Origin of the sequence: Rhodococcus cercidiphylli, assembly GCF_033042225.1 — a bacterium.
GTDB lineage: Bacteria > Actinomycetota > Actinomycetes > Mycobacteriales > Mycobacteriaceae > Rhodococcoides.
Window position 1 is genome coordinate 1 of record NZ_JAWLKE010000011.1, and the last position, 55,321, is coordinate 55,321.

Sequence of the window (55,321 nt, forward strand, 5' to 3'; positions counted from 1 at the left end):
GGCTGGTCGTCGGGGACACGATCGCTGAGATCTATCACCGATCCGCCGGTGTCTACGGCATTCTCCGGGTCCGAGCTACATCGAGGGCTTCCGTCGGCGGCTGAATTGTTGTCGGCGTGGGGCAGGGATCAGGGTCTGTTGCCGAGCAACGACACGGCATCGATGCAGCGTCCACCGAGAGGCGTTCGACTGTTCCGTACGGCAACTTCGGTCGTTCGGTGCCTCCGCACGCCTGCGGCGATCCAACACCAGCGGCTGCAGCACAGTGCGATGCGCCGTTTACCGCGCGCCATCGAACGACGGTGCGCCTCATCCCGTGATGGCGGACAGCGAGCGTGAAGCAGACTCCAGGGACTCCACCAGGATCAGCTCGAGTGCAGGCAGTTTGGCAGCCGACACGGCCACCGCAGCTGCGCGTGTTCGCACACCGAGACCGCGTTCCATTCCGGCGCGGGCAGTTTCGGTCCAGGCCTGGGCGCAGTGATCGGCGGCCACCGCGAGGTCTGCGGTAGCGGGATCACCGGTCAGACGTGCAATCTCGGTACAGCCGTCGGCGAGAAGCCGACGAAAGAGCCCGCCTCCGGTTCCGGCCTTTTCGATGAAGATACCGAGACTGAACAGCAGCGTCTCGAGGTCATTGGGCGGAAGGTCGACCCAGCTCTTGACGTCGGTTGCCAGCTGGTCGACCGCGGCCAATCCTTCGGCACCGGCCGCTGGTACGTGGTCGGCTATTCCCGGTGTCGATGGGACGCGCATGCTGGCGGCGGATCGGGCAAAGGCCGCGGCCGCGGCAGTCGACACGGGCGGCAGTGTCTGTGGCCATGTGATTCGGTACGTGCAGTGACGTGTCGGTTGTGGGAACGAGGTGGAGGATCGCGCCCGAGCCAGCGCGTCGAGCGGGATCTCCTGCACGTCGGCCCGATCGTTGTCGACGACCGAGGCAGTCCCCCCGATCTCGTCGTAGCCGATCACCACGATGTCGTGGCGACTCATCTGCAGTTTCACCCGTAGGTAGGGCAGTTCAGCGATATCGGCCCAGACCAGGCTGGGTCGTCCCGCATCGATGTCGTCGCGAACCCATGACCATCCCTCAGCGGGATCGTCGGTCGTGAGAACCTCGACTTGTCCGCCGAGCCTGCGCGGCAAGTCGATCTCGAAGTCGGCACCGCGGCCGACCAGGTATATCGGTGGGACCAGGTCGGCCGATCGCAGGTAGGACAAACCGAGATCACCACCCAGTGCGAACACCAACCCCTCGTCGGGTGGTCCGTCCCATCCCAGACCGTGCCAATGGAGAAGGTCTCGCATTGCACCTGACCCGCAGTGCCCTCCCATCCGGTGGGGATAGTTCTCGATCAGAGTCGTGTGGGTCACTGTGGCTGCCTTTCGGGTGGCTGGTCGAGCGCGCGTGTCGGCACGCTCAGCTGTTCTGGATTCTGTCGAGATACGTTCGGCGAGCAGCCATGTCCACGTCCGCGAGGAACACCGAATCTGTGTTCAGGGCCGCACCCAGTCCGGTCGCCAACCGCCGGGGGACGAATTTCACCGCCGCGACCATTGCGCCTGCGAGACGGGTGACGCGGACGAAGGGGCGTGGATACTCGATCAGATCTGCTGTCGCGCGGGCGATCTCCTCCGGCTCGGCGTTGCGTAATCCCTTTGCGCCGGCGGTTCCGGCGACGAGTTCGGTGTTGGTGAACGTCGGGCGGACTGTGGACAGTCGAACCCCTGACTTGCGGTACTCCAGTCGTGCGGCCTCTGTGAATCCGATGACTGCGAACTTGGTAGCGCAGTAGGTCGCCAAACCAGGTACCGCGAGCTCGCCGGCCAATGACGCAGTGTTGATGATGTGTCCGGTGCGGCGCGGCAGCATTCGCTGAAGAGCCAGTTTGGTCCCGAAGATGACCCCCAGGACGTTGATCTCGACTTGCCGCCGGGTTACTGCATCGTCCTCTTCGTGGGCGTGGCCGGTAGGCATGATGCCCGCGTTGTTGATCAGGATGTCGAGGGGTCCGAGTTCACGTTCGACCAGGTCCAGAAACGTTGTGAACGAGTCAGGTTCGGTGACGTCGAGTCGGGTGACGACCTTCACCCCGAGTTCGGCGGCGGCCTCCTTCGCACGTGCCTCGTCGATGTCTCCGATGGCGACCCGGTGGCCTCGTCGAATCAACTCCTTCGCTGTCTGATAGCCGATGCCGCGAGCTCCACCTGTGATCGCCACGGTCCTGGCGGGGGTGTGAGGTGCGTTGTTCATCATGCTGCGCTCCTTGCATAGATATGCGACATCGGGACACGCCGTTCGACCCGCTCTCGCGGTAGCGGCTGCGCACACGGAAGAGGGATATGGGTATCGCGCGGCGTCTCGTGCCCGGGGAGGCGTTCGGATCGGTCGTTCATCGCGCGCAGCCGCAACCCCGGCGGCAGAACGGGTCTCGTCTGTTCGGTGCAACTTCCGGTGTCGGCCAGAACACGGCCACGCCGACGAGACAGTCGTGCGGCACAGCTCTGCCAGCAGGTATCGGCTCACCCGATTCGAAGGTGTCCGAGGCAGTCCGAGTGTTCACGACCGCGATTGTTCGCGGAGAGAACTCCGACCGATCGGCAGTCGGCCGCGATACGGGGTTCAGGGCGTATGTTCTCACCGCTTGTGTTCATCGAGACCCCCGCGGCGGGTTTCGATCCCCGGATTTTCGTACGGCCGGGTGCGGCGATCGGGTGTGCCGGTGAAAGCCTCGTCGAGTGGGTGAGCGCCCGTGAAGATCTTCGGTCCGTAGGCGTGCCGAAGCACCGTCAAGATCGCGTCCAAGGGTAGGTCGTCGAAGACTCCTCGCTCGCGGACATACTCCATGTGCTGGGCTCCGTCTGCGGTGAAGGCATGCATGAGAGCATCGCGATCGCCGTCGAATTCCACTGGTGGCACGCCGAAACGAGCGCACAACTCGACATTGAAAGCCGGCGTGGCCTTCAACCACCGGCCCTCGATGTAGAGACGACTGTAGCCGTGATAGACGAACAGGTCGGTGCCGCCCATCAGCGCGCGCAACGCCTCGGTCTGCAGGTGATTTCGGACGTCGGCGAAGCCGAGCAGTGCCGGAATACCCGCCGCCCGGCACACTGCGGTCAAGAGCACCGCCTTCGGGACGCAATAAGCGCGCCCGGTCTCGAGGACGAAGCTCGCTCGATAGTGGGCCGGATCGTCCGACACGGTGTACGGGTCGTACCAGATCTGGTCGCGGACGGCGGCGAAGAGGCGTCTGGCCTTGTCACGGTCGCTGCTCGCATCCCCGATTGCCGCGGCGGTGAACGCCCGCACGGATTCGTGCTCGATGTCGAGGAAGTCAGTTGCTCCCAGGTACGCGTGTGGTGGCTGCTTCGTATGTGCCCCGGGCGGGCGGTCTGTCATGGTCATCGCTGATGTTCCCTTTTCTGAGCAAGCCGGTTGCTGTGTGCACAACGACCAAAGGATCGGTCAGTTGCGCGCGAGTCCGCCGAGCATCAGGTCTTCGCGTTGGACGGGGAGTCGCTGGGCGATCACCCGTTTGCTGTACATGAACTCGCGCGGGCGACCTATGCAGTCGGCGGCAATGAGCTCACCGGCCTGGAGATAGAAGCAACTGAAATCACTGTCGCGGGTGGGGTCACCGCTGAGAACCACTTCGTCGTATCCGGTGTTGAGGCCGGCGATCTGCAGCTTGAAGTGATACTGATCTGACCAGAACCACGGCAACGCTTCGATTTTTCTGGACTTCCCGCAGGCGGTCGAGGCAGCGACTTTGGCCTGCTCTCCTGCGCTCGAGACGGACTCCAACCGTAGTCGACGGCCGTAACGGGCCATGTCGTGGCTCGCGCAGTCCCCCGCCGCCATGATGTCGGGGTCGTTGGTCCGAGTGTGATCGTCGATCACGATGCCGTTGTCGATGACAAGACCCGCATCGGCGGCGAGGTCGGTGTTCGGCTCGACGCCGACACCGACGATGACCAGATCTGCGGGGATCGATTCCCCGCTGGCCAAGGTGACTTCACGAACCTCACGGTCACCGGACAGGCCCTCGACCATCGCGTTCGTTCTGATGTCGACTCCCTGCTCGCGATGTATCCGCTCGAAGAACGTCGATACGTCGGGGGCAGTGACCCGCTCGAGCACACGCCCAGCTGCCTCGAGGACTGTGACCTGTACGCCCAGTACGCGCAGCGATGCCGCTGTCTCGAGTCCGATGTAGCCGCCTCCGACGATCACCACCCGCCGACCAGGGCTGGTGGCCATACGGATCCTCTCGACGTCCGCTGCGGTGCGCAGGTAGTACACCCCGTGGAGATCGGCCCCGGGAACGGTGAGCCGACGAGGACGGGCTCCCGTGCACAGCGCGAGCTTGTCGTAGGCCAGCTTCTCGCCGGTGTCGAGAACGACGTTGCCTTCCGACCGAGCGATGGCCTCCACCTGCGCGTTCAGAAGCTGAATACCTTGCTTGGAGTAGAAGTCCGTGCTGCGAATGGCGATGTCGTCGAGTACGCATTTGCCCGCCAGGTATGCCTTCGACAGCGGGGGGCGTTGATAGGGAGTGGCAGACTCGTTACCGATGAGGACGATGTCGCCTGTCCAACCCTCTTGGCGCAAACTTGCTGCCAGTTGTGCCCCAGCATGGCTTGCGCCGACGATGATCGCCCGTTGCGATGTCATGCGCTGGAAGTAGGCGTCAGGCGCACCATCATCTTGCTGATGCCCCGCACGAAATTCGACTGAACGTACTCGGGGTCGCCGACGACCTCGATGTTCTCGAAGCGGGGAAGCAACTCCTCCCACAGAATCCGCAGCTGCATTTCGGCCAGTCGATTGCCCATACACCGGTGTACACCGAATCCGAACGCGATGTGATTGCGCGCATTGGCGCGATCGATGATGAAATCATCAGGATTCTCGAAAACGCGTTCGTCGCGGTTACCCGAGGCGTACCACATCACCAGTTTGTCGCCCTTGCGGATGAATTGTCCGTTCAGAACGGTGTCGGCTTTGGCGATTCGGCGCATGTACGCCAATGGTGTTTGCCATCGGATGATTTCCGAGTTCATGTTGGGGATCAAATCGGGATTGGCCTTCAGTTTCTCGAACTGGTCGGGGAATTGGTTCAACGCAAGAACGCCACCGCTCATCGAGTTTCGCGTCGTGTCGTTGCCACCGACGATCAGCAGTACGAGGTTGCCCAGAAATTCCATCGGACGATCGATCAGATCCTTGGTGTCCTCGTTGCTCTGCAACATGGTGATCAGATCGAAACCGGACTCTTCCCCTACAGACCTCCTGGCTGCTTTGTCATGCCAGAGAGCGCTGAGGCCACGGGCCATGTCACGCATGCCTTCAAACACCTCGTCGTTGTCCGAGGGCCCACCGTTGGCTTGCTCCATCGAGGTTGCCAGATCAGACCAGTAGACGAGTTTGCGGCGTTGTTCGTAGGGGAAATCCAGAAGAGTTGCGAGCATCCGAGCTGTCAACTCGATCGAGACATTCTGGACCCAGTCGAACGGCTCGTTCAAGGGGAGGTCGTCCAGCACCTCCTGCACGCGTGATCGGATGAGTCCCTCCATCTCCCGGAGGTTCTTCGGTGCGACCACGCCTTGGACGGCAGCCCTCTGTCTGTCGTGGCGTGGTGGGTCCATCGCGATGAACATCTCGATATCGAGAAACCGGGGCGGGACGCCGATGACGATGAACGGCTCGGCGGAAAACAGCGCATGATTTTTGTCGACGGCCACGATATCGGCATGGCGCGTGACCGACCAGAACGGGCCGAACGGACTGTTGGGTTGGTAGTGAACCGGTGCCTCGTTGCGCACCCGTTCGAAGTACGACTGCCACCGCCCTTGTCTGTAAAGGAAGGGGTTACTGAGGTCGATGTCGGCGAGCTCGACATCCTCGACCGGTGGGATGGGACTTTCGACGAAGATCTTCTTGCCATTCGTTCCAGTCACCCACCGTCGGGTCTTGTCGTACAGATGAGCGCCCTGGATCTGCAGGCCTATCGGGATGGTCGACTGGACCTTGTCGGTGATCGACTCAGAAACTTTCATGCTGTCGTGCCTGCCTTTCGCATATCACAGTTGGAATTCAGGTGTTCGAACGATCAGGCCATCCCACGCTTCCGAGGCCACCATCTGGCACGACAACCGAGAAGTGGGTTCACGCTCGGGGTTCATCGCCAGCATCTCTTCCTCGTCGGCGCCGGACAGACCCACCTCTCCTGACCACTGCGGGTCGACGATCACATGGCAGGTGCCACAGGCCGTTTCGCCCCCACAGTCCCCATCGATCCCCGGCACAGCATTGTCGGTTGCAATCTGCATCAGCGATCGACCTTCGACCAGAGCCGCCTCGTGCTTCTGACCATCGTGGGCGACGAAAGTTACAGCTGCCATGTCAACTCCTCAATTTTCTTCCGCGATTGATAACAGTGTCGCCGCAAACGTGAATGGCGGCCATGTTCCGTAGACAAAAACTTGTGAACTCGGGTCAGACGGTTCGCCCTCAGAGATCCGACCTGAGTCCACTCCAGATATGAAGTGCGACAGCTCTGCGCTCTACATGAAGGCATCGAGCGGCTGAGTTCCCGTTTCGAAATGCGCGCTCACCAAGTACTTCTTTCACCGCGGAGCCGTCTCACCAGCGACTAGATGGCCATTTCGGATCTCGACGATCGGCAGTCGCAGACCACCCGGAGCGTCCACCGGGACGACCGGCGAGTTGGGGGCGATGGGATCGAGCCGCTGATACGGAAGCCCCTGTGCCGGGCGAAGATCCAGCTCACCCTTGTTGGGCCACAGCGCGGCGGACCGCTCGGCCTGCGCGCTGATGGTCAGCGACGGGTTCACACCGAGGTTGGCCGACACGGCCGCCCCGTCGACCACGCTCAGCGTCGGGTATCCGTGGACGCGGTGGTACGGATCGATGACGCCGTGCGCCGAATCCGAGGCGATCGCGCAGCCACCGAGGAAATGGGCCGTGAGCGGAATGTTGAACAGCTCTCCCCAGGTGCCACCTGCGACGCCGCCGATCTTCTTCGCAATGCGCCGGGTGGCGTCATTGCCCTCGGGGATCCACGTCGGATTCGGCTCACCGTGCCCCTGCCGGCTCGAGATCTTGCGGCCGAACGGCCCACGCTTGGTAAACGTGGTGATCGAGTTGTCCAAATTCTGCATCACCAGCGCAATGATCGTGCGCTCGCTCCAGCGCCGGACGTTGACCACACGGACGAACTGAACCGGGTGTGCGATCAACGCGAACACGAACTTGAGCCACCGCGGAATCTTCCCGCCGCCGTCGGTCATCAGGGTCTGCAGCATGCCCATCGCGTTGGAACCCTTGCCGTAGCGGCACGGCTCGATGTGCGTGTTCGGACTGGGATGGAACGAGGACGTGATGGCGACGCCGCGCGTGAGATCCATCGACGGGTCCACCACGTATTTGGCCGCTCCGACGATCGACTCGGAGTTGGTACGTGTCAGTTCCCCGAGCGTGTCCGACAATTCGGGCAGCGCGCCCGTGTCCTTCATCTTGTGCAGCAGATTCTGGGTGCCCCACGTGCCCGCCGCCAACACGACATTGGCAGCGCTGTACGTCTTCTTGCCCTTGCGGAGCCGAGCACCGGTGCGCTCGGTGTCGACGTCCCAGGTGCCGTCGGATTGGGGGCGAAGGCCGGACACCGTCGTCATCGGCACGATCTCGGCTCCCGCGCGCTCGGCCAAGCCGAGGTAGTTCTTCAGCAGGGTGTTCTTGGCGCCGTGACGACACCCCGTCATGCACTCACCACATTCGATGCATCCCGTGCGCTCGGGGCCTGCACCACCGAAGTACGGGTCCAAGACTGTCCTTCCCGGCTCGTCACCGAAGAACACGCCCACCGGTGTCTGAATGAAAGTATCGGCGACGCCCATGTCCTCGGCGACCGACTTCATCACCTCGTCGGCGGGGGTCATGTGCGGATTGCGCACCACGCCCAGCATGCGGGTGGCCTGGTCGTAGAACGGAGAAAGCTCACTGCTCCAGTCGGTGATGTGCGCCCACTGCTTGTCCTCGAAGAACGGTGCCTGCGGCTTGTACAGCGTGTTCGCGTAGTTCAGCGATCCACCGCCCACTCCGGCACCGGCGAGGATGAGGCAATCGCGCAACAGGTGCACGCGCTGGATTCCGTACAGGCCAAGCTTCGGTGCCCACAGAAAACGCTTGATATCCCAGCTGTTCTTCGCGAAGTCCTTGTCCTCGAAGCGTTGGCCGGCTTCCAGGATCCCGACTCGGTACCCCTTCTCCACCAACCGAAGCGCGGTCACGCTCCCGCCGAAGCCCGAACCGACGATCAAGACGTCGTAATCGATTGAACTGCTCGGTGGCGTTGCCATGGCGTCTCCTTCTGGTTCTTCAAACCGGATAACTGCTCCTCGACCCGGGGGCCTGGACCCCAGCGCGAGAGTGCACCCTCGAGGGTTTGACCAAAGCCGACGGCCTGCCTACCTGCCCACAGTACTATACATACGGTGACTTTTTGTCCAATTAATGGACAGATGCACGCTATATGTACAGATATTAGTGATGCAGCTCATCAACCACCAGCCGTTGACGCTTCCGTCACCGACAAGCCGAACCGAAAGGAGGCGGTGCGTCAGAAGCCAGCAATGAGCTCTCACGAGAAGCCGAGGTGCACAGGCGGCGGAGCAAGCCCCGACATCGACAAGCTAGATCCTCAGCGATCGTCACCGAAATGGCGCGCCGCTCCAGAATTGAACTACCAGGGAAGTATGACACTAAACGCTAGAGACTCATTTGATAGAAACACTTGTGGACGAGATAGAAAATAGAAAAGTAGAGTTGGCCGAGAATATCTCTTCATTCATAAGTGCATCAATCCATGAAATGAACGGCCACGCAGACATAACCGGTCTTCTACACACCAAGAAGAAAGGTTGAGTTGTGCATAAAGCACAAGGACTCCTTGCGACTTGGCCAACTTGGACATATCGCAGAACAGTGCCGATCCAGTACGATCGACACCACGACGATGGCTTTTACAGCCCTCCATGAATGCAGTGGAAATCGAGATATTGTGTTAAATTTTGCATTTTTCACATTGACACCGCTCCTACTGTTCATGTTGGCACCCGCGTGGATTCCGTTGACTTATCATGGGTGCGCGAGTCTGATCGAACGCCGAAATTTCACGACGCGAATACCAGCCAGATGTAGGTCGAGCTACGCAGACGAGGGGTGTGCGTAGCTCGACCTTTGCAATAGAGAGCGCTTTCTGACGCCACAGGCCGGTAGTTGTGCCGGTTTGCCACACTCTGTGTTCGCTGCATGTCGATCGGGAAACCTACCGAAAGAACAGGTGAGTGCTTCGTAGGTGTTCGGCTCAACGCTGCGCCTGATTCGTTCGCCCGCCAGTAACGCCACTCGTCGCATCACTGGCGGCATCGACGCGCTGGCGACAGCAACATCATCCCCCACCACCAATGTCCGAACGTGCCTAGACTTCTATTCATGAGTTCCGTCCACACTGCGCGCCCTGATGGTAGCTACCGGACAGCGGCAACCACTCTGCTTCGTGCGACCGCGTTAGACGCATTGAGCGCTCTCCTGCTGCGGCAAAGTTGGAAGTCGGTGACCATGTCCGAGGTCGCGAAGGAAGCCGGTTTGTCTCGACAGACCATCTATAACGAGTTCGGGTCCCGGCGCGGTGTGGCGGAGAGCTACGCGATACGATTGACCGATCGGCTGGTCAGTGTGGTGGACGATGGCCTCTACACTTGTGTTGGCGATATCAGGTCGGCGCTCGCCCGAGGTTTGGTTGCGTTTTTCGCCGTCTCCGAACGTGACCCATTGGTCAGATCGCTAAGAGAAGAAGACGCGTCCGCAGACCTCCTGCGGCTCATTACTGTTGACAGCACCCAGCTTGTCGAGCGAGCCGCAGATCACCTCTCTGCCACATTTCAGCGATGCTGGGTGCAAGCCCCGAAGCGCCAAGCCGATATCCTGAGCACGTCCATCGTTCAGATGGCCTTGGCGTATGTCTCACGGCCCCCGACTGACGGAGCCCAGACCGCCACCGATATCGCAGACCTACTCGCTCCGTACATCGAGGGGTTCCAAGATTCACAAGCCCATCCAGAGTTGAGCAAGACGACCCGTTTCGGTCGACAGTAGCGACAGCGGTGTACCGCCGGTCTGTGTCACGCAATACCCCATTCCCGAGAGACTCATAGCGCCCTTCCGGACAAGAATCCGTCCGGCGTGCCACCACCTCAGTTCCTGGCGTGATCGACAAAAGCGTCGTCGCAAACGCCAGCGACGGCTATGTTCGGTGGAGTCATAAACTTGTGAATTCGGGTCAAAGGGATCATCGTGAAGCTGAGCGACGAGGGTGTGCCACCGCTTGCGTTCGTTCAGTTGCTCGAACGCCGCGCACTCGACCCTGACGCCGCCGCGCGTCTTCGTGCGATCATGCACCGCGGAGGAACCAGTGAAGCGACGCTCATTCAGCATGACGTGCAGGCACCGATACGGTGGTTTCGGGAGGTCTACCCCGACTCGATATCGCCCAAGCCACTCGACTCGGATTTGCGTTTGCCGAGCAGGCCCAGTTGACATCGTTCGGGCCCCTGAGTTCACCTTTGATCAGCGCTGGTTCGGTCGCCGAGATCGTCGATCTCCTGACATACCTGCCATTGATCTCCACGGCGTTGAAGTCGCAGTTCCACGCTGGCGACTACGGTCTGATCGTCGGGCTCACTGCGCATACAGGGGATTCGGCACTGGACTGCTTGGTCATCACCTACGGTGGGCGGCGTTATTACGACTGCTGGTCATGCTCGCCGGTGGCACTCCATCTGAGCTGGCCGGAGCCGACCGAGGCGAGCCACGACAAAGGTCCGGGGTCGAATCGCCGTTTCTTCGACGCTCCGATTTCCTTCGTCCACGTACCCGAGGACACCCTCAACAAGGCTTGTCGGTTCTCGGACCCTCTCGCATATCGACTCGCTATCGCTGATCTGCAGCGAACGCTCGCCCATCGGAGTGGGTCCATGACATCCGCCGAGAAGGTGAGGCAACTGTTGGAAAAGGACCTCGGACAGCGGACCAACCATGATGTTGCACAAGCATTGCAATGTCCAGCAGCACGTTGAAACGGCGGCTTGCCGAAGAAGGAACCACCTACAGCAAGGTGCGCCAATCGCTGCTGTACGAGCGCGCGATGCTACGGCTCCTCGACCGCTCGGTTTCGGTCAGCGAGATCGCTACTGAACTCGGATACAGCGACCTCGCCAACTTCTCTCACGCCTTCAAACGCTGGACCGGACGCTCTCCGAAAGATTTCCGAAACCCACGACTCTCGGACGACCCGGATTCGACGTAGACCCCACAGAACGGGGTCGAGATCGATGCCTCGTTCGTCCGCGGCCTGGTCGATCTTCATCGCGGAGATTTCGGAGACGTCGCCGCCTCCCTGCCGTGAGAAAGACAAGTTTTTTGCAAACCCGAGTACGAACCACTTGTCACTCGACGGTATCGGCCGGCACGCGTGTGGTCTCCGATTCGAGAAAGTCGACGAGTGCTTCCAACAGGCTGTCCGCGCGGGTTTCGACATCGGCGAGGACAGAGTCCACGTCATCGAGAAGACCGTGGGCGTGTCTACGCGCAAGCGTTCCATGTTCGTAGTAGTCGGGGTCGAGCACGACCCGCGGTACTGGATCCGATGCCACGATCCGCTCCGGCTGTTGTGACCGCGCAGTGGGCTGCAGGTGGGTGCCCGTCCGTCAAATGCATTCGCACGATGCCCGCTACCGCACGCGAAGTGAGTGCAGTCGCAGCCAACGGGGTGTGGCCCCACCGGTCGATCGCAGTCGACAGCGGCTGTTGACCGGCCGGGTCGAAATACCGGTCGTATCCGCCGAGCCCGGTGCCGTCCACGGCATCGAGAGCGTCGGCGAGCATTCGGGTGCTCGGATACGCCCGGATGACAAACGTCAAACAGGATTGGCGACTCATGGAATCGCACAAGTGAAGATCTCAATTCGCCCACTGCCCCAACAGTGCCCCAACAGTGCCCCAACAGTATCGCATCGAACGCACCGCGATACAATCGAAACCTGTATCCCACTATGTATTACGCAACCGCCACGTCGGTCATGCAATACCTGAGCTACTTCCGTCCCACTCCTCCAATTATGAAGCATTCGATCCAAAGGAGCCAGGCTAAGACCTTTCGTGCCCCCACCTCACAAGTCGACTCCCATATTTCCGCAATCCCATTGGTGCGCAGCTATATCGCTCCATCAACATCATGATGCAGCCTTCCAAACATCTCACTCGGCCTCAACGAAACATGGCGCTGAGGCCCTCCTCGGAGGCACGCCCGAGTAGCCATAAAGGGACCTCGACGGCTAGCGTGCAGCTCCACATGCACAAGCCCCCTATCGACCGGCCTTTACCGCGGTAAAGATCACAAGGAAGCGGATCGGGTTGCCCAGCCTCTTCGTCATGCGGGGCCCGGCAGCCGGCAATCACATAGATCTTGCTCAACCACGGGGCCAATAGACGATGCCACTCCCCCAGCGCGGGCCAAGCCCGTCAGAGCGGATCCCATCGAATAGCGCCACTCGAAGGACTGCGCCCTCCAACTGGCCCCTGGAGAGGCACTGTGAGTTTTCAGGACATCGCCCCGGAAACAGTAAATCCCGAATTGAACTCGAGTCCTTTCGTCACAGTGACAAAAGACAGTAGGGTTCCGATATCCTCGATACTGGGTCACGAATGAGCGCACCAACCGCGATTGCACTTACAAAAGTGCACCGTACAAATTCAGGCCAAACCAGCATGCAACGGGATAGCTGAAATTGCCGGGATGGCAAATAGTGGAACGCGAACTCACTAGACCTCCCCCTTCCACGGCTCACCCGCATGAACAGCAATTAACATCCGGCGGTGCGAGGCCGCCCTTTACCGCGGTAAAGACATGGATTCAGCGGCCGCTCGGAAACATAGCGTAACGACCCGCCCATCGTGAATGGGCGTGTTAACCAACTTGGCACTGTCCGAAACCCGCCCGACAACGATTGCACACTAACTCCGACTTTGTCAGCAACTGCATCAGAATTCCTGGTCGCGAAAGATCGCAAAGCACTGCAACAACATGCAACCACACCTACACGAACTGCAATAGCTCTTGCCCAGCACTGCAGCTAGGTCAAAGTATCCGATCTTTACCGCGGTAAAGATCGCAACTTCGGACAGAACCTGGCCGCACCGAACCTTCCTGACAACTGCTCAACCGACCAGCGACCCAGCCTATGTTGGGAGACGGCCACCAGCCGCAGCACTCAGGCCGCTGCACCTATGGCAGAACCATCGCACGACTATGCAACGGCGTGTAGGTGTATCCGCTCAGACGCGGCAATCTGGCTTGCCCGTACCTAGATGGTGAATCAGACAGGCAGGGCACCGCCTTCTCTGCGATTTCGACGTTCACCGCGGTAAAGGCTCGACGGTAAGAAATGCTGCAGCGGTCACGAGCCGGTGAGCACCGAAGCCCGGCGGGAGGGCTATCCACCGGATCACATACATGCTCCGGCGAGTCGAAGCTCTAACCGAGGACTCAGCGCGCCTCGTGATGTACATTTTGAGGGCGCAAGCAACTCCAAGTGCTACGCGTTCTCGCGGATCTTTACCGCGGTAAAGATCATCGCAAGAACACCACACCGAAGTAGCCGCGACGCGGTGAAGCAAACGGAAGGTGGGCTCAATGCCCGTACACGTAATAATTAGCCAGAAGGGCGGAGTGGGGAAGAGTACCCTCACAATGAACCTGGCGGCAGTCAAAAATGACGTTCTGACTCGATCCGGATCCAAGCAAAGCGAATCGCCAGTTTTGGCAGCATCCATAGACCCTCAGGGCTCAGCAGTGTGGTGGGCCGAACGAGTGCAGGACCTTCCATTTCGGGTCACTCAGATCGACGACCCCGAGATGCTCCGGCATCTACCGAACTTGGATGGAATCAAGCACGTTTACGTTGACACTCCGGGCTGGATTGGCGATCGCCCCGGGGCGGTAGATAACGGCACTTCAGGGCAAGCGCTCGACACTGTACTTTCAGTAACCGATCTCGCGATTGTCCCGATCGTCCCGGAGCCACTCAGCTTCGACCCGACAGCCCGCACGATCTCCAAAGTGCTTGAGCCAAAGGGAATCCCGTTCATTGTCGTCATCAACAACTGGGATCCAAGAGACGGCCGAGTTGATCTCGAGCAGACCGAAGCTTTCGTCCAAGCGCAAGGTTGGCCACTCGCCAACACAGTTGTTCGGCACTATAAAGTGCACAGTCGAGCCGCAGCTCAAGGTCAAGTGGTTACCGAGTACCCGCCGAATCGGGCATCGCTGCAGGCACGCGAGGACTTCCAACGCCTATGCCTCGAGCTGGAAGTGGGTAAGTAAGTGGCTACTTCACAGAAGTCCCGAGGCGGCCGAGTCGATTTTTCTAGTCTTGTTGGTTCGGTAGGGGATAGGTCGCCTGTGGATGCAACCATCCCTGTGGATGGCCAATTTAGACCAGACGTGCCTTTGTCCGAACTAGTAGCCAACCCTCGGAATCCACGATCAGCGGTGGGGGACCTCGCCGATCTGGCCACGATCGCAGAGCGGCAGCTTCAACCTGGGACGGTTGTTACGAGCGCACGATGGCTCGATCTTTGGCCAGAGGATGTCGCCATCATCGGTTCTGCACGTTGGGTTGTGGTCAACGGCTGCCGCCGGCTTGCTGCGAGCGAGAAGTATGGCCGCAAGGGAATGGATGTAGTCGTTCAGGACAGCCTCGCATCATCCAAAGAGGCCATCCTGTGGGCATCAATAGTTGAAAACCTGGACAGGCAAGACTTTGACGTCATCGAAGAGGCAGAAGCTGTCAACCTCCTTGTTACTGAACTCGGAAGCGCCACCAAGGCCGCTCAAAAGTTGGGACGCTCAGAAGGCTGGATCTCGCAGCGGCGCGCCTTGCTCAAACTAGAGCCTGAGTTGCGGGAAAAACTGCGTTCGGGCGATCTCGCGATTCGAGACGCTCGAGCGCTGGCGCAGATTCCGTCTGCGGAGCAGGTTGCTAAGTGGGCCTCGCGCCAGCAGGACCCGCCATCGCCGAAAGCAGACGACAAGAAGCCACGCCGCCCCTCCGATGCTGACAAGCAGATAGCATCCCGCAGCGCCGCCGTCCGGGCACTGACGAAACTGAAAAGCGATCCCCAGTCAGTGGCAGAAGTGATCAGAGAAGCGCTCAGCGAGGAAGACATACGCGAGCTCGTGAATACGCTTCAGGACATCTGACGCACTTTTTCAAATCGACAGGGCCTCGGCGGAAGAAGTTCTTCCGCCGAGGCCCTGTTGCTAATCATCCGATTCGGACGATGGGGGAGTGGAGCGGCCACTTCCGCCCAGCTACGCCGGTGTGTGCCAGATGCGCAGTACGTCAGCTCGCGCCCCGGCGGGGCTGATAAAGGCGCTCTTGGCGTGTCCCCGGTAAACGGTGCCATCTTGTTTTAGAGTCTTGTTGCCCATGAGCTGGGCGGATAGGACGATGGAGATCATGGCTGGACGGAAACGGAACTCTGCCGAGGACATCGTGCGCAAACTGCGCCGTGCCGATGAGCTGACCGCTGCAGGCAAGACGCAAGAGGAGATCGCGGCGGAGCTCGAGGTGTCGGCGGCGACGTTGTACAACTGGCGGCGTCAGTACGGCGGGATGGACACCGATGCCGCGAAGGAACTCAAGGAGCTTCGCGAGCAGAACGGCAAGCTCAAACGCCTGCTCGCCGAGGCCGAGCTGGAGAAGGACGCACTGCGGGAGGTAGCGAAGGGAAAATTCTGAGCCCAGCTGCAAAGCGCCGCGCCGTCGACATGCTCGTGAACACCATGAGTCTGTCGAAACGTCTGGCGTGCAAAGCTGTTGGGCTTGCCCGCTCTGGCAGGTCCCCGATATTCGGGCCACCGTGTATCGGGGACCTGCCACTCTGATCAATGGTTATTACTAGTCACCCTTAGTTTCTAGGATTAAAGCAATGTAAATTGCATTTTCCGCACCGTCTACGGTGAAACGCCAGCTCAGCATAGTTTTGCGCTGAAGGCTTGTCGGTGACCTGCGCTAGGCTTCAGATATGGACTTCCGACCAAACCGAACACCGGCAGTGACCGCCGTTGCGGGCACTGCCGACGCTGGCAGGTCGGTCGCGGTGGAGCCGGAAATCCCACCCGCCGTCGCAAAACGGATCGCGGCCGCCGTCCAGTCCTCCCGCTCCGAGGGAACGCGCAAGACCTACGGCGCGGCGTGGAGACGCTTCACCAACTGGTGCGAGACGAATGATCACGTGACGCTACCGGCGCACCCGATCACCGTCGCCGCCTACCTCGTCGACGCCGCAGACACCCGAACCGAAACAGGAGAGCGGGCCTACGCCGTCGCCACTTTCGGCACTTGGATTGCGGCGATCAACCATCAGCACCGCACCACCGGACACCTGTCCCCGTCCGCCCACGAACTCGTCACCGCAACCCTGTCGGGGATCCGGCGGGAGTACGCCGCGGCAGGGGACCGCCCCCGCACGCCACGAGATCCGTTGCTGGTCGACGACATCAGGTTGCTCGTATCGACCGCCCGAGAACGGTGCAGAGGCTGGGCCTGCGATGTCCTTGAACGCCGCGATTCCGCGATCCTGCTCCTCGGGTTCGCCGGCGCTTACCGCCGCAGCGAGTTGTCCGAGATGGTATGTGGGGACGTCACCGTACACCGGCACGACGGCCTTCACATTCGGCTACGGAAGTCGAAAACAGACCAAGAGGGCAGGGGAGCGATGAAGGCTTTGCCGTACACCGAGTCTCACGAGACCTGTCCGCCGTGCGCGTACGTCCGATGGATCCAGGTCGTGGCCGCGTTCGACAATGGTGGCCGCCCGTCCGTGATCCGACTGCTCCGGAAGCGGGAACCGTTCGATGGGCACGTGTGCCGTGGGGGAGTACCCCGCACAGCCGCCCGCGCACCGCTACTTCGCGCGATTGCCAAGAATGGGAACCTGGGCAGCACCGCACTGTCCGGAGCTGCGATCCACCAGGCCATCCGCCGCCGCGCCGAACATGCCGGATTCGACCCCGCCTCGCTCGCCAAGCTCGGCGGGCACTCACTGCGCGCCGGGTTCGTCACCCAAGGCACCCGCAACGGTGCCGACGGCTCCGCCATCGCACGTCAGACCGGCCACGCCAGCCTTGACTCCGTCGAGGTGTACCGACGCGAACACGCACCACTCGTTGGAAACGCTGTCACGGACATCGGGCTTTAGCTCGATTCCGGAGTTGCGTCTGTATCGTTTGCTCCGCTTCACACAGCGCGCAAGTGACTCCAATTCGTCAGCTGCTGTAGGTGTTTGGGATTCACTCCGAGCCGACTGGCGACGTTGCTGCTTCCGCCGTTCACTTCGATCAGACGGGGCAGGAGCGCGCCCACCACCGGCTCGAATCGTCCCGGTTCGTTCCTGCGCCACTTCGACATCTGAATCTGTAGCGCACGAAAGCGTGCATCATCTACGTAATCCAGCTCGTGTGCCCGGTAGATGATCGCAGCCGCGGACATACCCCAATTACCTTTCAGATGAACGAAGTCCGACAGTTTGGGCCGGTCGGTCATGGCAGCGTCGAAGTCGTCCCGCGGAAACAGCAGTGCTCCAGCGAACTGGTTGGCCTCATTCTCGACCGCATCATGCCTTCGGTCATGAACCATCAGGTGTGCACATTCATGGGCCAGACTGAAGCGAAAACGATCGCCTGGGACCATTGGATTTAAGCCGATGACCGGAACACCGTCCACCCACGCTGAGATGCCATCGAGACCCGTCAGGCCGGAGATCGGAACAAGGCATATACCCGCCCGCTCAACCAATGCGGTCAGGTTGCGAATGGGCCCGGATTCCTCCTGTCCCAGTATCCCACGAAGTTCTTGAGCCAGGTCTTCCAGCTCATCGTCACCAGCCGCCATGGTGTGGCGGTGCAACAGAACTGCGGGCGCTTTGTCGGTCACATTCAGAAGCTCTCGGAACACCTCACCAGCGAGACGAAGTAGCTCTTTCGCCCTTTTCTTTGCCGCCACCGCTGTCGAAGCACGTGCGCGGTGAATGGGTTCGGACATGTCCGGTAGCAACAGTCGGTCGTCGCTGTACCCGAGGACCGCCAGATCCCCATTGAAGCTTCGTCGACCACTTTCGATGGCCGACACCATGGGTACTGAGATCCCGAGCATCTCAGCGAGATCGCTTTGATTCAGACCTTCGATATCTCTAAAAGATCGGAGCCGATTCACAACTGACCGGTCTCGCCAAGATCGGGGTTACCAAGATCTTCAAACGGATCGTCCGTGCCTTGGTCGAACCTTGTGCTCGCGCCGTCTTCACCATCGGGCGGAGTGGCCTCGTCGAACGCCCAGAATCCGAGATACTCAAGGTCCCCGGAAGGTGCCAACCGTTTACGGCCAAAAACTGTCTTCGTCTCACATACCCACAAGCTCATCCCGGTGGGTATGAATTTGTACGAAAGTAGGCTGGGCAATGACACGGCATCACCGGCTGACACACGGAACAGCTCAAGTTGCATTGCCGGTGACACTGCTGCGTCGATGGTCATGGCCGATTTGCTGCGGATTAAACAGGACCAATGACTGTTGTCGTCGGTAACTTGGACACGGCCAGATTCCACGTATTCGGGGTTGAGCGAGTACCGGTCGGACCTGTGGACCGCTGCTTGAACGGTCGAACGGAATCGATGCGCTTTATCGAGGGTAGTAGTCGGGAACCCGTGCTCAGCGGCGAACAACCGGGCATCGGCCGCTGTGTCCACGTATGCCGAAAGCATCATCCGTGCGAAGGGATCGATATCGTCTCTGTCTGCCGCCACACGTAAATGATACATCACTAGTAGAATTTCTACGCAATATGTAGCAAGAGCATTTTGGTAACCCCACCAACTCCGAGGCCGCATGCACTTCGCGCAGAGCGATCAAGAGCCAGCGAAGGTGTGGAGTGCTGAACCGCTACAGCGTCAACATCCCTTGACGGTGCGGTAACTTTGATTTGTCGAATCTCGCGTGATCTCCAGATGATGCCCGACGCCACGACGGTGGGCGTGAACGTGACATCGCATCCCCGATCAGCCGGCTGTCAGCTTCCTACTTATCGGTGCTGCGATGTCAGGGTCTGCAAGGTAGTCGATGATCGCATGCGGATTCGACGGATTGAAGGTGCGTTCGTCAACGATTTGGCCGTCCGCGTGCTCCGTGAATTCAGGAGCGAGCGGATGGACGAGGGCAACGATGTCCAGAGCGTCGTAAGCGTTGATCCATGAACCTCGGGTGTCGGGAAGCGTTGACGGCACGGCAGCGGGCTCACCGTCAACCTTGCCTAGGACGTTTGCTTTGACCAGCCCGAGGCCGAGAGGGCTTCCTGCAGTGACGAGTAGCTTCACATTGCGTTGTCCAAGTGAGTTATTGGGATCTGCCAACAGGTCGTAGGCGACAATGGAGCCGAGGCTATGGGAGACCACGACTAGGCCATCGTCGGGCCCCGCATACGCTTCGATCTCGTTGCGCACCACGTTCAGGACAGTGTTGCGCATGTCCGGTAAGCCGATGTAGTACGCAACATCTGCTAGGTGTCTGCGGATGATGGCACCGGGAATTCCGGTCTTGCGGCTCAGAAACTGAAGGGCCCCAGTGATGAACGGGATGCCGAGCACAGACGACGGTCCCAGTTCTTCTGCTGCACTACCTTGGTAAACGGCCTCGCGCGCGACATCGAAACCGAGATGTGACGTTAAGTCCTGGAGCAATCCCGCTTGCAAGCGCGACAAGGCTCGAATGTCCTCCGGTTCTCCACCGAGACTGGCCTCGACGGCTGCATCGGGAGTCGCAGCCTCAAGTTGCGGCGGGGTGCCCCCGCCGTCTTCGTAGTTGGTGATGGCGTCCTTGAAGATGTTGCCGTAGAACGGAAATATGACGTTCGACGCAGATACCGGCGGACAATTCGCCAACACCAGCCCCTTGGCTAGACCTGCCAGGAACTGGCGCTTCTTGCTGTCCACATACACGGCGAGCTTGTCCGGATCGCTGGCGGTCTGCTCGTCGCTTGCCTGATTTCGACCGTGAATCATCAAAATTTTAGTAGTCATGCGTTGCTCCTCGGGTCACCTGTGGCTTCTAATCTGATCGTCATGTGATTGCTGCCGAGATGAGACTGCGCCGCTTGGCAGTCATCTTCTTCTTCTCTAGGTCGGCGACGATTGCCGAGACCCGAGTACCTTCGTTGGCAACCCAGTAGCGCAGTAGATCTGAGTTTTTGCCCGACACCGGGTCACCGTTCAGATCGATCTTGTTGCCGTCCTGGTCGCGGAATTCCCGTGCGGAGTGATGTAGAGCCACCAACTCGAAATCGTCGTCCAGCACCGGCGAACCCGATGAGCCAGGGTTCGTATCGGTGAGGTAAACGGCGAGGGTCTCCGTTTCGGCATCGGTCATGAGATTGTTGCGGAAAGCGATCTGCTTATGGTGGCCGCCGGGGTGCTGAATGATGTTGAGAGGACTCCCGGGTAAAGCCTTGGATGGAGCTGCGACGAGTGGAAGGCGTCCGTATCTGTCGCCGGGGAGTTTGCGATCGCTGGTTCGCGCGAGGGCGACGATGGCGTAGTCGAGCCTTTTGCTCGCAATGAAGAAAGCCGATGGATCTAGGGCCACTATTTCAGCGTCGGCCAGAGGCCTGTTGTCGACACTCTTCTCGTACCCGAAGGTTACATACACCGACTTATCTGCTGCTTGCGCGGCCGTCTTCAGCACGTGATAGTTGGTCATCATCAATTGTGTCGATATCATGAAACCAGTTGCAGTAGACTCTTTTTCGCCTGGCAACGACAGCGAAATCATGGCTACGGCGTCAGCTGCAGCCTTGGCCTTGCCCAGCCACGCTATTGGCCGAAGATCGTCGGTGCCGAAGACGCGTTCTACAGCCAGATCCATCCTTTTGTTGCTCGCGCGCGCTGGAAGCATGACCCCCTTGGCGCGTAGGTGTTCGAGCTTTTTCTCACGAGAGACCCCGCGGTAATTGCCCTGGCGATCGCGTGAGACGCGTTTCGCGAACTCAGCAGGGTTGCTAACAATGATCCGTGAAGCGGCCGGGCGAATGTTGGGATCCAGCATCGCAGTTCCTTCGCGGTGCATATTGATCGATTCGAAAGCGGGTCGAATTTTCCCAGTGGAGTGCCTACGTGAGCCTTTACCAGACATCCACGCCTGTCTCCGTGAACAAACCGCAGCGGGTCCGGTGATCCGATCACAGATTATCCCGACACCGCGATGTACAGGTTGGTTTCGGAGATGGTCATCCGAACGGATGAATTGGTTCGGCGGCGAGGATGAACCGTGGGTGCATCACGCCGATGCGCCGGTGACGTCGAGTAGATAGAGTCCGTCACGGGCGCATGCCAGGTAAGGACCAGGCGATCTTCCCAAGTGCTTCTTCTGGGCACAGTCGATCGTCAAGCTCGCCGGATAGTTCCTACCAAGTTCAACAAGAGCAACATGGCCGCACGGGTCCCACAGCGATCGTTGTCGATCGGCAATTGGGTCCTTTTGGTCGCTGGATCTACAGGTTCCAACCCGGACTTGTCAGCCCAAGCAAGTACCGTCGCACCTGTGACCCCGAGACAGGGCAGCACGGTGAGCGGTTACAGCTATCAGTGGTCGCTGTTCGCCGATTGGTGCGCCGCGGCCGACGTCGAGGCGATGCCCGCGTCGCCGATAACGCTGGCGGAGTTTCTCGCCGAGAACCCCGCCGACGACGCGGTTCAGCTGCGCCGGGTTTCCGCGATCAATCGCGCTCACCTCGACGCTGGCCAGCCCGCTCCCGGGCGAGCCACCTCGGTTCGGATCGCACTGGACTCGGCCCGCAGCGACCGAACGCTACGTCGTGCCGAGCAGTACCAGGTGATCTCGGCCGGACTGCCGACCTTCGGATCAACGGCTGCACTGTTCGGCCGCCGCGACGCAGTTCTTCTCGTTCTCGCCGGAACGGGCTTGTCCTACAGGGCTATTGCCGGGCTCGACCGCACAGACGTCACCATCGACGGCGACAGTGTGTGGATCGAGGGCCGCCACCGAATCCGCATCGTCCCCAACTGCGCCACTGATTTCGAGCCGGCCACGATATGGCACCGGTGGCACACGGTCCTGCAGTTCTCCGAGCGCTACCCATCGACGACACTGCTGGCGGAACATCTGCAGCGCAACACCTTTCCCGATAGGTCCGGGTTGCCGCAGCGCCGCGGTCCGGTCGCGGTGCCGATCGACCGGTGGGGCCACCTGCCCTTGCCGGTCACGGCGATGACCGCGGCCGAGGTCGGAGCGGTGATCGCCAGGCACCGCACCGGCGTTTCTCCGCTGCACACCCCACGTCGCCCCATCATCAGACCGTCCGGCGGTGCCGATCGGGGTGAGCCGATCACCGCTTCGGAGCCGGTCGCCGCGGAGCTCGACTCCGGGTACTACCGCTCGGGTGTCGAGGCACGTCGCCGCGCCCACACGGCACTGGCCGATGTGCCGGACATGGTCGACGACGTCGAGGATCGCATCGAGCAACTCCTCGAACGCACCCTCCAACTCCTCGACTCATCCGCCAGCGGTGGTAGCACCTGACACGTTGGGCTCGGGATGTAGCGCACCGAGACCCCACCGTCGTACACCTCATCGAGCACAGAAGCCGGACACCATCTTTGTTGCCGCAACGTGGGCTGTCACCTGAATTCATGACGGCGACGAATGACGTGTGGCCTGCAGGCCCAGCTCTGGCATCCCCGCACACTGTCAACATTTCTTGACGGTGCGGCAGACACTTCCCGCCCATCCGCCGACAGCGACACCGCAAAGGCGTCGCAGTACTTGCTTCCGCGCCGGGTGCGGCTTGTCGACGTAGTGCGCCTAGATTTGCGCCGAGCCGTTCGCTATATCAGATTGTATACGTAAATATAGGTTTTAATCTAATACATCTGCATACGATCCGATAGTCTGAGTGCATGGAGTACGGACTGAACCCCTTCACACCAGGATCTGGCACCCGACCACCCGAGCTCGTCGGACGTACCGCCGAACTCGAACGATTCGACCTGTTGATCGCGCGGACGAAACGGCGGCGCTACGACCGCGGGCTCATGCTGCAGGGACTCCGAGGGGTAGGCAAGACCACGCTCCTGGCGACCATGGCGGACCAAGCTCGCCGCCACAACTGGGTGGTGGTCGAGGTCGAAGCCCAGACCAGCGTGGAAGGTGCCGAAGCCCTGAGACGGCGTATCGCCAAAGATATCTCTCGCGCTGTACGTCGTCGTCAGTTCGCCGGCCCGGTAGCGAACAAGATCCGGCAGTTGACCGAAGAGTTCTCGGTGTCCGCCACTGCGTTCGGGGTAGGCGTCGAACTTGCTCGCTCATCCGGTACCGAGAAGCCGACCCTGGGGGTCGAATTCGAGGACCTCGTCGAAGATCTCACCGAGGAACTCCGCAAGGACGGCACCGCGCTGGGGCTGTTCATCGACGAGATGCAAGAACTCGAGCCGGCGCTACTGCAAGTGATCCTGGCAACCCAGCACCGTGCAGCCCAGCGTGAATGGCCATTTTTCGTGTGTGGCGCAGGCCTGCCGAACCTCGCGCAAGCATTGGCCGACGCACGATCGTACGCCGAGCGCCAGTTCGACTACAGGACCATCGGTCCGCTCGCCGACGATCAGGCCCGCGATGCGATCGTCACCCCCATCACCCGGCTGAACCAGGCCATCGACGCCGAGGCGACCGACTACATCGTCGCGGCGAGCGATGGATACCCGTACTTCCTTCAGGTGTTCGGTCACGAGCTCTGGCAGGCAGCCCAGCAATCCCCCTTCACACTGGCCGACGCTGAGGACGCTGTCGACACCGGCCACGCCTCACTTGATTCCGGGTTCTACAGCTCAAGGTGGCTACGGGCCACCGAGGCAGAGAAACGCTATCTGGTTGCCATCGCACGCAGCGGAACCGACACTCCGAGGACGGCCGCCCTCGCCGAGGCCCTCGGATCGAACCCGCAATCGATGGCACCGCACCGAGACTCCTGCATACGCAAAGGACTGATCTGGTCTCCCACCCGCGGCCTGGTTGCTTTCACCGTCCCCGGGATGGCGGACTTCATCCGCCGCCAGCCCAACGCACCGATTATCTGAGCTCGACAGCCAACGTCGACCGAGTCGAATCGAGCACGTCGACAGATCGTGCAGCACCGGCATCACACAGCGACGTCGGTGTAAGAATCCAGTTCGATCCGGCGTTGCCGCGTCCAGCCGCGCGGTGGGCGCGGCGAGAGCGAGAAATGCGAACAAAACCGGCGCTCGCGTCTGCTCTCGGTTCATGGCCGGTACACAGTGCGTCAGAACGGATCTGGTGGGCCGGTGTTCATCACCGCCATGATGTACTCGTGGTCGGGCGGGTCGGCCGGGTGATCGTCGGCGATCGCGAACAACGACCGATCCGGTTCCTTCGGGGTACGTGACTCGTCGCGGGCTGCGAGCCATTCTCGCCAGACGATGCGTTCGGCGCGGTGGCGCACGATGCGGGCACGAACGGCCGAGGTGAGGCCGTGGCGATTGCCGATGTCGTCGAGTTCGACGGACCCGACGCCGATGTGGGCGTTCTCGACCGTGAGGAGACCGGCGACGCGCAGATCCAGCAGAGCCTCGTACCCGCTGGTGCGTCCGACCCCGATGGCTGTGAACAATTCGTCCGGGGTCTGAGGTTCTGCTGCGGCGACTACCGCGTCGTAGAGGATGCGGTGACGCCATCCGATGACACTCCATGCCGGGTGTACCGACTCCACCTGCACTGACTCGGGCAAAGCGTCGGTCATCGCGCGTCCCGCGTGTGTGGGCACCAGCGCGTACCGGTCGGGGTTCTGACCCACCCCACGCTCGATCAGCAACAGCGGTGAGCCTTCCATGTCCCGCAACCGCTCCAGAACTGACCACACCGTCGATTCTGGGAGCATGCCGGCGGCAATAGACAGTGACCGCCCACCGACACCGACAGTGGGAACACCTTCAACTATCTGTCCCGACACCGCAGCAGCCCACGCCAGTGCTTGAACAACTGCATGAGTCGTCCACCGATCTCGCCGATGTAAGAACTCCGTAGAGACCCAAGTTTGGGCGTGGGTAAGCCATAAACGAAATACCGGATCGTAGGTACCCCCTGTGTGCTTTTGCTTGTGCCCGGTATCCCGGACTATTTCCGGGAGTGTGGAGGCGGCCCATTCGAGGGCACGCACAGTGTCGCGGCGGATGGCGCGTTCGGGTTCGGCGTAGCGGGCGTACGCGGCACGCACACCCGCCCACGCTGGTTCGGTGACACGGGTGAGAATGTCGGCGGTGCTGGCACCGGAGAGGACGGCGTGGGTGATGACGGACTGGCGTGCTTCCGAGCGTGACGGCCAGCGGCGGGTGTCGAGGCGGCCGGTGCTGGCGAAGTCGAGGACGCAGCGCGGCGGAGGGGTGGAGCGGCAGAAACGCGGATGCAACCGGGCGTCATCGCTGCTGCCGAGGACTCGTTCAGCGGACGCTTCGGCGCGAATGTGGGCGGCGATCGGGCTTATGGCCGCTCCGCCCGTTCCTCCGAGCAGGGCTTCGAGCCGCTGGAGTGTGCCGGCATCCGACCCGACGGTCAGGATGTCGGACGCTGCCGCCGGGTCGAGATCGACGAGGGTGCGGTAGCCACCTTCTTTGCACTGCGAGCCCGGCACGGTGATGCAGCCGGTGGCATCGTTGGTCATCGGTGTGATGTCCAACGTGGGAAGTCGCGCTGAGAGAAGGCGCAACAACGGCCGGACCTCGTCAGCAGTAACTGTTCTTCCCGGTGCCAGCGGTATCAGCACGTGTCTGCCGCCGCTGGTCGATTCGTCGACTACTGCGCGGCCACCGCATTCGGTCAACCAGGCCAGCAGACGCGTCACGTCGGCGACAACGGAGGCGTGGCCGTGGTGTTTGGTGTCGAAGTCCAGGGCAACGACGCCGGCGCGCCCGCGTGAGAACAGCGGCACAGCCGATGGCAATGCCGGTCTTTTGACCGTCAACGGCCCCGCGGACACGTATTTACGCGTCGTCGGGTCGTACAGCCTCATCGACCGGCGCGCAGCAATGGCCGGCGCGAATCGATGCCACAACCGGTCCGCAGTCGCATCCGGATGGACGACACGAGCATTCAATCTTGTACCTACTTCAGGGCACGATGTACCCTGAGACATGTCACGCAAGACAAGTCCCTTCGGGGAGTAGCAACACCCGAGTCGCGAGCTAGTCACTCGCTTCTCTGATTTCGAGAACCCTCGGCCCGCCCGCCGGGGGTTTTTCGTTATCTGTGCTGCGCTAATTCAGTTGAACATATGTCCCGAATGTCGATTCGGAACTAAACGATCACGCAGTCAGGGGCAACACTCCTTGGTTCTGCGGTCGGTTGAGTTCAAGTGCGAGGTCCTCGCGGTCATTCACGATCGCGATGAGGTCGGCCAGGTATTGACCCAAAGACGTCACACCTGCTGAACTCTGTTGTTCTTCGAGCGTCTTGATCAGCTCTAGCGGGATTCGGACAGTCAACGGCTTCCGGTCACCCTTACTGGGCATCGGCATCGCGTGGCCTCCTTCATCTGCATCATCGGTCCCAACCAGTGCCTATCCTGATGCAGAATCATGTTCGGCGGGCTCAGACACGCCGAAAGCGTCGAAGGAAATTACATCGATGTGAGTCGCCCGCGTCTTTGGGGCTAAGAGGCAGAGCGATTCCCGGTCTCGCGACTGGAAGCGGTGGACCGCCCAGCGGCCCTTTGTGGCGCGAGGGTGTGGAGAACTGCTGCTCGGAGAGCCTCACAGCGATGCAGTACCCTGGCACCGCAATCTGAAGACGGCAGCTGGGGGGCTCCTATGAGAGATTCGATGGCAAATGTCTTCGAGGCGCGCGCAACTATTGAAGCGATGATTCCCTCCCCGTGGAACCGCGACGCGTTCATCGACGCCCTCTCGCAATACCGCGGCCGGCCAATCGAACTTCGTGGGGTGCGGTCATCGGATAGCAGCGAGCTGTACAGCGATCTCCAGTCATCACCATGCGGCGTGTGGTGTGACTGCACGGACAAAGACATCATCCTGTACGACCTGGGGATGACAGAGCGCCATCTAATTCAGGTGCTGTGCCACGAGGCAGCACACATGGTCCTCGGTCACTCCTCCGACCAGGAGCCGAACGAAGACTGGTTGCGGCTACTACTTTCCGATGTCCCGCCGGACGCCCTGCGCAGCGCTCTAGGTCGCAACCTCGTTTCAAACGAGCAGGAGAGCGAGGCCGAACTCTTGGCAGACTTAGTGATGACGAAGGTCTCGCATTTCCGCGATTCGGCCGCTATGCGATCGTTGTGGGGGACGGCATGACCAGCTCCGTTCCGGGACTCATCAGTTGGACAATCATCCTGATGTCGGTCGCAACATTCGTAGCGCGAATGATCCTGCTGTTCGGGCGTTCCGGTTCACACACAGAGCGGCTGGTGACGTACGCACTCGGTTTTGCAATCCTGGCTGCTGCCTTCCGCGAAGAAGAGGCCCAGAACTTCCTGGCAGTCCACGTCGGGCTATCCGTCGGGTTCACCCGCCAACTCGGTACGACCATGATTGTCATGGCTTACGTGCCGTTGGTCCTAGTGCTGGTGTCGTCGTGGGCACGATCTCGATTCTCCGACCGGTGGATCACGGACAAGCCAGTATGGCTAGCTGGCTACATATCCGTCCCGCTCATGCTCGTGTTCGGCACCCACGCTCGGGTGCTCGACCAATACGTCGACCGAACCGAAGGTTGGCAAACGGTCGCATACTTCTCGATCTTTTCCGCCTGGTGCGCCGCCGTAAGCGTCCCTCTCGTCTACGTCAGCGTGCGCGATCTCGTCCGGGGACAACTTCGAGGAAAACACATCGCAACATACCTAGTTCTTCTGGTCGCTGGTGCATGGGCGACGGAAGAGGCAATCTCCATCTTCGCGAGCTCGGTATTTGCCGCAACCGGAACTGGCACGTCGTTTGTCGAGTTCAGATTCGCAGCAAATGAGAATAACTTTGTTTATATTCTACTTCTGGGTGCAATTGTCGCCATTATTCGGCCCATCTACCTACTGCTCGAACTCGCAGAACTAGACCCGGCAACCCGGTCCATTCGAAAGCTCCAGCCACTTCGCGAGGACCTAGTCGCCACCTGCAAGGACGATATTCCCGGTTTGGATAAGAAGTACCACGCAGCCGCCGGATCAGGACGTATAGAGGCCTTACAACGGATGACGGTCGAGATCCGCGACTGCTTACTGGTGCTCGGACGGTTCGCGACCCCCATTGACGACCACACTGACCCCGCTACGGCTTCCGCGTTCCAAGTCGCGGCTGCTCTGGAACGAAAACGTTCCGGCGGTGCCCCGGGCGACTACATACGACTACACGCCGCTGACAGAGATCGAGACCTCATTGAGCCCAGGCTTCCGCTGATGCGCGCGAGAAGGTCGCCGACGCGACCCGCGCGGCCGAACGTGCGAACGCCGAACACGCCGCCGCCTACAAAGAAGCGATCGAGGCCGGATGGACGGCCGCCGAACTCACCGCCCTGCCGCTGCCCGCACCGGCCCCGGTCGGCAAGAAATCACCCAAGACCTCCAGGCGCACGACCGGTCGCAGTACGCCGCGCCGCCGAGTCGGTGCCGAGAACACCGCCGGCCCCGACCGCCGACCCGACGACGCCTCGTCGACGACACCCGGCACGCCGTCCGAACCGCAGCCCTCGCCTGCGGACGCGCACTGACACTCTGTCGCTCTCACTCCATCTGCGACCGGTACTGGTCGCGCCACTCCCCTGCCATCCGCCCGCTCGCGACCTCTTCTCGCGGACGAGCGCACCGCGATACATATCCAGCGGTGACCCCGATGCGCCGTATCTGGCCGACTACGACATCGACTTCGGCGACGAGGTCCGGATCGGCGATCGCCACTGACACCGCTCGCCTGGCTCAGCCCGTCCGCGCACGCGAGAAAGGCACCCACACACCCGGTTGTGGGTGCCTTTGTCGTTCGGGCCGGGTTGGGCGCGCGGTCAGCGCTGCGGGTGCGGCGCGGCGCAGGGTGCACCGAAGATTCCGGACGCCAGTGCCCACGCCGTCAGAGTGCGGCGTTCGGCGTCGGTCGTCTCGTCGGAGTGGAGGTAGTCCCACTCCTGCAGCGCATCGAGGTCGTGTGCGTCGGCTCCGACGTGTCCGCACCACCACAGGTACGCCCCGATCGGGGACTCCACCTCGTGCCCGTGGGAGTCGACACCGCGGGTGTCTCGTTCGTTACGGGGTCCGGTGCGGGTGTGGGGACTGTCGAGGGTCACGGCCCTGCCCGAAACGTGTTGAGCCGCCGCCACAGTGCGCGTTGAGCACGCCCGTGCTCCACGAGGTGATCGAATAATTGCTCCTCCGGCAGCTCTTCTGCGGCGTGGACGATGGCCGCTGCAACGGTCCGGTAACTGCGCCGGTAGGACTGCGAGAGCACGATGTCGGCGTAGTGGACGGCGGTGAAGCCGTCTGCCCCGGCGGTGATGACCTCGTTCAAGCGACGACGCAGGGGCGCGTCCTTGGCTCCGCCGGATCCGGATCGCATGAAGGCTGCGGTGACACTCGCCGGGTCGTAGGGTTCGCCGGCCGCGACGAGACCGGCGATCACGACGAACATTCGCCGGTACGCGACGTCGTCGAAGTCGTCGGCGGTCACGATCGCGGTGATGCGCAGATCTTCGGCGGACACTCCCCCGGTGTGGGCACTCCACATCAGGGCGCACAGCAGCAGTGCCTCGGGGTCGGTGGACGGCTCGTGAGCTGTCTCGTTGTCGACGGCAGTGTCGTCGTCGACAGCGGCGAGGCTGCGAACGACACGCTCGGGCTCGTCGGGCGGTGGAACTGCGCTCAGTGGCGTCATCGTCGGGCTCGTTCTCGCAGGTGAATCTCGGTCAACGGAGTGGTCGGTCAGGCGGCGGCGAGCTTATCGAGGGCGTCGATCCGAAAGCCGGACCAGTGGGTGTTCTCGTCGACGACCACGACGGGCATCTGCCGGTAGCCCAGTCCGTCGGTGACGAACTCGGCTGCCGCTGCATCTTCGGTGACGTCAACGGTCTCGTATTCGATGCCGCGCTTGTCCAGCCGTCGCTTCGTTTGATCGCAGCTGTTGCATTCCGGCTTCGTGTACACGGTGATCGACATGGATAGCTCCTCGGCGGAATTATTTCGGTACCTCAATTCTATATCGATGCCCTCGAAATAGCCATAGATAAAGATGGTCGCAATTCGGTTAATTCGTTGCAGTGAAGGATTTTACAAGCTCTGACCCTGACGCCCAGTAGTGCCGAATATCGAATTGCCAATGTCGGCAAAAGGAAGCTACGCGTGACCAATTCCATTTGCACATGGGGGCATACGACCGATTTCGGAGACAGCTTCGACAAAGCAAATGTGACAGAAAGCAGAACGCCGCCGGAGCAAGGGTGCTCGACGGCGGCGTTGCGAGGAACGGCTGGCGGGGGCGTGCGGGAGCGATGGAGGATGACGCGGCTCGTCAGTGGTCGAGTTCGTAGCGTCGGTTGCGGTGCGGGATCGGGGACCAACGGATACCCAGTGGGCCTCTTACGACTATCTGCTTCCGCAAGTGCACCCAACGGCGTAGGAGCTCTGGTGTGGATTCCCGTAGTGCCGTGAGAGAGAGGTCGTACAGTGCGTCCCTCCATTCCCGGACGTGTTTGTTTCTCGTACCTGCGGGGTCCAGTTCACGACGAGAGATAGGCAGGATCGAGTGGGTGCCCTGGAGCAGGTAGTTGTCGAGCAGGCGGCGGTCTCTGTCGATGAGGTCGGCCAGTTGGATCGGGCTGACTACTTTCGGCTTCTGTTCTGGGCTGGTCATGTCAATGGTCGGACGCGCTCGCTCGGCGTTGATCGCCGATGAATTTGGCCCTGTTCGCGGTGGCGACGATCTCTTTCGTGCCTTTCGAGCCCAGGTCGTTGCCGATACGGACAAGAGCGAACACCAATGCCACTGCAAGAGCGGGAAATAAGAGTTCGATGACGCTGACGTCAGATCCGTCGAAGCCCATCTTGACGTTGTACGCGGCAGCGGCGATCCCGAGGATGCCCACCACAACAGCGGCAAATCTGTTGAGCCCGATCCGAAGCCCGTCCATCGCGTCCGCTGATTCGAAGTAGCGTTCGGCGTTGTCTGCGCTGTCGTCGAAGAGGAATTCGTGGCGGATCCGGGCGTGGTCACGGAAGGTGGTGAACGGGTTCATCGGTTGGTCCTGTCTTCTTCGACGGTGGCTTCGGCGAAGCTGTTCCGCTGGTCGGCTTCGTACTGGGCGCGGATGGTGTTCAGTACATGAATATTGAGGTAAGCGACTGCAATCGTTCCTGCGACGGTCACGACCTTCCACCCCCACGGCATTTCGGGGAAGGTGACGACGAAGACGATGGAGGCGAGTGCAGCGACGCCGTTGAGTGCGAGTGTGTTGCTGTGCAGTCTCACTCGGGAGGGCCTGCGCGCGTACGCCGAACCGACGGCAAGGGCGCCGGTTATGAGGGCTACGAACACGATCAGTGCTGTGGCGTTGACGAGATTCATGAACGTTTCTCCATTCGCGTCCTGATCGACAGGTGTGTCTGTCGTTGTGTCGTTGGTGGGTCATGCTGCCAGGTGGTGCCGACATATTGCTGGGTGTCGGCTACCGCCAGGGCTGTGGTGGGTCAGCTGGTGAGTTGTTTGCGTGTGGTGGTTTCTATGGCGATCTTGGCGCTGTCGTAGATGCGGTCGTGGATGGTGAGGACGCCGGCCGCGAGTTCCTCGACGGTGCGTAGCGCTGTCTCGCGTTCCTGCCCGGTGGCCGAGGGGTCGAGGGCGATACCGAGTGCGCTGCGGATACGCCGGACGGTGCGGTGGTCTTCGGTACTGGTCACGCCCATGCCGATGGCGCGGGCGTAGCCGTCGGCCTTCCGCCAGGCAGTGTGCGCCTTCTGAGCGGCCACGGCGAAGGCCTGGACACGCTCGAGGGTGTCGGGGCACTGCTCAGGCCGGACATCGTTCATGGCGGCGAAGGCGTCGATGAACGCTACCGTTCGGGGCTCGTCGAGGTTGTCGAGCAGGGGCCTGACGAAGATGGAGTACGGGTCGGCCAGGTAGGCGGCGTAGGAGTCCGCGACCTCGCTGTAAACGGCGTGGGCGGCGGCGTAGTCGGCTGCGAGCGCATTCTTCGCCGTGCGGCGGTCTGTGACGTGGCTGCGGGTCCTGATGATCAGGTACGCAGCCAGTGCAACCGAGACCACGACTGCGGCGATGCCGCCGAACCAGATGACCGGTGTCCAGTCCACCGGAACGTCGGGTGCGGCATCGACCACCGGTGGTGGTGCCGGGGCGTCCAGTGTTGCGGGCGGGTCGGCGGGAGGAAGGTCAGTCGTCTCCTCGGTCGACACCGGCAGGAGGAGCGCTCGGACTGCGGTGGCGGCGATGGCAACGAGGAGCCCTCCCCCGCATATCTGCGGGGCGGTCCTGGCGTCTCCACCTGACATGCGGGACCGGTAGAGCGTGGCTGCGCCGAAGATCATGCCAGCGATACCGAGCGCGGTGCATCCCCACAAGACGTACGACAGGAACACTTCCAGATCGGCGGTAGAGGTGGGCGTTGGTTGGGGTATCGGGTTGTTCACTGGTGATGGGCCTTTCCTGCTCGGGTGGGGTAGCAAGGTCACGGTTTGCGGGCGAGGTGTGCGGCTGCGGTGGTGGCGGCGACGTCGTAGCCACCCCACGGTGAGCGGTTCGGGACCGAGCGCAGGCCGATGGTGTCTCCACGTCGGGTGATGACGGGCCATCCGGCGGGGCGTTCCCCGACGATGTCGATGACCTTCGCTGTCCACACCTGGTCCTTCTGCGACGGTCTGCGTTCGGGGATCACGATCGGGAAGTCGTCGATCCAGCCGGGGTGGGCGTGATCGAGGGCGTCGCAGACCGCGTCGGCCTCGTCGGCGCGGTTCTCCCCTTCCCACGGGCAGCCGGTGCACGCGCCGCGGTAGACATCGCCACCGACGCACTGACATGGAGCGTCCCTGCTCGTGTCCGGGCACTGGCAGTCGAGGTCCGCTGCGATGCAGGTTGGTTGGCAGGTGTCGGTGGGTGTGGTGGGGTCGCAGATCCCCGGTGCGAACGCGTGGGAGGCGGCGCTCGAGCCGTGCCGTCCCCAGGTGGTCGCCCAGGTCTCGAATTCGGCAATGCGAGCTGCCACCCCTCGGGTGGGGCTGGCGAACAGGATCGGGATGCCATACCGCTGGACGCGGATGTCCTGCTCGTCGGCTTCGGCGGCGGCAAGCACCTCGAATATGTCGATCTGGCCTGCGGTCTCGGCTATCACCGCACGCCCAGCTCGGGGCGGGTGATGGACTGCACGGCGAGGGAGAGTCGTACGTCGCTGGCGTCGACGACGACGGGGTGGGTGCGGCTGTACCAGGCACCGGGTGCGTCGAGGAGGGCGGTGACCTCGACGCCGCCTGCGGGTGCGGTGCGGTAGCCGAGAATGTCGATGATCGTTCCGTCGAACTGGGTGTCGAGCGAAATCAGTTTCATTCCAACTCCTTTGAGGCGGCGGCGCGCGGGCGTGGTGGGCGCGGTGAGGGTGGCGGTCATGAGTACTCCTAAGGTCGGGCGGAGAAGGACTTCAGCGACGACGGTCGCGGGCCGTGCGCAGGCGCTCAGGACGGCAAGGTCTAGCAGTCGGCGCATTCCCAGCGCCCGGCGGTCGAGGTGCAGGTCCGTCGCTCTTCACAGAGCCAGCAGATCTGGTTGCGCTTGCGGGTCGACACCTGCTGCGCGGCAGCCACGGTGGCGGCCTGTGCGCGGTACTGGTCGCGGGTGCTCGCGTCGCGGGCAGCGAGGTCGGCGCGGACCTGCTCTGGGTCGAGGTCAGGTCCATCGGTTCGCACGGTCAGCATGTCCCCGAAAGCCACGCGACAGGACTGGCACACGTCGCCCGGCGTAACGACTGGAGCGCCACAACCCGGCAAAGCGCAGTCATCGAACAGCGTTGACTGCCAGTCACATTGGTGTGATTCGGTGCGTGTCAGGGCCATACCCTAACCTTACAGTCTCACCCTGTAAGGTGCAAGACGTGGAGTCAGAATCCTTACAGTCGGAGCCTGTAAGGTCAGGGCATCAACCACTGCAACCCCAGGAAGCACCCGATGTCCGACGAACTCACCACCGCCGACGTGCTGGCACTGATCGAAGACAAGACCGGCAAGGCCATATCGACCAAGACATGGTCCTCGTACGTCGCACGCGGACAGGCCCCCAAACCGGCCCGCCACCTCTCCCGCACCCCGCTGTACGCGCGGGGCGACATCGAGCAGTGGATCACCGACCGGCCGGGGAGCGGTGCGCGAACCGACCTCCGACCGTGACGAGCGAACCCACCGACCCCTCGATCGTCAACATCTCTTGACGAACAGGAAGGGCCCCGGCCATCGGGTGATGGTCGGGGCCCTTCCTTTTGTCGCGGTTCGATCAGGCGTCGTCGTCGACGGCTACGTAGGCGGCGTCGACGGTGATGTTGCCGATCGCGGCCTGTTCCACCGGGGTCAGGGCGTGGCCGCTGTCGGCGAGGAAGGTCAGGTAGCTGTCGATGCCGACCATGCCCCGGTAGTGCTTGACGGAGAAGCGCCAGTAGTCCTTGGCGTCCTGGGGGCCGGTGAGTCGGGCCTCGAACGCGGTGAGCACGCGGGCGAGCAGCAGCACCTCGGCGCGAGCGGGCGTGGCAGCGGTGGCCTTGCGGTCGACCTCGTGCAGCGGTGAGCCCATGATCTCGGCGTACCGCTCCGAGCACTTTGATTCGGTGAACACATCACCGTGCGTGGCCAGGGTGGTCACCATCCACTTGGTGGCGTTCTTCGGCGCGGCCTTGCCCGACAGAAGCCCGGTGAGGAACGCGCGCCGGGCTTCGGTCGCGGTCGCTCCGGCGCGGTTGAGGGCCTTGACCTTTCGGCGCTCTGCACGTTCGGTCTCGATGCGTTCGGCCTCGGCGCGGGCCGCTTTGCGCTGTGCCGGGGTCAGCCCGTCCTCGGTGTCGCCATCCTCTGCGGTGGCGATTTTCCTGGGGGCGAGTTCGAGACCGGACGCCGCGCGGTGGTCCCGGTGCAGGAAGAATTCGTATCCCCAGGTGGGTACTTTCTCGACCGTGTCGGCGTGCCGTAGCTCGCCGTAGCGTTCTACGTCGTCGTCCTCGGTGTCGAAGTCGGTGTCGTCTTCGGCGACTTCCTCACGGGTGGTCTTGTCAACCCAGATGTCGCCGGTCTCGTGGACGTAGACGTGCCACAAGTGCGGTGCCTGCTCGGGTGCATCGGCCGGGACCGCATTGCCAGCGGCGGTGCGGAGGTCAGCGAGGGAGAACCACTCCCCCCTCGCTGGTGGACGGTTCATCGTGAAGCAACGTGAAGCCGCGCGCGACATGGGCGGCGGCGGCAACTCGCGTGGCGGATCGTTCGTCGACTCGACGTTTGATGGTCGAGAGGCGGTTCTCGATGCCTAATCCGATCTCGAAGACCTTCTCGACGGCGTCGGTAACACACGGCTCTGCCTCGACTGCTTCTTCGAGGTCCGCGATCAGAGCGGCAGCATTGAGCGTCAGCTGGCTCTGGTCGAGCCGCTGGCGGGCGCGCTCCGATCGTCCTGCGCGACCGGCCTTCTCGACATACTCCTTCGGGACGTGCAGTTGCGCGCTGACCTTGCGGACACTCAGGCCCAGATCGAGCAGGCCCGTAACGGCGGCAGCGCGTTGCCCCCTGGTGAGGTCTTCGCGCTGATCGTTGGACACGACCTGCTCGGTGATGCGTTCGATCCCTGCGGCCTTCTCGTCTGCGTTCTGCTCACGCACCAGCACCGGGATGGAGGAAAGGCCGGCTTCTCGGGCCGCGAGAGTGCGGCGCTGCCCGTCGTGGACAGCGAGGGTTCCGTCGGCACGGCGGACCGCCGAGACGGCCTGCAGGACGCCGTGAGCGGCGATAGAGGCAACGAACTCCGAATCCTCGGTGATGTCGACGCAGTCGCGGACGTTGGCGGCGATGTCGAGTTCGTTCGGGTCGGCGGCGGCGAGGGTGTAGCCGGTCGAGGTCGGTGCCGATTGTGCAGCCGTGGCGGTGGTCATGATGGGCGGTCTCCCTGGTTAGTGTGTGCAGGTGAGGCACCGGGCAGATATCAGCTGCCCGATGCCCGTTCGCAGGTCAAGGGTCGAGCGAGGGTCAGCGGTCGGCCGTCTTCGCGATGGGTAGTTCCCAGATCGGGTCTTCTGCACAGGGGTCACTGATATCGACCCAGCGACCGGTGACCTCGTATCCGCGACGGCCGAGCAGCATCTGCGCCATGTCCGGTGTCCAGGCCATCGGTGCGTGCTCCTCGATGCCGGTCACGTCGATGTACTCGACCTCGATGCCGCCCCGTCGGATGGACACTCCCAGGCCGTGTTCGGGGCGTTCGCCGCCGTATTCGGAGGTGACTGCCGTGAGGTCTCGCTGCGTTTCTCCCATGCCCCTAACCTTACAGTCTCAAACTGTATAGTCAAGTCCTGCAACGTATTTCGATGCCTATGCACAGGGGAGCCGATTCGTTGCGGGTACCGAGAGGCGGTACTGCAAACACTCGGATCGCCTACAGCGCAGGATGATCGAGCCCGCGGCTCACGCTGAGTCGGTGCGCCGGGTGGGGTTCTCGATGCGGGGGCGCAGATTGTAGGTGTCATACCACTGCTGTGCGGCTTGCTTGCTCATGCCGAGGATCTCGCCGATCTTCGACCACGGCACGGGTCGCTCCTGACTGCGGAGGCGTCCGATGATGGCGTAGCGGTCGGCGATCATCGTCGAGGCGAGGAAGGCGTTGATCTCGAGTGCGTCGACATCGGAGACCGCGTCATCCATGCGTCGTTGGGCGTTCGCGGTCCACGTCCCGGCGTCCTTGCGCCCCTGCTCTCGCACCATATCGGCCAGGTCGACGTCGACGAGAGCGTCCTTGTATTGGACGTAGAGTTCGGTCAGCTCGGTCGGGGTGAGGACCTTCTCTGATTCCATAACGTCAAGATATCTTGACGCATTCCGTCCGTCAACATATCTTGACGATGAGCATGTTTCAGCTGACGGGGGTTGCAGCTTCTGCGGGGCACCACTGTTGATGGAGGCGAAGGAATCCCTTGCCGTTCCCGATCGGTATGTCGAAGCTCAGACAGCAAATCCACTGTCCGCGAGCAGTTTTCGCCCACGCATGGAGCAGCCCGGGCGATTTTGTATCCATCGCGAGCCCCTCCGAGCGGACCTTGAGAGGCGTCCCGTCGCGGAAGGATACTCCGGACGAGCCTGCCACGGTCAGCGCTATGTTGACCAGGACTCTCCGAGGTGGATCGACGATGCGGCGCGTGGGGGGATCGAAGCTCACGGGCCAGTTCTCGTACAGGTCGGGGGTCATTGTGCGACCGCCAATCGGTGCGGCCCATGTTCGGCGACTGCGTCGGTGACCGCGGGGGCCCAGCGCAAGCCGTGTTTGCCGAACATGGGTGCGGTGAGGGTGTAACGGCCTGTGCGCTGGGTGATTCCGCGTCCGTGGACGGTGGTCTCGAGTGTGATCGAGCGGATGCGGCCCCTGCCTTGCTCGATGCCGCCGTAGCCGACCGGCCGAGAGGAAATCGTCAGATCGAGACCAGGCATTCGACCGTCCGTGATTGCGAATATCCCTGCGTGAGTACGGTTTCGGGCCAGCAGGGCACGTGCGCGGGTCGGCGGTACGTCGCGACCGTGGACGGTACTGATGACCAGATCGATCCCATCGATGCAGATATTGGCGGCGTCGAGAGGGTCTGCTTGACCGGGGTCGATCAGGGCGACCTTCGACAAGTCCCCGCCGTGTTCGTGGACGGCGAGGAGCCCGAACTTGGGTTGACCGATCAGTGCGACGTGGTGGCCGGCCACGGTGGCGGTGGCGACGAGTCCGACGAGAATCGATCCGGCACCGGTGATCGACAGGGCCGTTCCACGGGCCAGTGCGCCGCGCGGGAGCAGTTCCGACAGCGGCATGGGTACCGGCAGGTTTTTGAGGGTTCGCGAGCGCACGGGGCCGCTCAGGGCCCGTTCATCGCCGTCGGTCGCGGCGGCCTGCGCGTTCGGCTGCGAGGGGGCGAATGCGGGCGAGTCGTCGGAGTCGGTGGGTGCGTGGTCGCGGCGTCCGGGGATCGCGGCCATGCTGCGGCGAAGAGCGGCGAGCTGCGCAGCCTTGTCCAGGTTGGTCAGGTCGGGGATCGTGTCGGCGGTACCGGCCATGAGTGCGACCTTTCGCCGAACGGATCAGTGCCCTCAATCTATGCGAACATACGTTCGATGTCGAACTACCTGCGTACGCCCGTAGCTGGCCCTGGTTCGCGAACCCTGGCGGCGTTCACGAGGTGGTCGAGGGAGAGTTCGGGGTCGGCTGTCAGGTGGCGATGTTCGGCGAGCAGACGCCTGACGCGATCGAGGTCCGCGCGCACGGTCGGGTCGTCGGGGTCGTAGCCCTCGTCGATGATGGCGGCGCGTTCGTCTGGGTCCATGTCTAGTTCGACGCGGCGGCGTCGGGTGCGGTTCCCGTGTCGTAGATCAGGTCGTCAGAGCCGTCGTAGCGGTAGGCGCGCTGTCCGCTCGGCAGTGTCACCCATCCGGCCTGTCCGTGATCGGGAGTCGGATCGAAACTGCGGTCGCTGGTCATGGGATTAGTATCTCGTTCGCCGCGCCTGCACGGTCGGGTGGTCAGCTGTTGACGAGTTGGCTGGCTCGCTGAAAAGTCACTCCGAGAAGCGCTCCGATGTCGCGCACGGGTACATGAGCGGTGGCGAGCTTCTTCGCGAAGGCCTCGGTGCTGGCTTTGACGCGGGCTTCGTCCTCGGCCAGACGTGCTCGCTGTGTCGCGATCTCGGCGATGCGGACTGCCAGGTCCTCTCCCCCGGGCTCGAGTTCGATGTGCTGCTCGATCTCGACATCGGCGAGGGCCACTCCGGTTTCGAGGGCGATCAGCTCTTTCGCCGCGGTGGGGACATCGTCGATGCGACGGGCCTGAGTGAGGGCGTCGAGTTCGGGGACGGCGATCATCCACCACTTGCCGTCTCGGGTCACCGACACCGTGTAGGTCTTGTTCACTGCTGCGCCTCCTTCATGGCTGCGAGGATCTTGCGGTAGACGCCGGGCGAGATCGTCCGGTGCCCATCGGGCACAGTCACTTTGACTGCGCCATCGGCCGAGACCCACGTACTGTGCGAGCCGACCGTGCGGACCGAAGTGAACCCAGCCGCCTTGAGGGCCTTGACCACTTTCCGCGTGGGCTGCTCGGTAACCATGACTTTAGTCTAGTTCATTGGACACTTTCTAGTCAAGTCGACTAGACGAAATATGGCGAGTAGCGGTGCTGTGGTCGACACGGAGGAAGTGCCTATTCCATATTTCCTCATCTGGTGTATCTGCCTGCGAATTCGGTCCGGTTAGGGTGGTCATCGACAGCAATGTGTTTCCATTCGAGAGAGGCCGCATCGAACCGTGGCGAAAAAAGTATTCACTCAATTGGTCGACGATATCGACGGCTCGGTCATCGACGACGAATCAGGCGAGACGATCGAATTCTCCGTCAGTGGTGTCGACTACCTCGTTGATCTGAAGGCGAAGAACGCCAGCGAGTTTCACCGGAAGATCGGCTACTACATCGAGCACGCAACCCGGGTCGGCGGGCGTAAGCGTCGACACTCCCCCACCGCCACGCCTCCATCTGCTGCACCCTCGAACAGCGGGGCCACACGTGATCCGGCTCAGACCAGAGCGATCCGGCAATGGGCCGCAGACAATGGTTACGAAATCAACGATCGCGGCCGCATTCCCGCTGCGATCGAAGAAGCGTTCAACGCTGCACACTGACGTATTCGGCCTCGTCGGTCGGTTTTCTCCTCTGCCCTACACCAACCGGCCTCCCGATTTGCTCACGAAACGACTGCGCGAGATCAAAGCCAGGCCGTGCGTGCGCTTCGGGCATGTGTGCCGGGATCCTGTTCTGCGCAGGCAAGACTCTCTGATCTTTGGTTCGAGTTCGAGTTAGCGGACGGCAGTGGTAACCGGATCGAGAAGGAACAGGCACTGCTGCTCCACGTAGCGGTCGACCTCCGCCGTGACGCCAAGGTTCGTCCCGACGCCAATAGTGTCTGGCACCGAGCCGACCCAGTTGAGGTCGTAGCTGGTGTTCTCATCACGGAACTGGAAACTTGGCCCGGGCTGCGAGAAGGTTTCGCTGAAGTCGCCGGCGTTGATGAGGATGTCGTATCTGGTACTCGCGCCCTCGTGAGGTCCCATCGCGACGATGCTGCCCGGGAACGAGATTGTCTGACCTCGATGAGCCGCAGCGAACGCTGCGATGTCAGGCGAGCAAGTGTCGGTCAATGCGAGCAGGGCCGCGAACTCCGGACTGTTCTCCGACGTGAGAACCACGTCGTCAGGCAACGGCGATGGTGTAGGCGTCGCCGTGGCCATCGATTCCGGGGACGGTTGCTCGTTCGGGGCCGCTACCTCACTGGGCGCAGGACTGGCAGTTTCCGCAGGGCCGGTATCTCTTTCGCCGATAATGCCGATGGTGAAGATGACCGCGAGCGCAAGCGCGAACACGCCGCCACCGACAATCAAAAGGCCCCGGCGAGACTTGGGTGCCGGGCGTCGGAACGTGATCTCCGTCCGGATCTTCGCGGGTACCTGAGAGACAACCTCCCAGCCTTCACTTTCCCACTTTTCGATGGTCCGCGACTCCATGCCGCGAACCGCGCGGACCGTCTTAGTCTCATAAGTGATTTCGGTGTCCGTTGTCATGCGTCAGCTCCAAGATCTTCGCCGGAACGTCACCGGACTCGCGAGGACCCTACCGAACGACAACGCTGAAGTGACCGGCGGCACTGAGGACTCGGTGCAACCGTGTCGAGTGGAATAGGTTTCAGCTTCGCCAGCAGAAGTGTGCGCGTCGCAGTGGCTCGATTCTCGGTCAGCGACTTGAACCTACGAAGTCACGACCGGTGTCCATCGGGGCGTACTCGTCGTCGACTCGGTCGTCCGTGCCCGCTTCATCAATGCCTGGGCTCTGGTCGTGGCCGGGGTCGGTGGTGTGCGTGTGGTTGGCGGCGAGGGGGGTTGCGGTGCTGCGTTCGCTGGCGATGTTCTGCTGGACCTGTGTCCAGGTCTTGATGTGTCGAGAGACGGTCGAGGTGTGCAGCTCGAGGTGGCGGGCGATGTCACTCAACGACCAGTCGGGGTGCGCGAGGTAGAGGTCGACGCTGGTCCACACGGCGGGCTTGAGCAGGCCGTTATCGAGGTCCTCGTCTATCCCGGCGAGCGCCGATCCTGCTGTTGCGCTGTACTGTTCGCTCTCCACGCGATCGATTGGGTATTCGATGCGAACTGTCTCGGTGGCCGTATCGAAGGATTGGGAGGTCTCGATCGTGGTTGCGGCACGGCGGCGGGGTGCGCGGAGCACGACAGCGACGATCTCGCTCATCGTGAGGACCATCGCGGGCGCTAATGCTGCTATTGCCGCTGCGACGGCGGCGTTGAGGACGGTTGCGGTCAGGACGGCGTGATAGGCGTTGCCTGCGATGGACAGGATCGCCGAGACGGTCAGCACTGCCACGACGAGTCGCCGGCCTCTTTTGGTGGCGGCGTCGGTGTGTTGAGAGAGGGCGATCCGGATGACGGCGGCGGCGAGGATCGGGCCGTCGAGAGCGACGGGGATGACCCAGGCATCGGCCGGGTGGATGCCGGCCATGACGGCGAGGTCGAGCAGGGTGGAGAAGGAGAGCTTGAAGGATGCTGCGCCGACGACGATGGCGATGGCCAGGCCGGTGATCAGGGCACCGGTCAGGACGCGGGGGTGGATGTCGAGGGTGTCCTCGCTGGTGGGGTCGTGGTCGGGGGTATTAGCGTTGTTCATTGATCGCAGGTCCGTTCTGTGATCGACCGGCCCCGGCGGTGTTGGAGCACCGTCGGGGCCTTCGCGGTCGGATGATGTAATTCGGTGTGGCCACAGGTGCGCGAGGAGATCGCAGATCTCTGCGCTTCTGTTGCGCGGTCGGGGAAATGGACGTCGCGGCCGAAGTCATTGCATTACAACCGCTTCGGCGGGTGGGGTCTACCGCCTGGGCCGAGCAGGGCCAGCAGCCTTGGCATCGGCGGCGGTCCAGCCGTGCACGCCGGCTGGGCGGCACTCGTCGTGATAGACCGGATCGGCCGGCACCGAATTCGCTGGAGTCTCGGAGTGCCACTGGTCGCACCAGGCGCACTGTGCGACCACCCGTTCGGCGGTCATGAAGTCGCCTCGGCGGCAAGGCCGAACTGAGCGCCACCGGTCGTGTCGGTGGTGTGGCGATTGGCGTGGGTGCTCATTGTGTGTCAGCTCCTGGCGGTTGTGGCGCGGGGTGTGGGTGCTCCGTCGCGTTGCTCGCGGGCCCGAATGAGGGCGGCGTAGACTGCTGATCGGCTCAGGCCGTACAGCTCCATGAGTTTCACGGCACCGAACTCGCCGGATTCGTAGTCCTTGAGGATGCGTTCGTGTTGCAGTGCAGTGAGTTTGGGCTTGCGTCCGGTCATCCGGCCCTGCTCTTTAGCGATCGCGACGCCCTCACGGGTGCGTGCGCGAGTCAGGTCGGCCTCGAACTCGGCCATCGCGCCGAGAACAGTGAAGAACATCTTGCTCGACGGATCACCTGGACTGTAGACCTGGCCACCGTAGATCAACCGTGCACCTTTGGCATCGAGCTCGGTGACGATCGCATTGAGGTCGGTCACCGACCGACCGAGTCTGTCGAGCTTGGTGACCACCAAAGTGTCCCCCTCCCCCACTGCCGCGAGAGCTTCGGTGAGACCGGGCCGCTCGCGATTGCGCCCGGTGTATCCGCGGTCGGTGTAGATGTTGCCGGTGTCGACGCCCATCTTGCGAAGGGCTGTGCGCTGCGCTCGTAGATCCTGTCCTCGTGTGGAGCACCGGGCGTACCCGATCAGGTTTTCGTCCACCTGGAGCCCTTCGTCTCGGAATCTGCGATCAAACTGGGATTACTTGCAACACTATCTATCAAGACACCGACAGGCTGGTCCGAGCGTCGACCGATTCGGCTGTCAGTTTCAGAAGACGACTGCACTGTTTCAGAAGTGGACTGCACTACTCACCTCTCGCGACTGCTAGAGCGTCTCGTTCTTCCCTGGCGAGGGTGAGGTTGCTGTAGAGGGCGGATCGTTTCAATCCGGTGTTCTTGCAGAGTGTTTCGATCTTGAACTGACGAGTTTCGTACACCTGAAGCAGGTAGGCCCGCTCTTCCTGGGTAAGCGTATGGGGCCGTCCTTTCATCTTGCCGGCGGCTGCGGCTGCGGCGATGGCGTCGCGCGTGCGGGCTCGGATCAGGTCGGACTCGAATTCGGCCATCAGACCGAGCATGCCGATGAACATTTTGCCCATGGGATCCGCTGGGTCGTAAACCTTGCCGTCGATCAATAGTGCTACTCCCCTAGCGGCGAGGCGGTTCACGGTTTCGTGGAGGTCTCCGGCTGATCGGGAGAGTCTGTCGAGTTTGGTGACGCAGAATTCGTCGCCTTCGCGGCTGGCGTTGATGGCATTTTCGAGTCCGGGGCGTTTTGCCTGACGGCCGCTGACGGCATGGTCGATATAGACCCGGTCGCGTTCGACACCGATCTTGGCGAGCAGTCCAATTTGGACGGAGGTGTCCTGTCTGGCGGTGCTGCACCGCGCGTACCCGATTTTCATTCCCCTCCGGCCTGCTGAACTCGATCTGTCCAGTAGAGACTACGGGAAGCTGGACCAATCAAGTGGACACTTCCAGTGGACGGTTTGGCCGAGAGAACGTCGTGGTCAATCACTCCCAGTGGCCCGTTCGCACTCGTCCGGTATGACGATGGTCTAAACGCACACCCAAACCCGCAGGAAGCTTCTCAACCCGGACCCGCGAGACAAATCGCGATGAGCCTGCCGAGGTGATCTCAAGAAGCCCGAGCCGTGCGAGAGACCGTGGAGTGTAATTTCCGAGGCGGACGATTGACGGCACGCCACCGACGCGGCCTGTTTATGCACAACCCGACCAGTGCCCCCCGACGTCGATGACTGCCACGCTTCTGCTGTTGGCCGCCATTGGCAGAGTTGCAGCGGTCCGCGAGTAATCTGCAACGGAAATCCCGTGAGGAGAGGAAGCCCTATAAATGGAACCGCCACCAGGGTCGGGTTCGTTAAACCCCAAAACCGGTCGATACGAATCAGGCGAATGCTACTGGGACGGTCGAACCTGGCGGCGGATAGACGACCAGAAACATAAGAAGCCGCACAAGTGGCCGTTGACGACGCCTCAGTCAGTGGTTGCAGGTGCTGCGTTGGTAAGCGTGCTCCTCCTAGGAGTCGCTCTCGGCAACGCCGACAATAATGAGAACTCTACGCGCGCCATTCAGACGACCACACGCACGCTTCCGCCTTCGCCCCCGGGAGGTTCGGCTCCGAGTGGTGCCGAACGAGCGACCACCGTCCCAACCGTATCGCCCTCACCGGCCGCTGCGGTAACGACAGATCCGAACGCGGCTGCAATCGAAGCAAATCGCGTTGCTATGGATTCTCAACAGGCAGCGGCCGACGCTCAAGCAACACGGCTGGACCGACAAACTTACCCAGCAATCGGCGAACGCGAATTCGGCGTGTTGGTCCGCGATCCAGATGCCGAACGGGGAAGAAGAGTTGTCGTGTACGGGTATGTGACCCAGTTTGACTCGGTCACCGGGACCTCTATGTTTCGGGCAGACACCTCTGCAGTGGAAGGCAACCAGTGGTACGAGTTCGACCACAACACCATAGTGAACTTCGATCCGGTCATTGGACGCGAAATCATTGATGGCGATGTGGTGACGCTCTACGCAGAGGTCGCCGGAAGTCGGAGCTATGAAACCACATTGGGCACGAGCGAAACCGCGTTAGTACTCAAGGCCAACATGATTGACATCACGGGATAGCAACGGCCTCTCCGACTGGACGATTGATTACGAAGATGAGCGGCATGTCGGGGCGTGTTGCGCAGGACTCGACCGCAAAAGTGTCGTCGAGCCGCGCGATCAGGTTGGGCGCGATGCGAGAGTGCCAATTGTTGATGGCGTTGGCGATTCGATCCCACAATCCGTTCGCCGAGGGACCGATGTGCTCTCGGTCAGAGTAGCTGTCCGATGCACCCATTCGGTCGCGTGCGGTTGTCACGATGCCGAGCTCGATATGGACGCGGTGCGCACTCGCGTTCGGCGATGGTTGTCAGGGCAACGCACACCCACCACAGTTGCCCCTGACGTGTGTCGTCGTCACTCGCAGCCGACGCCGTCTCCGTCACCGTCGAACTCGGTACTGAATCCGGGGTCTCCAACTCGGATGGGGGCTGCACCGGCGGCGCGAACTGCGGCGCAGTTCGCGTAGATCACGCTCGCCAGCGCCGGTGCCATACCCACCGGCGCTGGCGCAGCGGGTTGCTGAGCTGGTGTCAGCGCGGGCGCTGACTCGGCGGGGCGGATTGAGGCGGTAGCGCCGCACTCCCCGAGTATGCGAACGATGGCATCGTATTCGGGCGGGGTGACCCAAAGTCCGTACGCGGCTTTGACCTCGACCTGCCGTGAGACGTAGGTACACCGGTACGGCTTGTTGCTCGGCAGCCATGTCGCGGCATCGCCGTCGCCTTTCTGCTGATTCGCCGGGCCGTCCACGGCCTGCAGATTGCGCGGGTCGTTCGCCAGATTCCGCAACGTGAGCTCGTCAAGCTGCTGCGCACCTGTCTGCCAGGCGTTGCTCAGAGCAACGACGTGATCGACCTGCACGGTCATCGAGGTATCGGCACCACGGATGAAGTCGATGGTGGCCCCGGTGTATTCGTCAACCAGGGTGCCTGTTTGTATTGCGCATCCGTTGGATCCCGGTTTCACAGTGATTGCGGTGAGATCCCGTCGAAGTACGTCGTTGCGGGTGTCGCAGCCGTTGCGGCCGTACTCAACGGTTACGTTGTCGGTCCAGGCCTGCCCGAACAGGTCGCGGTCGTAGCCGGTCTTCGGGGCTCGCCCCTTGATCGGCACGGTTGCCAGCATAGTCAGGGCTGTTTGTGCGCTGTCCGCGTTGGTGACCACCGCCGCGGCAGGTACGGATGGATCCACCGGTTCGGGTATGGCCGGCGGATCGACCGGAAGCGTGGGCGTGGCCTCGGTAGTAGCCGCTTCGCGTGAGGTGTCGATTGTCGTATCGGCGGCCGACGACGCAGCATCGGTTTGCGACGTTGCGTCCCTCTCCCCCGACGGATCCACGCAACCGACGACGAGCAGACCGGACAATGCCACTCCGGCGATCCACGGCCACGTCCGCACACTCTTCGATGCGGATGACATAGGCGGCGAACAGCCGGAAAAAGACACAGTGGTGCTCCAGGATCGTTGATGAACGAGTCGGGCGACATCGTAGTTGGGCAGCTGATCAGCAACCGACGCAGTGGAAGTATTCGGCGACGGCTACCGTTTCGCAGTTTCGAGTGCGATTAGCGAAGAACATCACTGCCAAGGAGGTAGCGGTTTCACCCGGAATGAGCCCACATCAGGCGGCCGTAGTCGGCAACAGACGAAAAAGCAGGGTATAGGACCTGGTCATCGACACGTCCCGATGCAAGCCGTTGTCCCACATGCACAGGCCCGAGAGTTGACAGGTCAGATATCGCCCGAGGCTGCTGCCCTGCAGAGTACCGTTACGCGCATGGGGAACAACTTTTACGGCGGCGTTCACCACCATTACCATGGTGGGACGAGAGGTGTTGAACGTCAACCCGATCCGCCGCCCGTCGACACGCGCTCTGTGTGGCGCCAACACCCTATCGTCGGGACGCTGACCTTCGCGATCATGGCCTTCATCGCCCTCGGTGTTGTCATCAACTTCTGGTATGTGTTCGTGCCGCTCGCCGTTGTCGGTGTCGGCGGCTATTTCGGAATCCAGCGGGCCAAGGCGCAGCGCGCAGAGAACGCGGCACTGTCGGCACGGGCACAGGCCGAGCACGAGGCGTACATGCGAGGGTCAGAGGTGGGAATGTTCGGACGGTTCCCGCCGGAGGTGTAACCGATTTGAGAATTCTCGGCGTCGCCTCCGGGGGAGCGGCTGAAACTTTAGCGTAGGTTGTCGTCGGGTTTTCTGTTGATCGTTTACCCGGTCAGTTGTCTTCAGTCCACGTGGTCACCAACTGGGTGGGCAATGGGGTGCTGCTCCCCGGTCGGAGTGCGCATTGTCGCTATGAGCACCGACTGTGTCCGGAGACTTCAGACCACCGATCGAACACGCCTGAACGAAGCCGTGCCGGGAGGACGCGTGCGGTTTCTAACTGGGTGCGCTGGCAACGTAATGGGATGGCATCTCGGTAGGTTGGCGTCGCGGCGGGTCCGGCGCACTCTGTCAGCTATCTGGAGGGGTGGGAGTATCCCAGATTCCCGCATACATCTCGGCTACCAACGGCCACACCTGGCGAAGACCGTCCTCGACGGAGTCGACGACGGTGGCGAGGTCGCCGAAGATCACGAACTCGTGGGGAATCACACGGCCAGCCGAGTCTCGGCGTCCGAGCGGATCCTCGATGCGAAGCGCAACATGTCCATCCTGGCGGTGCCACGCAGTCAGCGCGTCTCCAGCGTCGTCGAAAGCACGTTCGTAGTCCGGGAGCGGGTCGCCGAGTCCGGCGTCGAGAAGAAAACGAAAACCCCAATTACGGCCCCGAGTGGACCAGATGATGTCCGAGGGTCCGGAACTGGTGCTCACTTCGGGTTCCTGATCACCTTGTCGTCGACGCCCTGCTCGAGGTCCAACTTGAACTGCGTCAGTGTCGCTCGCAGGTAGTCGTGCTGAGCGCGGGCCTGCGCGTTCATCTCCCTGAGTTTCGGTCCCACCAACCGCGCCGCGTCCGCCAGGATGGGCAGCGCGACGGCGGCGATCTTTCTTGCCTTTCCGCCCTTACCTGGGTTGACCAGTGCTAGAAGCTTTTCGATCGCCGCAAATTTTTCACCCGTCAGGCCTGCTGCCAGCAACTCTGCGCCGTCGGCGAGCGAGTCGAGCACTTTGCCAGGAATGTCGTGCTTCTCCTGCCATTGCACACGACGCTGAAGCGGAAGAATCGACGCCACCGGAAGGACGAGATCGAGACCGATACGCCGGGTCAAGTCGATGTCGAGCGTCTGTGGACCAGTGGACTCGCGCTCGAACTTGGCGGAGGACAGCAGCAAGAAGTCTTCCCCGATGGACAGGGCAGCGGGGGTGTCGATGAGTTCGGCGATGGTCGATCGGAGCTGTTCGATGTCTGCTGCTGCATTGACGATGATCAGATCGCGGGAAGTGTCGACGTCCCAGTCCGGGAACAGATCGGCTTTCGAGAGCGCCAGGATCCACACCCGAGGGAACTCGACGATAGGCCCGTCCTCGAGCAAGTCGTCCTTGATTCGTAAGAGCCCCTGACGAAAGCTGAACATCAACGACTTCAGGTACAGCTCTTCGTCGCCTCGGTGGTCGAGTAATTTCTGTCCGTCGACCAGCAGGAAAGCGACGTCGGACCGAAGTAGAGAACGGAAGGTGTCGGTGCGCCGCTCGCGCTCCGTCGCGCTGCTGGGCTCGGTTTCGAACCATTCGCCTGGATAGTCGTGCCATGCGAGTCGGAGGACGTCGAAGGGCCGCTTCTTGGCTGCGTCGGTGTCTGCGCCTTTGAGTTTCACCGAGAAGTAATGAGTCGTCGCCTTGTATCGGTCTTGTTTCGGTGCCGTCGCGAGGTCCCGCATGCGGAGGTAGTTCCTGTAGAGCCGATGCCCTTGGCCGATGTCGTCGGCAACAAGGTCCCAGAGATCGTTCGCGTATCCCCCATCCTGCGTCGGTCCGAAAAAAGACGACAACAAAACAGTCTTGCCCGAACCACTCTCGCCGAACACGGCGATGTGTTGCTCTCGAACCCTGGGAAATTTGGCCATGGCAGGGAAGGTACAACACACGGCGTGAGCGCCTCCGCTGCGACAAGAGACCGCAGGTGAAACGTGCAAGCAGTGCCGTCACCTTCGAACCCAGAGCTGCACCTCCTCGGCCGCAACCTACCGGTCTCAGGCACATCGACGACTTTGAAAATCGATGGACGCATGATCAGCCAAGAGGGTTCATCTGCTTCAATTCCGTCATGACCGATCCGGTAGACATCACAACGACAACACCCACCGTTGGTGACACAGTCCAAGTGCGACGCCTAGAAGGCGGCTTCGTTACCGGGACCGTAGTCGAGGACTTCGCCGACTACTTGCTGACCGTCCCCGTCGCCGGCCGAGACTGGGCGATGCCCCATCGATGGGCCGTCGCAACGAACAGCGGAACGCTGATCTTCGCCGACGACGCCGACATCATCGAGCACCACAAATCCGAACCGTCGACGACAACGGCGACACCGAACGACGTAAGCCACAAGACCTGACCGGTGGACATCTACCCAATTCTGGTTGCCTCGGTCATCGGGTCCGCGGCCGTACTGGGCATTGTCATACCAGTCCTGCTGGTCATGACGATCATCGACATCACGCGGGCGCTGCGAAACCGCACCGAAGGTTCCCCAAGCCAACCCCCGGCGTCAGCACGAAGAGCAGCCGACTTCTGACACTGACAAACGTCATCGACACTACTGATCCTCGCGTTGATCGCCCTCGCTGGCGGGAAGTCGATTCACGTCGCGATCACCGTAGGAATCACCCCATTCCCACACGCCACTGAGGGCATCGCGAACTTCGCTACAGCCCGGACGACGGTGTAGGCGCGTGGTAAGCGTGGGCGTACTCACGGAGTCGATCACGGACATCGTCGTCCAGGTCCGGGCCGCCCGGCAGATTCAAGGCCCACCACAACCGGCGCCGATACTCCGCACCCGAAATTCCGAACGCGACGAAGATGTCTTCATCGTCGGCACCACCGTACGGTTCCCAGCGCACCGCGAACCCCACAAAAGTCTCTGCCGACCGCTCGTCCGTCATGCCGACAATTCTCGCCGACCTATCGACCGTCCACACACTCCCACCGCAGCCCCGACAACCCGAGACCTGCGATGCCCCGATTGTGCACTCCACTTCTGCACTCAGATTGTCAGAAGACGGCTGCAATCACTGGTGAAATCCCAGCAAATCGTGCAGCCCACTTCTGAAACTGACACCTGTCAGTTTCAGGAGTCGCGTTCACTGTGTCAGAAGTCGAATGCACTGAGCGCCAGCAATTGATGTGGGTTCGGCTCCTACTCCGGCTCGTCGGCGTTAGTGTTGCCTATGGGCATGTCGAAAGTGGTACCTGCGCTGCCGGTACGAGACATCGACACCGCTGTAGAGATATACGTCCGCGCGTTCGGCTTCACGACCCGGTACACCGACCCGACTTTCGCGAGACTTACCCGCGACGACGTCGAGATCCACTTGTGGGCCGCCGACGACGACAGCTGGAATACCCGTTCAGACCCTGCGGCATGGCCGGTATGCAGCGGAGCCGAGACGTTCCTTGCCGGCACAGCCAGCTGCCGCATCGCCGTGGACGAGATCAACGACCTTTACGCCGAGATGTCCCGCGCGGGAGTGCTCCATCCCGCAGACGCGGGTCGTCCCGTCTCGACGGACTGGGGAACGACGGAGTTCGCAGCTGTCGACACCGACGGCAATCTGATCACTTTCCATACCGATGAAAAAAGCCAACACGAGCCCACCACGGCAGGCAACGGCGCACCCTGACCGCACCCTCGAGCAGAAACTCGATGACCCGGACGTCCGTCGACGCGCTACGCGTGGTCATCGTCCTGAAATAAGCGCATGCTGGACTTGTCCACCCGCGCGCAGTCAGGCGACGGTCAGATAGATCAACGCGACATTGAGTGCGACGACGATTCCCGCGATGAGCCATGCCGCGTATGCCGTGATCCGGTGATTGACATCGCCGCCCATCAGGATGCGGTCCGAGGTGAACCGCACCAAGGGAATGAGCGCGAACGGAATACCGAAGGACAGGACGACTTGTGAGACGACCAGTGCCCGACTGGGGTCGACCCCCGCGGCCAGAATTGCCAGTGCGGGAACAAGTGTCACCAGTCGTCGCACCAGAATCGGAATGCGCTGACGTAGTAGGCCGTCCATGATCATCGCGCCGGCGTATGCCCCGACCGATGTCGATGCCAGGCCCGAGGCCAGCAGGCCCACCGCGAACAGCAGCGCTACCACCGGCCCCAGAGTGTCTCCTACTGCTGTGTGAGCTCCTTCGATGGAATCGACGCCCTCTCGGCCTCCCAGCGTCGAGGCCGCCAACAGCAGCATCGACATGTTCACTGCACCGGCCAGCAGCATCGCCAACCCGACATCGATCCGGGTGATCCGCAACAACCGCTGCCGGACAGGCCCTGCCTCGGGGTGTCCGTGCCGGTCACGTGCAAGGCCGGAGTGCAGATAGACCGCGTGCGGCATGATCGTCGCACCGAGCATAGCGGCGGCTATCAATACGCTTTCCGCGCCGTCGAACCGCGGAATCAACCCGGCGGCAGCGGCGGTGAACGATGGCGGTTCCACGACGACGCTGGCAAGAAATCCGACGGCGATGACACCGAGTAGACCGAGAATCACGAACTCGAACGGGCGCTGGCCCCGGCGATCCTGGACCAGCAACAAGATCATCGATACGGCTCCGGTGATGAGGCCGCCGATCAGGAGCGGCAGGTCGAAGAGCAAGTAAAGAGCGATCGCACCGCCGACGATCTCTGCGAGGTCGGTCGCCATGGCGACCACTTCTGCTTGCCCCCAATATGCCAGTCGCACACTCTTGCTCGACTTCTCGCGGACCACTTCGGGCAGTGTCATTCCGGTGACGATGCCGAGTTTGGCGGAGAGGAACTGCACGAGGCCGGCCATCACGTTCGCGGCGACGATCACCCAGACCAGCAGGTACCCGAACTGCGCGCCGGCGCTGACGTTGGAGGCGACATTGCCGGGGTCGACGTAGGCGATCGCGGCGACGAAAGCAGGACCGAGCAGAACGAGGCCAGACCGAAACCTCGAGGGCGGCCGAGACGATCGGCGCTGCAGCACAGACATGACCACACCCTCCGGCACCAACAATATGTCAGAACCCTGAAAATATAGTTCGGCCTCCCGAACAATGCAATGCGGCGTGGCGGTTCGGCGACATCACGATCAGATGGGCAGGATCACTGCACTGACGAATTCGTTGCGGATCCAGGCGATGAACAACCCCCACACCCCGGTCAGCAGTGCGATGCCGACGGCGATCATGATGACACCGCCCGCCACCTTGATCCTCTGAGAGTTCCTCCGAAGCCACCCCACACCGCGCATCGCCGAACTCGAACCGAACGCAAGAACGACGAACGGTAGGCCGAGTCCCAGGCAGTACGCGACGATGAGAGTGACCCCGCGGGCTGCGGTTGCACCTTCGGTGCCTGCCGCCACGGACAGCACGCCGGCAAGGGTCGGACCCAGGCACGGCGTCCAGCCGAGCGCGAACACCCCACCGAGCAGCGGCGCTCCTGCAAGGGACGAGATCTGCCGGGGTGCGAATCGGGTGTCGCGTTGCAGTGCGGGTATCAACCCGATGAACGCCGCACCCATGATGATCGTGATGACCCCGCCCACGCGTTGGAGTACTTGCTCGTTGATGCGCAAGGTGCCGATGACTCCGAAGACCGAGGCTGTGGCGAGGACGAAGACGATGGTGAACCCGGCGACGAACAACGACGCTGCACCGGCCACACGCCAGCGATTCACGAGACCCGTCGACGACGTACCGGCGGTCGCGGTGCTGGGTGTCCGGGCATCGGCTGACTGAGCCTCGCAGGCCGATTGGGTGCCGCGGGCTGATTGGGCGTCGCGGGCTGATTGGGCGTCGGCGCCGGCGATGCCTGCCAGGTAGGACAGGTATCCCGGCACCAGCGGCACCACGCACGGTGAGGCGAACGAGACCAACCCGGCGAGCATGCATGCCGCGATCGCCAGCAGTAGGGGCCCACTCGATGCCGCGTTCTGGAACGTCGACCCGATGTCTTGGGCGAGAAGAGTCGTCATTCCGCGGCTATCCGTTCGACGACGGGAAGCAGGTCTTCGGTGAGCAGGGCTCGCATGAAGACCGCGGCCACCCGGTGCTGGCGATCGAGTACCAGCGTCGAGGGAATGACGCTGGTCGGATAGTTCCCGCCGAGGGCGATCAGCGTCCGCATCGAGGGGTCGTAGATCGAAGGGTAAGTGACGTTGTTGTCGACCACGAAGTCCTGCGCTTTGTCCTTCTGCGGATCTCGGACATTGATACCGAGGAACTGCACACCGCGCTCACGGGTGGCCTCGTAGACCTCTTCGAGGTCGTCGGCTTCGCCGCGGCAGGGGCCACACCATTGACCCCAGAGATTGATCACGACGACCTTTCCGTCGTAGTCCGCCAGAGCGGTCGTCTTGCCCTCCTCCATCAGATCGGGGCCGGCGAGCTCGCCTATGGTTCCGCGTGTTTCGGGAGGGTCGTAGACGATGTCGGTTCGGCCACCGGGCGCGACGAAGTCGAAGCTCCCGCCGGACGGTGCAGCGTCGGCACCAGCGGAGCATCCGGAGATCAGTAGTACGACGGCAAGAATCGATCCGATTGCCGCGGTGGGCGTGCCGCCTTGTCGTCGAGTACCGACCCACACGGGTAGGAAACGTGTCATGAGGTGAAGTCCTTTATTGCAGTGCGGATCTGGTCTGTCGTCTCGAACACTGTCGGGTCGGTGATGCGCTCGATCGTTCCGTCCGGGCGGACGAGAAAACTCAGGGGAAGGACCGGCGGTGCCGAGAGCGCGTCCTGGACGCTGCCGCCGTCGATGTAGTTCGGATAGCGGATGCCCAGTTGCGTGAGCAGCGCGGCCGCGTCCGCGGGTCGGTCCTCGACGTTGATTCCGATGACTGGGATCGCGTCGGGTTCTGCGGCGTAGGCATCGACTACGGGCATCTCGGTGCGGCACGGGCCGCACCAGGATGCCCACAGGTTGATCAGCGTCACCTCGCTGCCGAGAACGTCGACGAGATCGACATCGTCGGCACTGCCGATGCAGCGCGCCATCACTCCCGCCAGCGGCCCACCTTCGTGTGGCACCGGCTGCGGACACAGCGGTAGCGCTGTTGCTCGTGCCGCGTCATCCGGCGGGCGGGACAGTGTGGGTTCGGGTCCGACCGGCGCGACATTGTTGGCGATGACGTCGGATGGGCCGCCCTCGACGCCACCGGAGCGGGGCCACAGTGCGACGATCGATGCAACGACAACGACGAGCATGACGATCGACCAGCCGCGCGTCATCGCCGTGACCTTCTTTCTCGAGAGATCGGCAGAGGGGCGAACGGTACGTCGCGGATCATAGGAGCGTGGACCAGTACGACCAGAAACGCTGCGCGATCAGGGCGATGAGGACGAGAAACCACACGGTCAGCGCAATCGAGTGATTGCGCATCAACACTCCCGCCCACTGCCGCCGGCCCGCACTCGGAGCCCCGCGGTCGAGGTTGCGCAGCGTGACGTACCAGAAGATCGGTACGGTGACCGCCCACACCGCCATGCAGTACGGGCACAGCGCGCCGATGTCGTAGAGGCTCTGCACGATCAGCCAGTGCACGAAGACCGCAGCAGCAGTGACACCGACCTGCAGTGCACTCCAGAACCACTGCGCGAACACGGCTCCGGCGAGCAGGGCGGCACCCACTGCCGCCACGACGGCGAAGCCCGCGATCCCGAGAAGGGAATTGGGAAATCCGAACGCAGACGCCTGCGGGGTGTCCATCACCGATCCGCAGTTGAGTACCGGATTGATACTGCAGGTCGGGGCGTAGGCGGGATCGAGCGCAAGGGCGAACTTCTCTACCGTGAGTACGAACGCGGCGGCCAGTCCGATCACGCCTCCTACCAGCAGCAGCCAGGGCAGGCTTCGGGCGAACGGTCCGCTGCGTCGGGTGAGAGCGGCTGCGCGGTCAGCCGAGTGCAGCGTCGAGGGCATCGGTGAGGTCTCCGTAGGTGGTGGGTTCGATCTTGGTGCCGTTGAG

The 55,321-nt window shown here is 62.1% G+C and carries 61 protein-coding genes and 1 pseudogene (1 of these 62 cut by a window edge); 16 read left to right on the plus strand and 46 right to left on the minus strand.

What is annotated here, in order from left to right; genetic code table 11:
- Window positions 1-309 precede the first annotated feature (309 nt).
- The 7 genes from R3P95_RS23115 to R3P95_RS23145 all read right to left on the minus strand — a co-directional run bounded on the left by R3P95_RS23115 (window position 310) and on the right by R3P95_RS23145 (window position 8,385).
- Window positions 310-1,335, minus strand: coding sequence for a BtrH N-terminal domain-containing protein (locus R3P95_RS23115; RefSeq protein ID WP_394855465.1), 1,026 nt, complete (start codon window positions 1,333-1,335; stop codon window positions 310-312).
- 85 nt (window positions 1,336-1,420) lie between these two features.
- Window positions 1,421-2,257 (minus strand): SDR family oxidoreductase, encoded by an 837-nt coding sequence (locus tag R3P95_RS23120; RefSeq protein WP_008720362.1) that lies wholly within the window; start codon window positions 2,255-2,257, stop codon window positions 1,421-1,423.
- 381 nt (window positions 2,258-2,638) lie between these two features.
- Window positions 2,639-3,403, minus strand: a complete 765-nt coding sequence (locus R3P95_RS23125; protein ID WP_317549686.1) for a transglutaminase-like domain-containing protein — start codon at window positions 3,401-3,403, stop codon at window positions 2,639-2,641.
- A gap of 66 nt (window positions 3,404-3,469) precedes the next feature.
- The gene (locus R3P95_RS23130; RefSeq protein WP_317549634.1) at window positions 3,470-4,678 is read right to left on the minus strand and encodes an NAD(P)/FAD-dependent oxidoreductase; all 1,209 of its coding nucleotides are present in this window, start codon (window positions 4,676-4,678) and stop codon (window positions 3,470-3,472) included.
- Window positions 4,675-6,063 carry a cytochrome P450 gene (locus R3P95_RS23135; RefSeq protein WP_317549635.1) on the minus strand — a complete coding sequence of 463 codons (1,389 nt, stop codon included), beginning with the start codon at window positions 6,061-6,063 and terminating at the stop codon, window positions 4,675-4,677. The genes R3P95_RS23130 and R3P95_RS23135 overlap by 4 nt, the downstream gene beginning before the upstream one ends.
- Window positions 6,064-6,087: 24 nt before the next feature.
- Window positions 6,088-6,408, minus strand: a complete 321-nt coding sequence (locus R3P95_RS23140; RefSeq protein WP_317549636.1) for a 2Fe-2S iron-sulfur cluster-binding protein — start codon at window positions 6,406-6,408, stop codon at window positions 6,088-6,090.
- A gap of 225 nt (window positions 6,409-6,633) precedes the next feature.
- Complete coding sequence (locus tag R3P95_RS23145) at window positions 6,634-8,385, minus strand: GMC family oxidoreductase (protein WP_317549637.1); 1,752 nt, start codon at window positions 8,383-8,385, stop codon at window positions 6,634-6,636.
- A 1,135-nt stretch (window positions 8,386-9,520) separates the two neighbouring features.
- On the opposite strand from R3P95_RS23145, the gene R3P95_RS23150 reads away from it, so the two are divergent.
- On the plus strand, window positions 9,521-10,183 hold the full coding sequence (locus tag R3P95_RS23150) for a TetR family transcriptional regulator (RefSeq protein WP_317549638.1): 663 nt from the start codon (window positions 9,521-9,523) through the stop codon (window positions 10,181-10,183).
- Between the two features lie 198 nt (window positions 10,184-10,381).
- Window positions 10,382-11,393, plus strand: a pseudogene (locus tag R3P95_RS23155) (helix-turn-helix domain-containing protein).
- Window positions 11,394-11,532: 139 nt separating this feature from the next.
- Here R3P95_RS23155 and R3P95_RS23160 read toward each other — a convergent pair.
- Entirely contained in the window at window positions 11,533-11,739 is a 207-nt protein-coding gene (locus tag R3P95_RS23160) for a hypothetical protein (protein ID WP_317549639.1), read from the minus strand.
- 2,039 nt (window positions 11,740-13,778) lie between these two features.
- On the opposite strand from R3P95_RS23160, the gene R3P95_RS23165 reads away from it, so the two are divergent.
- The 4 genes from R3P95_RS23165 (at window position 13,779) to R3P95_RS23180 (ending at window position 17,350) form a co-directional block, all read left to right on the plus strand.
- A complete protein-coding gene (locus R3P95_RS23165) occupies window positions 13,779-14,468 on the plus strand; it encodes a ParA family protein (RefSeq protein WP_008720348.1) in 690 nt (229 codons plus the stop codon).
- A gap of 168 nt (window positions 14,469-14,636) precedes the next feature.
- Window positions 14,637-15,347, plus strand: a complete 711-nt coding sequence (locus R3P95_RS23170) for a ParB/RepB/Spo0J family partition protein (RefSeq protein ID WP_232433755.1) — start codon at window positions 14,637-14,639, stop codon at window positions 15,345-15,347.
- 259 nt (window positions 15,348-15,606) lie between these two features.
- A complete protein-coding gene (locus tag R3P95_RS23175; protein WP_068050830.1) occupies window positions 15,607-15,888 on the plus strand; it encodes a transposase in 282 nt (93 codons plus the stop codon).
- Between the two features lie 286 nt (window positions 15,889-16,174).
- Window positions 16,175-17,350 carry a site-specific integrase gene (locus R3P95_RS23180; RefSeq protein ID WP_317549640.1) on the plus strand — a complete coding sequence of 392 codons (1,176 nt, stop codon included), beginning with the start codon at window positions 16,175-16,177 and terminating at the stop codon, window positions 17,348-17,350.
- Window positions 17,351-17,388: 38 nt separating this feature from the next.
- Here R3P95_RS23180 and R3P95_RS23185 read toward each other — a convergent pair whose 3' ends face one another.
- From R3P95_RS23185 to R3P95_RS23200, 4 genes are all read right to left on the minus strand, one after another.
- Window positions 17,389-18,363: an XRE family transcriptional regulator gene (locus tag R3P95_RS23185; RefSeq protein ID WP_317549641.1), complete on the minus strand. Its 975-nt coding sequence runs from the start codon at window positions 18,361-18,363 to the stop codon at window positions 17,389-17,391.
- Window positions 18,360-18,953: a hypothetical protein gene (locus R3P95_RS23190; protein ID WP_317549642.1), complete on the minus strand. Its 594-nt coding sequence runs from the start codon at window positions 18,951-18,953 to the stop codon at window positions 18,360-18,362. Before R3P95_RS23190 ends, R3P95_RS23185 begins: the two co-directional genes overlap by 4 nt.
- Before the next feature lie 252 nt (window positions 18,954-19,205).
- Window positions 19,206-20,222, minus strand: coding sequence for a hypothetical protein (locus R3P95_RS23195; RefSeq protein ID WP_317549643.1), 1,017 nt, complete (start codon window positions 20,220-20,222; stop codon window positions 19,206-19,208).
- Between the two features lie 40 nt (window positions 20,223-20,262).
- Window positions 20,263-21,243: a trypsin-like serine peptidase gene (locus tag R3P95_RS23200; RefSeq protein ID WP_317549644.1), complete on the minus strand. Its 981-nt coding sequence runs from the start codon at window positions 21,241-21,243 to the stop codon at window positions 20,263-20,265.
- 495 nt (window positions 21,244-21,738) lie between these two features.
- Between R3P95_RS23200 and R3P95_RS23205 the strand changes: the two genes are divergently transcribed.
- Together R3P95_RS23205 and R3P95_RS23210 are read left to right on the plus strand one after the other, a co-directional pair.
- On the plus strand, window positions 21,739-22,737 hold the full coding sequence (locus R3P95_RS23205) for a hypothetical protein (protein WP_317549645.1): 999 nt from the start codon (window positions 21,739-21,741) through the stop codon (window positions 22,735-22,737).
- 377 nt (window positions 22,738-23,114) lie between these two features.
- Window positions 23,115-24,287, plus strand: a complete 1,173-nt coding sequence (locus tag R3P95_RS23210) for an ATP-binding protein (protein WP_317549646.1) — start codon at window positions 23,115-23,117, stop codon at window positions 24,285-24,287.
- 203 nt (window positions 24,288-24,490) lie between these two features.
- Here the strand turns inward: R3P95_RS23210 and R3P95_RS23215 are convergent, their stop codons facing one another.
- Together R3P95_RS23215 and R3P95_RS23220 are read right to left on the minus strand one after the other, a co-directional pair.
- Entirely contained in the window at window positions 24,491-26,317 is a 1,827-nt protein-coding gene (locus tag R3P95_RS23215; protein ID WP_317549647.1) for a hypothetical protein, read from the minus strand.
- A 208-nt stretch (window positions 26,318-26,525) separates the two neighbouring features.
- Entirely contained in the window at window positions 26,526-26,738 is a 213-nt protein-coding gene (locus R3P95_RS23220) for a hypothetical protein (RefSeq protein WP_037174519.1), read from the minus strand.
- A 303-nt stretch (window positions 26,739-27,041) separates the two neighbouring features.
- On the opposite strand from R3P95_RS23220, the gene R3P95_RS23225 reads away from it, so the two are divergent.
- A complete protein-coding gene (locus R3P95_RS23225; protein ID WP_317549649.1) occupies window positions 27,042-27,533 on the plus strand; it encodes a hypothetical protein in 492 nt (163 codons plus the stop codon).
- Window positions 27,530-29,128 (plus strand): DUF6545 domain-containing protein, encoded by a 1,599-nt coding sequence (locus R3P95_RS23230; protein WP_317549650.1) that lies wholly within the window; start codon window positions 27,530-27,532, stop codon window positions 29,126-29,128. Before R3P95_RS23225 ends, R3P95_RS23230 begins: the two co-directional genes overlap by 4 nt.
- Before the next feature lie 98 nt (window positions 29,129-29,226).
- Here R3P95_RS23230 and R3P95_RS23235 read toward each other — a convergent pair whose 3' ends face one another.
- From R3P95_RS23235 to R3P95_RS23275, 9 genes are all read right to left on the minus strand, one after another.
- A complete protein-coding gene (locus tag R3P95_RS23235; protein WP_317549652.1) occupies window positions 29,227-29,505 on the minus strand; it encodes a hypothetical protein in 279 nt (92 codons plus the stop codon).
- Complete coding sequence (locus tag R3P95_RS23240) at window positions 29,502-30,089, minus strand: DnaB-like helicase N-terminal domain-containing protein (protein ID WP_317549653.1); 588 nt, start codon at window positions 30,087-30,089, stop codon at window positions 29,502-29,504. The genes R3P95_RS23235 and R3P95_RS23240 overlap by 4 nt, the downstream gene beginning before the upstream one ends.
- Window positions 30,090-30,136: 47 nt before the next feature.
- A complete protein-coding gene (locus tag R3P95_RS23245; protein WP_317549654.1) occupies window positions 30,137-30,370 on the minus strand; it encodes a glutaredoxin family protein in 234 nt (77 codons plus the stop codon).
- Between the two features lie 695 nt (window positions 30,371-31,065).
- Window positions 31,066-31,446, minus strand: coding sequence for a hypothetical protein (locus tag R3P95_RS23250; protein WP_317549655.1), 381 nt, complete (start codon window positions 31,444-31,446; stop codon window positions 31,066-31,068).
- The gene (locus R3P95_RS23255) at window positions 31,443-31,775 is read right to left on the minus strand and encodes a hypothetical protein (protein ID WP_317549656.1); all 333 of its coding nucleotides are present in this window, start codon (window positions 31,773-31,775) and stop codon (window positions 31,443-31,445) included. The genes R3P95_RS23250 and R3P95_RS23255 overlap by 4 nt, the downstream gene beginning before the upstream one ends.
- Window positions 31,776-31,897: 122 nt before the next feature.
- Window positions 31,898-32,854 (minus strand): hypothetical protein, encoded by a 957-nt coding sequence (locus R3P95_RS23260; RefSeq protein WP_317549657.1) that lies wholly within the window; start codon window positions 32,852-32,854, stop codon window positions 31,898-31,900.
- 38 nt (window positions 32,855-32,892) lie between these two features.
- On the minus strand, window positions 32,893-33,552 hold the full coding sequence (locus tag R3P95_RS23265; RefSeq protein ID WP_317549658.1) for a DUF6349 family protein: 660 nt from the start codon (window positions 33,550-33,552) through the stop codon (window positions 32,893-32,895).
- Window positions 33,549-33,824: a hypothetical protein gene (locus tag R3P95_RS23270; RefSeq protein ID WP_317549659.1), complete on the minus strand. Its 276-nt coding sequence runs from the start codon at window positions 33,822-33,824 to the stop codon at window positions 33,549-33,551. The genes R3P95_RS23265 and R3P95_RS23270 overlap by 4 nt, the downstream gene beginning before the upstream one ends.
- Window positions 33,825-33,904: 80 nt before the next feature.
- Window positions 33,905-34,144, minus strand: coding sequence for a hypothetical protein (locus tag R3P95_RS23275; protein ID WP_317549660.1), 240 nt, complete (start codon window positions 34,142-34,144; stop codon window positions 33,905-33,907).
- A 234-nt stretch (window positions 34,145-34,378) separates the two neighbouring features.
- On the opposite strand from R3P95_RS23275, the gene R3P95_RS23280 reads away from it, so the two are divergent.
- A complete protein-coding gene (locus R3P95_RS23280; protein WP_317549661.1) occupies window positions 34,379-34,597 on the plus strand; it encodes a helix-turn-helix transcriptional regulator in 219 nt (72 codons plus the stop codon).
- Between the two features lie 103 nt (window positions 34,598-34,700).
- On the opposite strand, the gene R3P95_RS23285 is transcribed toward R3P95_RS23280, so the two are convergent.
- The 9 genes from R3P95_RS23285 to R3P95_RS23325 all read right to left on the minus strand — a co-directional run bounded on the left by R3P95_RS23285 (window position 34,701) and on the right by R3P95_RS23325 (window position 39,537).
- On the minus strand, window positions 34,701-35,612 hold the full coding sequence (locus R3P95_RS23285; protein WP_317549662.1) for a hypothetical protein: 912 nt from the start codon (window positions 35,610-35,612) through the stop codon (window positions 34,701-34,703).
- A complete protein-coding gene (locus R3P95_RS23290) occupies window positions 35,569-36,336 on the minus strand; it encodes a ParB/RepB/Spo0J family partition protein (protein WP_317549663.1) in 768 nt (255 codons plus the stop codon). The genes R3P95_RS23285 and R3P95_RS23290 overlap by 44 nt, the downstream gene beginning before the upstream one ends.
- Before the next feature lie 94 nt (window positions 36,337-36,430).
- The gene (locus R3P95_RS23295) at window positions 36,431-36,715 is read right to left on the minus strand and encodes a hypothetical protein (protein ID WP_317549664.1); all 285 of its coding nucleotides are present in this window, start codon (window positions 36,713-36,715) and stop codon (window positions 36,431-36,433) included.
- Between the two features lie 150 nt (window positions 36,716-36,865).
- Window positions 36,866-37,252, minus strand: coding sequence for a hypothetical protein (locus R3P95_RS23300; RefSeq protein ID WP_317549665.1), 387 nt, complete (start codon window positions 37,250-37,252; stop codon window positions 36,866-36,868).
- Window positions 37,253-37,639: 387 nt separating this feature from the next.
- Window positions 37,640-38,491 carry a hypothetical protein gene (locus R3P95_RS23305; RefSeq protein WP_317549666.1) on the minus strand — a complete coding sequence of 284 codons (852 nt, stop codon included), beginning with the start codon at window positions 38,489-38,491 and terminating at the stop codon, window positions 37,640-37,642.
- A gap of 65 nt (window positions 38,492-38,556) precedes the next feature.
- The gene (locus R3P95_RS23310; RefSeq protein ID WP_155291147.1) at window positions 38,557-38,757 is read right to left on the minus strand and encodes an LbetaH domain-containing protein; all 201 of its coding nucleotides are present in this window, start codon (window positions 38,755-38,757) and stop codon (window positions 38,557-38,559) included.
- 2 nt (window positions 38,758-38,759) lie between these two features.
- Window positions 38,760-38,912, minus strand: a complete 153-nt coding sequence (locus tag R3P95_RS23315) for a hypothetical protein (RefSeq protein WP_196249247.1) — start codon at window positions 38,910-38,912, stop codon at window positions 38,760-38,762.
- 41 nt (window positions 38,913-38,953) lie between these two features.
- The gene (locus tag R3P95_RS23320; RefSeq protein ID WP_032390481.1) at window positions 38,954-39,340 is read right to left on the minus strand and encodes a hypothetical protein; all 387 of its coding nucleotides are present in this window, start codon (window positions 39,338-39,340) and stop codon (window positions 38,954-38,956) included.
- Window positions 39,337-39,537: a type II toxin-antitoxin system HicA family toxin gene (locus R3P95_RS23325; RefSeq protein WP_008720157.1), complete on the minus strand. Its 201-nt coding sequence runs from the start codon at window positions 39,535-39,537 to the stop codon at window positions 39,337-39,339. Before R3P95_RS23325 ends, R3P95_RS23320 begins: the two co-directional genes overlap by 4 nt.
- Before the next feature lie 196 nt (window positions 39,538-39,733).
- Here R3P95_RS23325 and R3P95_RS23330 point away from each other — a divergent pair, with 196 nt between their 5' ends.
- A complete protein-coding gene (locus tag R3P95_RS23330; RefSeq protein WP_032390480.1) occupies window positions 39,734-40,105 on the plus strand; it encodes a histone-like nucleoid-structuring protein Lsr2 in 372 nt (123 codons plus the stop codon).
- 174 nt (window positions 40,106-40,279) lie between these two features.
- Here the strand turns inward: R3P95_RS23330 and R3P95_RS23335 are convergent, their stop codons facing one another.
- From R3P95_RS23335 to R3P95_RS23350, 4 genes are all read right to left on the minus strand, one after another.
- A complete protein-coding gene (locus tag R3P95_RS23335; protein ID WP_317549667.1) occupies window positions 40,280-41,041 on the minus strand; it encodes a DUF4839 domain-containing protein in 762 nt (253 codons plus the stop codon).
- A 169-nt stretch (window positions 41,042-41,210) separates the two neighbouring features.
- On the minus strand, window positions 41,211-42,152 hold the full coding sequence (locus R3P95_RS23340; protein ID WP_052053084.1) for a DUF2637 domain-containing protein: 942 nt from the start codon (window positions 42,150-42,152) through the stop codon (window positions 41,211-41,213).
- Window positions 42,153-42,610: 458 nt separating this feature from the next.
- A complete protein-coding gene (locus R3P95_RS23345; RefSeq protein WP_032390479.1) occupies window positions 42,611-43,231 on the minus strand; it encodes a recombinase family protein in 621 nt (206 codons plus the stop codon).
- Window positions 43,232-43,376: 145 nt separating this feature from the next.
- Complete coding sequence (locus R3P95_RS23350) at window positions 43,377-43,976, minus strand: recombinase family protein (protein WP_094689029.1); 600 nt, start codon at window positions 43,974-43,976, stop codon at window positions 43,377-43,379.
- 845 nt (window positions 43,977-44,821) lie between these two features.
- Between R3P95_RS23350 and R3P95_RS23355 the strand changes: the two genes are divergently transcribed.
- Window positions 44,822-45,220, plus strand: coding sequence for a hypothetical protein (locus R3P95_RS23355; RefSeq protein ID WP_094689030.1), 399 nt, complete (start codon window positions 44,822-44,824; stop codon window positions 45,218-45,220).
- A gap of 336 nt (window positions 45,221-45,556) precedes the next feature.
- On the opposite strand, the gene R3P95_RS23360 is transcribed toward R3P95_RS23355, so the two are convergent.
- The gene (locus R3P95_RS23360) at window positions 45,557-46,621 is read right to left on the minus strand and encodes a GmrSD restriction endonuclease domain-containing protein (protein WP_243610800.1); all 1,065 of its coding nucleotides are present in this window, start codon (window positions 46,619-46,621) and stop codon (window positions 45,557-45,559) included.
- 502 nt (window positions 46,622-47,123) lie between these two features.
- On the opposite strand from R3P95_RS23360, the gene R3P95_RS23365 reads away from it, so the two are divergent.
- Window positions 47,124-47,336 (plus strand): hypothetical protein, encoded by a 213-nt coding sequence (locus tag R3P95_RS23365; protein ID WP_243610801.1) that lies wholly within the window; start codon window positions 47,124-47,126, stop codon window positions 47,334-47,336.
- Between the two features lie 330 nt (window positions 47,337-47,666).
- Here R3P95_RS23365 and R3P95_RS23370 read toward each other — a convergent pair whose 3' ends face one another.
- Both R3P95_RS23370 and R3P95_RS23375 read right to left on the minus strand, forming a co-directional pair.
- On the minus strand, window positions 47,667-48,026 hold the full coding sequence (locus tag R3P95_RS23370; protein WP_094689034.1) for a hypothetical protein: 360 nt from the start codon (window positions 48,024-48,026) through the stop codon (window positions 47,667-47,669).
- Window positions 48,023-49,219, minus strand: a complete 1,197-nt coding sequence (locus tag R3P95_RS23375; protein WP_317549668.1) for a TRAFAC clade GTPase domain-containing protein — start codon at window positions 49,217-49,219, stop codon at window positions 48,023-48,025. Before R3P95_RS23375 ends, R3P95_RS23370 begins: the two co-directional genes overlap by 4 nt.
- 200 nt (window positions 49,220-49,419) lie before the next feature.
- On the opposite strand from R3P95_RS23375, the gene R3P95_RS23380 reads away from it, so the two are divergent.
- Window positions 49,420-49,707: a hypothetical protein gene (locus R3P95_RS23380; RefSeq protein WP_143545972.1), complete on the plus strand. Its 288-nt coding sequence runs from the start codon at window positions 49,420-49,422 to the stop codon at window positions 49,705-49,707.
- 310 nt (window positions 49,708-50,017) lie between these two features.
- On the opposite strand, the gene R3P95_RS23385 is transcribed toward R3P95_RS23380, so the two are convergent.
- Window positions 50,018-50,257, minus strand: a complete 240-nt coding sequence (locus R3P95_RS23385) for a hypothetical protein (RefSeq protein ID WP_094689037.1) — start codon at window positions 50,255-50,257, stop codon at window positions 50,018-50,020.
- A 291-nt stretch (window positions 50,258-50,548) separates the two neighbouring features.
- Between R3P95_RS23385 and R3P95_RS23390 the strand changes: the two genes are divergently transcribed.
- Window positions 50,549-50,995: a bleomycin resistance protein gene (locus tag R3P95_RS23390; RefSeq protein ID WP_197077431.1), complete on the plus strand. Its 447-nt coding sequence runs from the start codon at window positions 50,549-50,551 to the stop codon at window positions 50,993-50,995.
- A 105-nt stretch (window positions 50,996-51,100) separates the two neighbouring features.
- Here the strand turns inward: R3P95_RS23390 and R3P95_RS23395 are convergent, their stop codons facing one another.
- The 6 genes from R3P95_RS23395 to R3P95_RS23420 all read right to left on the minus strand — a co-directional run.
- On the minus strand, window positions 51,101-52,342 hold the full coding sequence (locus R3P95_RS23395) for an Nramp family divalent metal transporter (RefSeq protein WP_008720147.1): 1,242 nt from the start codon (window positions 52,340-52,342) through the stop codon (window positions 51,101-51,103).
- Window positions 52,343-52,441: 99 nt separating this feature from the next.
- Window positions 52,442-53,329 (minus strand): cytochrome c biogenesis CcdA family protein, encoded by an 888-nt coding sequence (locus R3P95_RS23400; protein WP_032373339.1) that lies wholly within the window; start codon window positions 53,327-53,329, stop codon window positions 52,442-52,444.
- The gene (locus R3P95_RS23405) at window positions 53,326-53,958 is read right to left on the minus strand and encodes a TlpA disulfide reductase family protein (protein WP_080733221.1); all 633 of its coding nucleotides are present in this window, start codon (window positions 53,956-53,958) and stop codon (window positions 53,326-53,328) included. The genes R3P95_RS23400 and R3P95_RS23405 overlap by 4 nt, the downstream gene beginning before the upstream one ends.
- Window positions 53,955-54,584: a TlpA family protein disulfide reductase gene (locus R3P95_RS23410; RefSeq protein ID WP_008720130.1), complete on the minus strand. Its 630-nt coding sequence runs from the start codon at window positions 54,582-54,584 to the stop codon at window positions 53,955-53,957. The genes R3P95_RS23405 and R3P95_RS23410 overlap by 4 nt, the downstream gene beginning before the upstream one ends.
- Window positions 54,585-54,639: 55 nt before the next feature.
- The gene (locus R3P95_RS23415; RefSeq protein WP_008720128.1) at window positions 54,640-55,275 is read right to left on the minus strand and encodes a vitamin K epoxide reductase family protein; all 636 of its coding nucleotides are present in this window, start codon (window positions 55,273-55,275) and stop codon (window positions 54,640-54,642) included.
- On the minus strand, window positions 55,250-55,321 hold the 3' portion of the coding sequence (locus R3P95_RS23420) for a DsbA family protein (RefSeq protein WP_008720127.1). 588 nt of this gene lie beyond the right edge of the window; 72 of the gene's 660 nt are visible here — the last part of the coding sequence; the start codon falls outside the window, past its right edge — the gene reads right to left on this strand; its stop codon occupies window positions 55,250-55,252. The genes R3P95_RS23415 and R3P95_RS23420 overlap by 26 nt, the downstream gene beginning before the upstream one ends.

Coding starts and splice junctions, on each gene's coding strand:
- R3P95_RS23125 (WP_317549686.1), bottom strand. CDS start 3,403: ATGACAGACCGCCCGCCCGGGGCACATACGAAGCAGCCACCACACGCG.
- R3P95_RS23310 (WP_155291147.1), bottom strand. CDS start 38,757: ATGGACCCAGACGAACGCGCCGCCATCATCGACGAGGGCTACGACCCC.
- R3P95_RS23145 (WP_317549637.1), bottom strand. CDS start 8,385: ATGGCAACGCCACCGAGCAGTTCAATCGATTACGACGTCTTGATCGTC.
- R3P95_RS23270 (WP_317549659.1), bottom strand. CDS start 33,824: ATGACCGCCACCCTCACCGCGCCCACCACGCCCGCGCGCCGCCGCCTC.
- R3P95_RS23410 (WP_008720130.1), bottom strand. CDS start 54,584: ATGACGCGCGGCTGGTCGATCGTCATGCTCGTCGTTGTCGTTGCATCG.
- R3P95_RS23285 (WP_317549662.1), bottom strand. CDS start 35,612: ATGAACCGTCCACCAGCGAGGGGGGAGTGGTTCTCCCTCGCTGACCTC.
- R3P95_RS23325 (WP_008720157.1), bottom strand. CDS start 39,537: ATGGTTACCGAGCAGCCCACGCGGAAAGTGGTCAAGGCCCTCAAGGCG.
- R3P95_RS23250 (WP_317549655.1), bottom strand. CDS start 31,446: ATGAACCCGTTCACCACCTTCCGTGACCACGCCCGGATCCGCCACGAA.
- R3P95_RS23380 (WP_143545972.1), top strand. CDS start 49,420: ATGACCGATCCGGTAGACATCACAACGACAACACCCACCGTTGGTGAC.
- R3P95_RS23395 (WP_008720147.1), bottom strand. CDS start 52,342: ATGTCTGTGCTGCAGCGCCGATCGTCTCGGCCGCCCTCGAGGTTTCGG.
- R3P95_RS23385 (WP_094689037.1), bottom strand. CDS start 50,257: ATGACGGACGAGCGGTCGGCAGAGACTTTTGTGGGGTTCGCGGTGCGC.
- R3P95_RS23415 (WP_008720128.1), bottom strand. CDS start 55,275: ATGCCCTCGACGCTGCACTCGGCTGACCGCGCAGCCGCTCTCACCCGA.
- R3P95_RS23400 (WP_032373339.1), bottom strand. CDS start 53,329: ATGACGACTCTTCTCGCCCAAGACATCGGGTCGACGTTCCAGAACGCG.
- R3P95_RS23120 (WP_008720362.1), bottom strand. CDS start 2,257: ATGATGAACAACGCACCTCACACCCCCGCCAGGACCGTGGCGATCACA.
- R3P95_RS23200 (WP_317549644.1), bottom strand. CDS start 21,243: ATGCTGGATCCCAACATTCGCCCGGCCGCTTCACGGATCATTGTTAGC.
- R3P95_RS23405 (WP_080733221.1), bottom strand. CDS start 53,958: ATGACACGTTTCCTACCCGTGTGGGTCGGTACTCGACGACAAGGCGGC.
- R3P95_RS23135 (WP_317549635.1), bottom strand. CDS start 6,063: ATGAAAGTTTCTGAGTCGATCACCGACAAGGTCCAGTCGACCATCCCG.
- R3P95_RS23280 (WP_317549661.1), top strand. CDS start 34,379: ATGTCCGACGAACTCACCACCGCCGACGTGCTGGCACTGATCGAAGAC.
- R3P95_RS23335 (WP_317549667.1), bottom strand. CDS start 41,041: ATGACAACGGACACCGAAATCACTTATGAGACTAAGACGGTCCGCGCG.
- R3P95_RS23130 (WP_317549634.1), bottom strand. CDS start 4,678: ATGACATCGCAACGGGCGATCATCGTCGGCGCAAGCCATGCTGGGGCA.
- R3P95_RS23115 (WP_394855465.1), bottom strand. CDS start 1,335: ATGGGAGGGCACTGCGGGTCAGGTGCAATGCGAGACCTTCTCCATTGG.
- R3P95_RS23390 (WP_197077431.1), top strand. CDS start 50,549: ATGTCGAAAGTGGTACCTGCGCTGCCGGTACGAGACATCGACACCGCT.
- R3P95_RS23180 (WP_317549640.1), top strand. CDS start 16,175: ATGGACTTCCGACCAAACCGAACACCGGCAGTGACCGCCGTTGCGGGC.
- R3P95_RS23360 (WP_243610800.1), bottom strand. CDS start 46,621: ATGTCATCCGCATCGAAGAGTGTGCGGACGTGGCCGTGGATCGCCGGA.
- R3P95_RS23225 (WP_317549649.1), top strand. CDS start 27,042: ATGGCAAATGTCTTCGAGGCGCGCGCAACTATTGAAGCGATGATTCCC.
- R3P95_RS23340 (WP_052053084.1), bottom strand. CDS start 42,152: ATGAACAACGCTAATACCCCCGACCACGACCCCACCAGCGAGGACACC.
- R3P95_RS23165 (WP_008720348.1), top strand. CDS start 13,779: ATGCCCGTACACGTAATAATTAGCCAGAAGGGCGGAGTGGGGAAGAGT.
- R3P95_RS23255 (WP_317549656.1), bottom strand. CDS start 31,775: ATGAATCTCGTCAACGCCACAGCACTGATCGTGTTCGTAGCCCTCATA.
- R3P95_RS23210 (WP_317549646.1), top strand. CDS start 23,115: ATGGAGTACGGACTGAACCCCTTCACACCAGGATCTGGCACCCGACCA.
- R3P95_RS23315 (WP_196249247.1), bottom strand. CDS start 38,912: ATGACCAGCGACCGCAGTTTCGATCCGACTCCCGATCACGGACAGGCC.
- R3P95_RS23365 (WP_243610801.1), top strand. CDS start 47,124: ATGGCCTTCATCGCCCTCGGTGTTGTCATCAACTTCTGGTATGTGTTC.
- R3P95_RS23230 (WP_317549650.1), top strand. CDS start 27,530: ATGACCAGCTCCGTTCCGGGACTCATCAGTTGGACAATCATCCTGATG.
- R3P95_RS23300 (WP_317549665.1), bottom strand. CDS start 37,252: ATGGAATCAGAGAAGGTCCTCACCCCGACCGAGCTGACCGAACTCTAC.
- R3P95_RS23355 (WP_094689030.1), top strand. CDS start 44,822: ATGGATTCTCAACAGGCAGCGGCCGACGCTCAAGCAACACGGCTGGAC.
- R3P95_RS23350 (WP_094689029.1), bottom strand. CDS start 43,976: ATGAAAATCGGGTACGCGCGGTGCAGCACCGCCAGACAGGACACCTCC.
- R3P95_RS23175 (WP_068050830.1), top strand. CDS start 15,607: ATGGCTGGACGGAAACGGAACTCTGCCGAGGACATCGTGCGCAAACTG.
- R3P95_RS23290 (WP_317549663.1), bottom strand. CDS start 36,336: ATGACCACCGCCACGGCTGCACAATCGGCACCGACCTCGACCGGCTAC.
- R3P95_RS23220 (WP_037174519.1), bottom strand. CDS start 26,738: ATGCCGATGCCCAGTAAGGGTGACCGGAAGCCGTTGACTGTCCGAATC.
- R3P95_RS23245 (WP_317549654.1), bottom strand. CDS start 30,370: ATGTCGATCACCGTGTACACGAAGCCGGAATGCAACAGCTGCGATCAA.
- R3P95_RS23375 (WP_317549668.1), bottom strand. CDS start 49,219: ATGGCCAAATTTCCCAGGGTTCGAGAGCAACACATCGCCGTGTTCGGC.
- R3P95_RS23295 (WP_317549664.1), bottom strand. CDS start 36,715: ATGGGAGAAACGCAGCGAGACCTCACGGCAGTCACCTCCGAATACGGC.
- R3P95_RS23195 (WP_317549643.1), bottom strand. CDS start 20,222: ATGACTACTAAAATTTTGATGATTCACGGTCGAAATCAGGCAAGCGAC.
- R3P95_RS23240 (WP_317549653.1), bottom strand. CDS start 30,089: ATGACGCCACTGAGCGCAGTTCCACCGCCCGACGAGCCCGAGCGTGTC.
- R3P95_RS23140 (WP_317549636.1), bottom strand. CDS start 6,408: ATGGCAGCTGTAACTTTCGTCGCCCACGATGGTCAGAAGCACGAGGCG.
- R3P95_RS23305 (WP_317549666.1), bottom strand. CDS start 38,491: ATGGCCGGTACCGCCGACACGATCCCCGACCTGACCAACCTGGACAAG.
- R3P95_RS23150 (WP_317549638.1), top strand. CDS start 9,521: ATGAGTTCCGTCCACACTGCGCGCCCTGATGGTAGCTACCGGACAGCG.